Here is a 46961-nt window from a genome sequence, read left to right on the forward strand (position 1 = left end):
CGTAAAATCGGTGCAGCAATTAGAGTTGGCAAAAAGCAAGATAAAATCACACAAGATTTAAAAGATGCGATAATTAAATCAGGGCTTAAAGATGGTATGACAATAAGCTTTCATCATCACTTTAGAAGTGGCGATTATATAGTAAATCTAGTTTTAGATGAGATTGCTAAACTTGGTATTAAAAATATTTGCGTGGCTGCAAGTTCGCTTTCAACTTGCCATAAACCTTTAATAGAGCATATTAAAAATGGCGTTGTTACAAGCTTACAAACAAGTGGCTTAAGAGATCCATTAGGTTCATTCATTTCTCAAGGTGGTTTAAAAACTCCTGTAATTATTCGCTCACATGGAGGCCGTGCAAGAGCTATTGAAGATGGTTCGCTTAAAATTGATGTAGCATTCATAGGAGCTCCAAGTTGCGATAAATTCGGCAATATCAATGGCTACACAGGAAAATCAGCTTGTGGAAGTTTAGGTTATGCTAAAGTTGATGCTATGTATGCAAATAAAGTTGTTGCAATTACTGATAATTTGGTTGATGGAATAAATCTTCCTGCAAGTATTGACCAAACTATGGTTGATTATGTTTGCGAGATTGAAAGTATCGGAGATCCAAAAGGAATAGTTTCAGGTGCAATTCGCTTTAATGATAATCCAAGAGATATTTTAATCGCTCAAAATGCTTTAAAATGTATTTTAGCTTCAGGTTTATTTAAAAATGGCTTTAGCTTTCAAACAGGAGCTGCAGGTGCTAGCTTAGCTGTTACAAAGCTTTTAAAAGATGAGATGATTAAACATAATGTAAAGGCAAGTTTAGGCTTAGGTGGGATTACAGGGGCTTTAGTTGATTTGCATGAAAGTGGTTTAATGGATGCACTTTTTGATACTCAAAGCTTTGATTTAGATGCAGTAAGCTCACTTGCAAAAAATCCTAAGCATTATGAGATTTCAGCTTCATTTTATGCAAACCCAAATCTAGTAACACCAGCAGTAAATCAGCTTGATTTTGTAATGTTAGGAGCTTTAGAAATTGATACTAGCTTTAACGTAAATGTTATTACAACTTCAACAGGAGTGATAAATCAAGCAATAGGCGGACACCAAGATACAGCAGAAGGTGCAAAAATTTCAATGATATTAGCTCCATTGATTCGTGCTAGAATTCCTATCATTGTAGATAGTGTTAGCACGGTTTGCACCCCAGGAGCAAATGTTGATGTGGTTTGCACGGATTATGGAATTGCTGTAAATCCAAAAAGAACTGATTTGATAGAAAACTTTACAAAAGCTGGTATTAAGCTATACACCATAGAAGAATTAAAAGAAATGGCAGAAAATATAACAGGCAAGCCTGCTAGCATAAAATTTGGTGATGAAATCGTAGGCGTTGTAGAATATCGTGATGGCAGCGTTTTAGACGTAATTTATAAATCTTTATAATTTTAAAATCCTATTTCAAATTCCTTTGGTAATTTTTAGAATTTGAAATAGGAATAAACAATCAAATTAAAAATCTTAATGTTGAAAAATGTGTGATTTATTAAGGTTTTTGATATTTATTAAAGTAAATCACATAAATTATTCTAATCAATTTGTGCAAGATTTTAAAGCTTAAAATAAAAGAATTTGAATTAGGAATTAGCTTTTAAATTGTTTTAAGCACTGTAAGACAATTTTTAAAATTTAAAAATAATGCCAGTTTATATCAAAGTAAAATAAGATTTTGGTTTTTTAAGGTTAAATATTGTTTTTAAATTCCTATTGCAAATTCTTTTATATTTTTTCTTTTATAACTTTTGTTTGAATTATTTAGATTTTAGATTTTAGATTTTAGATTTTAGATTTTAGATTTTAGGATTTAGGATTTAGGATTTAGGATTTAGGATTTTTGTTCCGAACTTATAATAATTATCAATTGCTTTTGCTTAAACTTTTAAAGAATTTGAAATAGGAATTTAAAATAATATTTAGACTTTATAAAACTAAAAATATTGATTTGCTTTATATAAATTCAAATCAAATCTCACTCATTTTGTTTTAAGCAGATTGTTTAAAAAAGAATTACAAAACTAAACTCAAGTTTTTAATTCGTGTAGGGTCTAAAAGATTTTAAAATCCTAATTCAAATTCCACTAAAATTTTAAAGAATTTGAATTAGGAATTAAGATTTAAAATAAAGCTTCATCCATTTCATCAGGTTTTTTAATATCAAGTATTTTTAGCACACTTGCAGCAATATTTGCTAAGCTACCATCGTTTAATTTCACATTTTTATGATAATTATAAAGCCAGCAACCTACATCATAAGTAGTGTGATTTGTTAGAATATTTCCATGAGTATCCATCATATCTTCGCAGTTTCCATGATCAGAGGTTAAAATCATAGCATAATCTTTTTCTTTGCAAGTTTTTATAATCTTACCTAAACACTCATCCACACACTCAACTGCTTTAATACAAGCTTCATAATTTCCTGTATGACCTACCATATCGCCATTTGCAAAATTTACAACTATGAAATGAAAATCTTCATTCATTGCTTTTAATACTTCATCACAAACTTTATAAGCACTCATTTGTGGTAATTCATCATAGCTTTTAACCTTTGGGCTTGGGACTAATGAGCGTTTTTCGTTTTTAAATTCTTTCTCAACTCCGCCATTAAAGAAAAAGCTAACATGAGCGTATTTTTCAGTTTCAGCTGTGTGAAATTGCATAAGATTATTTTGGCTAATTACTTCTGCAAGAGTATTTTTTATATCAATTTTTGGAAAAATAACATCAAGCTCAAGCTTTTCATCGTATTCACACATACATAAAATTTGTTCTTTACTTAGGCGATTTTTAAGCTCACTTGCAATCTGTCTTGCTCTATCGCTTCTAAAATTAATAATAATTACTCCATCATTTTTATTAATCCCATTAAAGCCTAAATTCTTTGGTTTTATAAACTCATCATAGATTTTATTCTCATAAGAATTATTAATTAAATCTTCTAAATTGCTTTCATTTGCGCTTGAAAATAGCATATTTATATATTCATTTGTTCTATCAAGATTATTATCTCTATCCATTGCATAAAATCTACCTGAAATACTGCTTGGTTTTATAAAACTTGGATTGTTTTTATAAAAATCTTTAAAAGAGCTTGGCAAAACATCTCTTCCATCGCTTATTAAGTGCATATAAACATTATTTTTAACACTTGCGATTTTTGCTATTTCATTAAAATGAATATGGCTTGAATGAACTCCGCCATCACTATACAAGCCTATTATGTGAATGTTTTTAAATTTACTTAAAAAGTCTTTTAATGTTTTGTTATTTTCTAAGCTTTTATCTTTTATAGCATTATCAATTCTTACAAGATTTTGATAAATTACTCTACCACTTCCTATACTCATGTGGCCAACTTCGCTATTTCCCATAACCCCGTTAGGAAGTCCTACTGCATTGCCACTAGTTTTTAATCTACAAAACTGAGCGTTTTTATTTAAATAATCATAATTTGGTTTTTTTGCATGATGAAATGAATTGTATTCTAATCTATCGTTTAAGCCTATTCCATCGGTTATTACTAATATACATTTTTGCATTTTTTCTCCTTTAAGTATAATTTAAGAGTTGATACTAAGTGGTTAAACTTTATTAAGTTAGATTAGCTAAAATAACTCAAAAATTTATGTTATTATAGGATGAAAAGATGAAAAATTATTACGAAATATTAGGCGTTAAAAAAGACGCTAGCACAGATGCAATCAAAAAAGCTTATAGAAGTCTTGCAAGAAAATATCATCCTGATGTTAATAAAGATAAGGGTGCGGAAGAAAAATTTAAAGAAATCACAGAAGCTTATGAAGTCTTAAGTGATGAGAAAAAAAGAAAAGCCTATGATAATCCTTCTTTTGGTGGATTTAATGGCTTTAACGGATTTAGCTCAGGTGGTTTTGATGGGGTTGATTTAGGAGATATATTTTCTCAATTTGGCTTTGGCGGTAGAAGTAGTGGCGGATTTAATTCAAGTTCGTTTAATAAACCTATGCAAATTGAATTAGAAATAAGCTTTCTTGAAGCTATTTTAGGAACTACAAAAAGCGTTAATGTAAGAGGAATGAGCTTTGATATTGAGATTAAATCAGGCGTTATAAATAATCAAGAAGTCTCAGTTAGTAAAAACGGAGTTAGTCTAAAAGCAAAAATAAAAATAACAAATAGCAATGAATACGAAAGAGATGGAGATGATTTAACAAAAGATTTAGAAGTGCCTTTAAAAATAGCTTTATTTGGTGGAAAAGTGCCATTTGATACTCCAAAAGAGCAAGGTAGAAAAATAACAATCGCAGCAAATACAAAAAATGGTGCTTTATTAAAAGCTAAAGGCTTGGGTATAAATAACGAATACACAAAGGCTAAGGGTGATTTATATTTAAGGGTTAAGGTTATTTTACCTGATATTAACACTCTTGATGAAAAATTAGTAAAAGCTTTAAAAGAATATTTATAAAGGAGTTTGAATGCATTATGATGAGCCGGTTTTTTTAATCTCAGTTGTATCAAAACAATTAAACATTCATCCACAAACTCTAAGACAATACGAAAGAGAAGGCTTGATTGAGCCAAATAGAACTTGTGGTAAGGTTAGAATGTATTCTCAAAGAGATGTGGATAGAATTAAATTGATTTTAAGATTTACAAGGGATTTAGGGGTAAATTTAGCAGGGGTTAGCATTATTTTAGAACTTAAAAATCAAATAGCAGATTATGAAGAAATGCTTAATAATTTAAAAGAAAAACCTAAAAAGAATGCTTTAATAAAGCAAAATCAAAAATATGATGTAATCTTTTATGATGATAAAGGCAGTAGTTAATGCAGGCTTTTTTAGAAATATTTTTAATAACAAGTGCTATTGCAATCATTTTAAATGTAGTGCTTAAAAAATTTAGCATACCTACCATAATAGGTTATATTGCAACAGGTTTTATTATTGAAGAAGTATTTTTTGTAACTGCGTCAGAACAGCTAAGCCATATTGCAGAATTTGGAATAGTGTTTTTGATGTTTACGATAGGGCTTGAGTTTTCTATAAAGCATCTTCTTACTATGAAAACTGATGTTTTTGTAAATGGTGCTTTACAAATGGGAATTTGTGGGATAGTATTTGCTGTTATCTTACATCATGCCTTTGGGATTAAAGATGATATTGCTTTAATTATAGGTTTTACTATTTCGCTCTCATCAACTGCAATTGTTTTAAAAATCTTAAATGAAAATCAAGACATAAACCAACGCTATGGAAGAAAAGCTTTAGGAATATTATTATTTCAAGATATTGCAGTAATTCCACTACTACTAATGATAGATATATTTAATCAAGACGGAGTTGCTATTAGCACACTTGTTATAAAGACTTTAATATCAGCTTTTATTGTTTTGTTATTACTATTTTTGATAGGAAAATATATTTATAGCAAGGTGCTTTATTTTGTATTAAAGACTAATTCTCAAGAGATTTTTATAGCTACGATTTTATTTACCGTTGTAGGTGCTTCTTTTTTAGCTTCGTTTTTTGGCTTTTCGTATTCGCTTGGAGCATTTATTGCTGGAATGATGATAGCTGAAACTGAGTTTAAACACCAAATTGAAGCTGACTTAATACCTTTTAGAGACCTTTTATTAGGATTTTTCTTTATTACGGTTGGACTCCAAATAAATATAGATGTAATTATAAAATACTGGTATGTAATCATAGCTCTTACAATAGGAATTATGCTTATTAAGACTTTATGTATATTTTTATTATTAAGCATTAAAAGCACTAAAAGTGATGCCTTAAAAACTGCTTTAAGTGTTAGTCAAATAGGAGAATTTGCATTAGCTATATTTACTTTATTAGTTGCTAATAAAATGCTTGATTCAAATACAGCTCAAATGCTAACACTTGCAGTAATTTTAAGTATGATTTTATCTCCATTTATCTTAAAAAATATCAAAACTCTAGCAAGTATTACAAATGATGAAATAATCACAGTTGCTCCTAAAATAGAAGCAATGAGCGGACATTTTGTAATTTTTGGATATGGATCTTTAGGTCAAGAAGTTGTATTAAGACTTAAAAATCAAGGCATTCCTTATATTGTTTTAGAAAATGATATGAGCTTGGTTGAATTAGGTCAAAGTAGAGCAGAGAATGTTTATTATGCAAGCGCAGAACAAACAGCAAGTTTTGATAATGCAAGTATTAAAACAAGTGCTGCAGTAATTGTAACTATTTCAAACGAACAAGTTTTAGAAGTAGTAAGTAAAAAAATACTAGATTATGACCCAAATGCTAATGTAATCATTAGAATTAATAAAGATGAGTATAAGATATTTGAAGATTTAGGTGAAAATATCAAAATGGTAAAAGAAGAAAAAGTAATAGCAAGAACGCTTTTACAAGAAGCGTTAGTTTGCAGAATAAAACAACAATCTTAAAGGAAAAATATGAAAATAGCTACTAGAAAATCATTACTTGCTTTATGGCAAAGTGAATACGTAAAAGAAGAATTATTAAAAATTGAGCCAAATCTTAATATAGAATTATTAGAGCTTAGCACTAAAGGAGATGTGATTTTGGATACTCCTTTGGCAAAAATAGGTGGCAAAAATCTATTTATAAAAGAATTAGAAAACGCTATGCATGATGGACTTGCTCAAATTAGCGTTCATTCATTAAAAGATGTAGGAGCTAGTTTAGCTTATGATTTTAAGCTTGCAAGCATTTGTAAAAGAGAAGTGGTAAATGATGTTGTAGTTTTTCGTGGGAATGAAAAATCATTAAGCGAGTTAAAACAGGGTGCAAAAATAGGCACAACAAGTCTTCGCCGCCAAATGCAACTAAGACTTATTAGAGATGATTTTTCTATACATTCACTAAGGGGAAACCTACAAACAAGACTCAAAAAGCTAAAAGATGGCGAATTTGATGCAATAGTTTTAGCTTACGCAGGACTTAAAAGGCTAAATCTTTTAGATGATTTAAATTATGAGATTTTAGATACTAAAATAATGATACCTTCAGCAGGGCAAGGTGCAGTTGCGATTGAGAGTATTAATGATGAAAAGGTTCTTAATTTGGTTTCAAAACTAAATTGTGAAACGACAGCTTTGCTTTGCAAGATTGAAAGAGATTTTACAGCTACATTAAATGGGGGTTGTGGTGCTCCTATTGGAATTAATGCTTCTATGATAAATGATGATTTAATATGCGTAAATGCAATTGTAGGCTTAATTGATGCTAGTAAAATCATCAAAATGCAAAGAAAAATAAGTAAAAAAGAAGCAAGTGATTTTGGGGTTGTTTTAGCAAAAGAGTTTATAAAACACGGAGCGCTTGATTTATTAAAAGAAAATGAAGAATTATTAAAAGAAATGCTATGAAAAATTATATAGAAAAATTAAAAAAAGAAAATTTATTAAAGGTTATAAATACTCCTTTAGATGTTGATTTAGAAATAGCTCATTTAGCTTATTTAGAAGCTAAAAAGAGTGATTCAAAGGTATTATTATTTACTAATCCTAAAAAGGGCAACACAACTTATGATATGCCTATTATTATGAATGTATTTGCAAACAAAAAAGCACTTAATTTAGTATTAGGCAAAAGTCCTGATGAAGTAGCAGCAGAAATTGAAAGCTTATTAAAGCTACATATTCCGCCAACATTTGGTGCTAAATTAAATCTAGCTAATAAATTATTTTCATTAAAAAATATAGCTCCAAAAAGAGAAATTAACAAAAACGCGCCTTGCAAACAAAAAACCTATTTCCTAAATCAAATTCCTATTCTTAAAACTTGGGAAAAGGACGCAGGTGCATTCATTACAATGGGGCAAGTTTATACACAAAGCCTTGATGGAAAACAAAATAATTTAGGAATGTATCGTTTGCAAGTATTAGATGATAATCATTTAATTATGCATTTTCAACTTCATAAAGATGCAAATAATTTCTTTTATGAATATAAAGCTGCAAATAAAAAAATGCCAGTAGCTATTGCAATAGGAGATGACCCACTTCATATATTTTGCGCTCAAGCACCACTTCCTAAAGGCATATTTGAATTAATGCTTTATGGATTTATAAAAAAACAAGGTGCAAAATTAGTAAAATGTGATACAAATGATTTATATGTTCCAAGTAATAGTGATTTTGTAATTGAAGGCGAAATTGATGTAAATCATTTTGCTATTGAAGGGCCTTTTGGCGATCATACAGGATTTTATACTCCACAAGGAAATTTCCCTGTTATGAAGATTACAAAAATTACTGGTAAAAATGAGCCTATTTATAATGCAACGGTTGTTGGCAAACCTCCACTTGAAGATAAATGGATGGGGTATGGGACTGAGAGAATTTTCTTGCCATTACTTAAGACAACTTGCTCTGATTTGATTGATTATTCTATGCCTGAAAATGGAGTTTTTCATAATTTGATTTTAGCAAAGCTTAAGAATAATTATGAAGGCATTGCAATGGCAAATATGCACGCATTTTGGGGAGTAGGGCAAATGGCGTTTGTAAAAAATGCTATTTTTGTTGATGAAAATGCCCCTAGCTTGAATGATTATCCTAAAATTACTGAATATATTTTAGATAATTTTGCTCCTAGCAAATTACTTTTAAGTTATGGAGTATGTGATGAGCTTGATCATTCAAGCACAAAATTAGGAATGGGTGGGAAATTAGGGCTTGATGCTACAAACAAACCCGCTTATAAAGCACATACATTTAAAAAAGAAAATGAATTACACCTAAAACAAAGCTTTAAGCCAAATCTTAAAGCTTTATTAGAAAACTTAAAAGATTTTGGCTTATATGAATATAATATTTTCTATCCTGAAGCAAAAACACAAATTACTTGCATAAGTTTAGATAGAAAGCATAATTTAGATGAAATTTATAAAGCTTGTAAAGATAATTTAGGTGGAGTGGTTGTATTATTTGATAAAGGCGTTGATTTAACAAATGCTTATATGTTAGTTTGGAGAGCTTTTAATAATTATGATCCAAGCACAGATATTAAAATAGATGAAAATGGTATTTTAGTAGCAGCTTATGCAAAAGGCGAAATTGATGGCTATTTAAATGAGTGGCCTAGCACAACTGATTGCACTAAATCAGTAATAAATAGGCTTATTGAATTAAATTTATTAGAAAATGATAAAAATTTTTTCAAAAGGTATGAAGTTTTTTAAAAATTAGCCGATTTAGAAAACAAGCATATTAAAAGGAGATTATTATGGAAATTTTTAGAGCAGCGAGTTCTCAGTATGATACTCAAGTAAGAGCGAGTGCAGAAACAACGAAAATGCGCCCAGTTGAGCAAACTCATATTGAAACAAATTCGGGCAAGCAAAAAAATGAGGAAATAGATAAGGAAATCACAAAAGAAAAGCTAGATGAGTCAATCAAAAAGCTTAATGAAAATATGGAAGAATTAAAAACTGATGTAAGATTTGGTTATAACGATAAAATTAATCAAATGTATGTAGATGTAATAGCTACAAAATCAGGTAAAGTAATTCGTAAAATTCCTAATGAAGAAGTAATTAAACTAAGCGAAAGTATGAAAGAAGCAATAGGAATTATATTTGATAAAAAAAGCTAAAAGGAGTTAGTAATGGCAGGAATAGGCTTAGTAGCAGGTGCAAACCAGTTTCAATTTAAAGAAAAATATGATGCATTAAAAGAAGCTGATCAAAAGCAACAATTAGCAATACCTAATAAAAAGCTAACTGATACACAAGCAAAACAAAAGGATTTAACAGATTTAACCACACTTTTGGGAAGTTTTAAAGGGGATATTTCAAGCATTGTTGAAGGTGATGTATTTTCTAAAAGCAAGGTTGATGCAACAGGAGAGAGTGCTAGTATTACTACAAGTAAGGGTGTAAAAGTAGGCGATTTTGATATAGACGTAAAACAATTAGCAGCTAAAGATGCTTATCAAACTAATTCGTTTTCTAGTGAAGCTTATGGTATTTTTAATGATGTTAGTATTATTAATGATAAAGGTGAAAAAGAAATGCTTAAAGATGCAGAATTTAAAATCACCGTTAATAAGCAAGAATTTACTATTAAAATCAATTCAGGTGACTCTTTACAAAGTTTAAATGATAAAATTCTTTCAGCTACAAATGAAAATGGTAAAAAACTTAGTGATTATGTAAGCACTAAAGTTTTAGATACAGGTCATGATAATTATAGACTTATGATCACAAGTAAAGAAGCAGGAACAGCAAATGAAATACAATTTGGTGTAGCAAGTAAGAGTGATGATCCAAATGTTGAAGAATTTTCAAAAGCAGTTCTTAAAAAACTTGGTTTATTAAATGCTGCTAATGCTAGTTCTGCAAAAAATGAATTAAAAGAAGCTACTGATAAGTTTAACGCATCTAAAGTTGTTTTAGGTGGAAATAATTATGATATAAAAGGTTTTGTTTCATCACTTAAAACAGATAAAGAAATAACTTATAAAGATAATGATGGTAATGATGTTAAAATCACTATTAATAAAGATACTAAATTATCAAGCTTAAATGAAAAAGCTAGAGAAGCAGTATATGATTTGTTTAAAGAAGAAAAATTAAATAATTTTGTAGCCGGTAAAGTAGCTAACGGACAAAGTTTTGAACTTAAATATAAAGATGAGCAAGGTACAGAACAAACTTTAAAAATAGATGATAAAACAGATTTAAGCAAACTAAGTAAAGAAGCAAAAGCAGAATTAACAAAGCAAGCTAATGAATCAGATTTAAGAAATTATGTAGAGTATATTAAAAATACAGGCGAAGAATTAAACATAACTGATCCTGATAATAAAGATGTAAAAGTTACAATCAATAAAAATACTGATTTTGATAAGCTTACTGATGATCAAAAGGCTGTTATTAATAAATTTTTTGAAAAAAGCCAAAAAGATTATTTTAATAATGAGCTTAATCAAGAAACAGCACAAGCTAAATTAGATGCAATAGATACTTCAGCAAATCATGTTCAGACTGCAAAAGATTCTAAATTTGTTTATGAAGGTATAGAAATTACTAGAAGTACAAATACTATTGATGATTTAATAATAGGTGCAAAGATTACGCTTAAAAAAGAAGGTGTAACTAATTTTAAAGTAAATGATGACTTAGATGCTTTAACAGAGCATTTAAATACCTTTACAACAAACTATAATGCCTTAGTTAATTCACTTGCTACTTCAACTGGATTCGATCAAGAGAAAAAGACTTCAGGAAGCTTACAAGGTATAACAGAGATTACTAGATTAAAATCTCAATTATCATCGTTAATTACAAAAGCAGATGCTAATGGAATGAGCTTATCTAGCATGGGCTTTGAACTTAACGAAAAAGGTATTTTAAGCTTTAAAAAATCAAAGTTTGAAGAAGCTTATAAAAATAATGGCGAAAATATCAAATCGTTTTTACAAGGTAGCACAAAATATCAAGAATTAAGCGAAACAAGTAAAACAATTAGCCAAAAAGTAGCGTTAGCTGAAGGTGATTTAAAGATTAATGGAAAAGATATTACATTTAAAAAAGAGTTTTTAGATAAATTAAATGATCCAAAAAATACTATCACTCAAGGTGAATACTTAAATAAATTAGTTGAAGCTATAAATGATGCTAAGATTGATGGAGTAAGCGCAAAACTTGGAAAAGATGGTAATATTATTATTTCAAGCACAGGTAAAAATGCTTTAGAAATAAAAGGCTCAAATGAGAAATTATTACAACTTGGTTTGGAAGAAAAAACTATAAATACTATTAAAACAGAGCAAACTGGTATATTTAGAACATTTAAAGATACTTTAGATGGTTTAGTTGGCTCAAATGGAACTATTAGTAAGTATAGTCAGCAATTAGAAAAAGATGTAAAAGATTTAAATGAGAGTATTAAAAAAATCAATCAAGAGATTGAGAAAAAGTATGAAACTTTAGCAAACAAATTAAGCCATTATGATGGTATTTTAAAGAAATATGAGTTGCAAGGTAATACAATTAATGCTCTTATTAACTCAGCTTTTGCAAATAAATAAGGAATATGAATGGTAAGTAACGCATACGCAAGTTATTCACAAAATAACATAGCAGTAGATAGTAATGAAAAAATGATTGAACTTTTATACGAGGGCATACTTAGATTTTGCTCTCGTGCAAAAAAAGCAATTGAAAAAGATGATATAGAAAAAAAATGTTTAAATATCAAAAAAGCCACAGCGATATTTGTGGAATTATTAAATTGCTTAGATTTTGAACAAGGAGAAGTAAGTTATTATCTACAAGGACTTTATTCTCACCAAATTAGCACACTTAGTAAGGTTATAATTGATAGTGACCCTGCTAAATTAGATGAGGTTATGAGAGTTGCTAATGGTCTGCTTGAAGCTTGGCGTGAAGTAAATCATATGGAGCTTTAATTAAAAATATAAGAATTAGGGATTTGTAATTCCTAATTCAAATTCTAGCTATTTTTATCTTCTAAATTACATATATTTTCAAGCTTTAAAATATTAAAAAAGTTATTCCTATTTTAAAGAATTTAAAATAGGAATTTGAGTTTATTAAAGTTTTCCGCCTTCTACTACAACGCTTTCTTTATCAATATCGTTGCCATAAACAGGTGCTAGAGTTTCATCGTAGTTTTTGTGAAAGAATTGTTCTTCGCCAAGTTTTATAATTTCTGCATTAATCCATTCAAGCAATTCAGTATTTCCTTTTTTAACAGCAGGTGCAATCACATCAATATCGCCTAATTCACTAATTCCTACTACAAACTCAGGATTATTCTTAACCCAAGCAAAAAGCAAGGTATTATCGTGTGCAAGTGCAGCACCTCTACCATCTAACAAAGCTCCAAAAGTTTCAGTATTTTGGTCGTATTTTGCTAGATTTACGCCGTTTTTATTCTTTGTAAAATAAGCATCTGCGGTAGTGCCTTTATTTACGATTAAAGTTTTTCCATTTAATTCGCTAATATCTTTAATCTCTGCATTTTTAGGACTTGCAATACCTAAAGAAACTTTCATGTAAGGCAATGCAAAATCAACAACTCTTGCTCTTTCTGGAGTTTTTGTAAAGTTTGCTAAAATTACATCAACTTTATTAGATAACAAAAACTCAACCCTACTAGCAGCCTCAACAGGAACAAAAACAACCTTTGCTTCATCTCCTAATAAATCTTTTGCAATTCTTTTTGCAAAATAAACATCATAACCTTGATAATTACCAGATTTATCTACAAAACCAAATGGCGGTTTATCAGCAAAAACACCGATTTTAATATTATCTTCTGCTTTAATTTCTGCTAAACTTCTAGCATTTAACGAACAGGTTAGAATTGCCCCTGCAACTAATGATAAAATAGTTTTTTTCATAACTACACTCCTTTAAATTAAAATGTAGATAAATTTAAACTTGAAATTATTAATAAAAGATAATTTTAATCCTTTTTAAAATCAAACATATTTAAAAATTGTTTCGCTCGGTTACTTTTGGGGCTTGTAAAAAACTCTTCAGGGCTTGCAATTTCTATAATCTCTCCACTATCCATAAAAATTATTTTATCAGCAACTGCTCTTGCGAACGCCATTTCGTGAGTTACAATTAGCATTGTTTTTTCTTCTTTTGCAAGATTTAATAATACATCTAAAACTTCTCTTACAATCTCAGGATCAAGCGCAGCCGTAACTTCATCAAAAAGCATAATTTCAGGGTTCATACATAAAGCCCTTACTATTGCAATTCTTTGTTTTTGTCCGCCACTTAGCTCTTTTGGATAGGCGTTAAGCTTGTGTTCTAAGCCAACTTTTTTAAGTAGTTCTAAAGCTTCTTTTAAAACTTCATCTTTTTTTCTATTTTGCACTTTTATAGGTGCTAATAAAATGTTTTCAATTACGCTTAAGTGATCAAATAATTCATAACTTTGAAACACCATTCCAACATATTTTCTAATTTCTTGCCAGTTTTTAAAATCTTTTGAAATTACTTCATCTTTTATATAAATATTTCCACTTGCAATATTTTCAAGTCCATTTATACATCTTAAAGTTGTGCTTTTTCCACAGCCACTAGGGCCTATTAAAACAACCACTTCGCCCTTATTAACTTCAAAAGAAATATTTTTTAAAGCATGGGTTTTACCATAAAATTTATTGATATTTTCAAGTTTTAAAATACTCATTAGCTCCACCTTTGTTCTAGGATTTTTGATATTTTTGATAAAGGATAACAAATAATAAAATATATAAAAAATATTATTGTATAAATATATAAAGGTGCGAAATTACTTGTAAGTAATGCAACTTCTTTTAATTGATTGCCTATTGCTAAAACATCTACAACGCCTATTAAATAAGCAACAGAAGTAGTTTTTATCATACGGCTTAAAAGATTTATCACACTAGGAAGTAATCTTCTTGCTGCAAGTGGTAAAATTATAAATCTATACATTTGATACTTGCTAAGTGCAAGAGCGATTGAGCTTTCAAATTGATGTTTAGGAATACTAAGCAAAGCACCCCTTACTAAATCCATCATTTCAAATACTCCCCAAATGACAAAAACGATTATACTAGCAGTAATCGCATCTAAACTAAGCCAGCTAGACATTCCAAAATAAATCAAAAACAACCAAACAATAATAGGCATAAATCTTACAATTTCAAGCATTATTTTTAGAATATAAAAAATAATTTTATTTCCTAAACTCATAAAAACACCTAAAATAAGTCCGCCAATAATAGAAAAAAATATAGAAACAAATGATATAAAAAGCGTAATTTTTAAACCTTCAAAAAGTCTTTTATAAATATCTAAATCAAACAATATTTCACTCATCTTCTAATCCTTTTTTCTATTAAGCTAAGTATTAAAGATAATGGTAAAATCATTATAAAATAAGCTACGCATAACATAAATAAAGCTTCATTTGTAACATAATAAAGCCCAATAATATCTTTTGTAGTATAAACCAAATCAGCTAGAGCGATTACGCTTACAACCGAAGTTTCTTTGAATAAAAATATAATATTTGCACTTATACTAGTTATAGATACTCTAAGAGAAAGTGGCAAAATGATGTGATATAAAACTTGATTTTTGCTTAAAGCTAGAGCGTATCCTGCTTCAATTTGATGTTTGCTAATCGCATTAAGCCCAGCCTTAAGACTCTCAGCCATATAACTACCACCTAAAAAAGCAAGTCCTATTACTCCACAAGAAAAGGCTTCAAGTTTAATGCCTATTTTTGGCAAGGCATAATATAAGAAAAATAAATGAATTAAAAGTGGAGTATTGCGTGAAAGCTCAATGTAAGCATTGCAAACTAATCTTAAAAACTTAAACCTATGAAGCTCTACCCACATACAAAACAAACCTATTAAAAATGACAAAATCACTCCATAACAGGCGAGTTTTATAGTTAGATAAAAAGCATCAATAAAAAGCGGATAATACTCTTTAATAATCTCAAAATCCATCTTAACCCCTAAATCAAAATGGGTTAAAATATATCCTTTTTTGATAAATCAAAATTCCTATTTCAAATTCTTTAAATTTTTTTGGAATTTGAAATAGGAATTTAAGTTTTGTAATTAGTCTAATTTTGATATAAAATTTTAAGCATATTAAAAGTTTTGCTTATTTATAATCAAGCCTTTAATTTCGGCTAAGTTTTAGCCATACAAGGACAACTTATGAAAACTTCTAACTTCGGTGCTGATTTAGCACATTTTAAACACACTTATTTAGACAATTTTTATAGCAACTCAAAAGCTGTTATTTTGCTTAGTATTATGGCAACTTTGTATTTTGCTATTTTTGGCGGTGTGTTTGCAGTAACTGGTGAATTTACTCGCATAGGCGGAGAAATTTTAGAACTTTTTGGAATTGATTTAAGCTCATATTCTTATTATCAAAAGCAAAACCTAAATGGCACAATGCTTACTCGTGTAGATGGGGTGATGATTATAGGGCTAATTATAGGCTGTTTGTTAGCTGCTAGTATTGCTAATAAAGTTTATTTTAGAAAAATTGCTTCTAAAACAAGATTTTTTCAAGCACTAATCGGCGGGATATTAGCAGGCTTTGGTGCAAGACTTGCTTGGGGATGTAATCTAGCAAATTTTTTCACCGGACTTCCTTATTTTTCATTGCATACTTGGGTATTTGCGATTTTTATGATGTTTGGAGTAATAGCAGCCATTTTAACCCTTAAGATTAAAATATTTGCTCCAAAATACAAAATGATTAAGACAAACACCCCACAGCTTAAAATTGATTCTAAAATTAATCAAAAAAATAAAATAATTTTCTTTTTAAGCTTGAGTGCTTTTTTTGTATTTTTCATCTATCTTGCGATTAATGATACAAAAAATCTACCTATTGCTCTTGTTTTTGGGCTTATTTTTGGTTGGCTTATTCAAAAAGGTCAGATTTGTTTTACATCTTGCTTTAGAGATTTGTTTTTATTCAAGCGTTATGGTTTTTCATTAGCTTTGTTTATCTCAATGCTAATTGCTAGTATTTTTGTATTTGCTTTATTAAATAAAGGCTATAACGCTAAGGTTTTAGAAATATCTTTAGCGCTTTGTGTGGGTGCATTTATATTTGGCTTTGGCATTGTGTTTGCGGGTGGTTGTGAGTGCGGATTTTTATATCGTGCAGTAGAAGGGCAAACTCATTTTATGGTAGTTGGCGTTGGAAATATCTTAGGAACTATGCTAATTGCTTTAAATTATGATTATTTGCCTAAGTGGTTTTTAGCAGGTGAGAAAATTAAGCTTAGTGGTTATTCAGGCTTTAGCATAAATCTTGCATTGTTTTTAATAAGCATTGCTTTAATTTTATTTTTTGCAAGGAGTAAAAAATGAAAATTGATTATTCTATAACGCTTTTAGGTGAGCCATGTCCATATCCAGCAATAGTTGCAAACGAAGCAATCAATAAGCTTAAAAGTGGCGAAGTGCTAGAAATTATTAGCGATTGTCCGCAAAGTATTAATGGAATTGTGCCTGATATGAAAAAATTAGGTCATAGTTGCGAAGTCGTTCAAAATGGCTCGGTTTTAGGATTTTACATAACAAAATCTTAATAATTAGCAAGGGCTTTAAAGCCTTTGCTTGAAAAGTTTAAGAATTTGAATTTGGAATTAGGTTTTTCTTTTTTAAAATCTTTTCAATTTTCTTACGCTGTTTTGCTATGTATTTTTCGCCTAGTGGTTGTGCTTCTTCTCTATGCTCTATTTCGTAAGCTCCTTTGCTTATCGCAGAATGTTTTAATCTATATTCAGTGTATAAAAAATAAACCGATAAATCATCAACAAAAGGCAATGAAACTAGCTTGGTTTTAGTTTGATATATTGTGTAAGTTTTTAAGTTTTTACCATTTAGTAAAAACAATATTAAATAACTTGATAAAATATCTAATATTACAAAAAACATAATTATAGGAAAGAAAATTATTCTAGCTACCCTATAGTCTAATCTATAATTTAAGCTTTTATTTTCTATTTCTTTAGTATTGTAAGTATCTTTATCAAATATATGAGAATACGCTAAAGCAGGTCGCTTTGTTTGCAATCTAAAAACTATATCGCTTTTATTTATTGTTTCGCCTACTTTTTTGTAGCTTTTAGCAATATCAAAAAGACCTTCTTTATCTACTGTATATGTTTCAAAATATATTTTTTCTTTATCTACGCTAATGTAAAAATCATTGTTTTTAACAAATCTAAGCCTTTTAATATGATTTGTCTTTATGAATAAAAAAATAAAAAATATACCGACAATTATTGTAGCTTCGCCTCTTCCTCTTAATCTAATCTCAGTCATTTCTGTATGAGAAGCTTCTGGTAGTTTATCTAAATTGTAAGCTATAAAGCAAATTGTGCAAATTAATAATAAAAAAGCAACAATATCATTAAATAATCTAATAAGCTCTAAGCTATATAAATAATCGTTTTTTATTTTATAATCTTTTAAATTATCTATATTCATTTTTTTCCTTTAAATACTTAAGAATTTAAAATAGGAATTTCAAAAGAAATTCCTAAAAGTCACTGATTTTTCAATGCTCTAATTTTTGCACTTAGGCTAAATAATTTTATAAATCCTGCTGCATCAACTTGATTATAAACTTCATCTTCGCTAAAAGTCGCATAATCTTTATCATACAAGCTATTATTTGAACTTTTACTTAAGGCGTTGCAATTGCCTTTGTAAAGCTCTAAAATTATAGTTCCATTTAAGTCTTTGCTAAATTCATTTATAGCAGCACTAATAGCAGCTCTTGTAGGGCAAAACCACTTACCATCATAAACTAAATAGCTCATTTCAAGTCCTAGCATTGTTCTTAATTTTAAACTATCTCTATCAAAAACAATTTGTTCTAATGCTCTTAAAGCAGTATTTATAATAGTTCCACCAGGTGTTTCATAACAACCCCTTGATTTCATTCCAACAAGTCTATTTTCAACTATATCAATCCTTCCTATTCCGTGTTTTGCTCCTATTGTATTTAGTTTTTGCAAAGCTTTATAAGGGCTTAGGGCTTCATCATTAACCTTTGTGATTATCCCTTTTTCAATATCAAGCTTTATTAATTCAGCTTCATTAGGTGCATTTTTAGGATTTACGCTAAAACAAAAACAATCTTCATTATTAAAAGTCGTTGTATCTTCTAATACCCCACCTTCTGTTGAAATATGCCAAGCATTAGCATCTTTGCTATAAATCTTTTCTTTACTTGCAGTAGTTTTTATGTTTTTTAAAGCTAGAAAATCAAGCAAATCTTCTCTTGATTTCATATTCCAAATTCTCCAAGGGGCAATGACTTTAATATGTGGAGCTAAAGCATTTATTGTATATTCAAATCTTACTTGATCATTTCCTTTTCCCGTCGCACCATGCACTATAGCTGTAGCATTTATGCTTTTTGCATAATCTACTAAAGCCTTTGCTATTATAGGTCTTGCCATTGATGTGCCTAGCAAATACGAGCCTTCATATACGGCACCACTTAAAATTGTTGGATAGATATAGTTTTTTACAAAATCTTCTTTTAAATCAACCACAACGCAATCACTAGCACCTGAATTAAATGCTTTTTCCTTTACATCTATTAATTCATTTTTATCTTGTCCAACATCTGCAACTAAAGCATAAACTTCACATTCATAATTTTCTTTAAGCCAAGGAATAATTGCGGAAGTATCAAGACCTCCGCTATAAGCTAAAACGAACTTTTGCATATTTGCTCCTTAATTATCTAAATTATATTTTTGTAATAATTTTAAATAAGTGCCGTTTTCTTTTAAAATATCTAAAGCCTTATTAAAATCATCTCTTAATTTTGTATTGCCTTTATTAAAAGCAAAGCTTGTCCCATTTCCTTTTATTTCTTTTTTTGCAAAGACTACTAATTCAGGATAGCTTTTCATATAGCCTTTAGCAACTGCAGCTTCAAGCAAAAATCCATCAATTTTTTTATTTATGGTAGCTAAAACAAAGACTATTAATTCAGAATTTAAATACGGTTTTACGCCTTTAATATTGCTTAATTCTTCAGCTTGCAAAGTGCCTATTTGAGCTCCTAATATTGCTCCTTTTTCTAAATCTTCAATATTATTAAACTTATCATTATCTTTTAATTTTACGAAATAATTCATTCCTGAATAATAAGGCTTAGAAAACTCTACGCTTTTTGCTCTTTGCTCGGTTTCATTCATTCCTGCTGCTATAACATCAATTTTTTTAGCTTTTAAGGCATTAATAAGTCCATCAAATTCCATAGTTTTATATTCTATTTTTATATCTAGAATTTTTGCTATTTCATTTACTAAATCTATATCAAAACCAATTAATTCATTGTTTTCATAATACTCAAATGGAGCATAACCTGGTGCTGTTCCAACTTTTAAAACATCTTGTGCGAATATTTGCGAGATTAACGCAAAACTTAATAATAATTTTTTCATAAATTTTTCCTTGTAATAAAAATAAAAATTGCATAAAGCAAAACCTAAAAAATAAACCTAACAATAATAAAAATTAACAATGATAAAAATGTGAGAAATTAAGAAATAGAAGTAAGCATCAACGTAGTTTAAAGATTAATTTAGCAACACTCTTTTGCATTTTTCACTCCTTTAAAATAATTTAAATAATCATATCAGTAAATCTTATTTATGTTTGTAATAATTTTAATTTTTTTGTTAATTTTGTAACAAAATGAAACAAAATTAACAAAATTTAGTATGAAATTTCTTACATTTCATATTTTTCTAATAATTTTTCATAAATTCCTTGACTTTTTACAACTTCTAAAGCTTTGTTAAAATCATCTCTTAATTTTGTATTTCCTTTAGCAAAGGCAAAGCTTACTCCATCATTTTCTTCTTTTAATTCTTGAAAGATTTCAAGCTCATTATAAGTGTTTAAATATCCACGAGCTACTAATTTATCAACAATTAGAGCATCAACTTTATCATTTACTAAAGCTAATACTAAATTAGATATTTCAGAGTTTAAAAAAGGCTTTGTATTTGGAATTTGATTTAGCATATTTGCTTGAATTGAGCCCAATTGAACGCCTACGCTTAAGCCGTTTAAGTTAGTAATATCGGTTCTTGATTTTTTTCTTAAAAAGCAGTTTGAGCCTTGATAATAAATATCGCTAAACTCAACATTTTTTGCCCTTGCAGGTGTATTGCTAAGCCCTGATGCTATTACATCAATTTTGCCAAGCTTTAAAGCGCCCATTAAAGCATCAAAATCCATAGGTACAAACTCTATTTTAATATCTAAAACCTTAGCTATCTCATTAACCAAATCAATATCAAAGCCAATAATTTTATCATCTTTAATATAGCCAAATGGAGCAAAACCCGGTGACATACCAACTTTTATCAAATCACTTGCAAAAATTTGCATAATAAATGCTAATAAAATAATAATTTTTTTCATAAAATTTCCTTTGTAATAAATATAAAAATGCTAAAAGCAAAAATTAAAAATTAACAATAATAAAAATAATTTGGGATTAAAAAAGTAGGGTAAGGGTCAATGGGCTTTAGTTAGTAAAAATAAATTAGTTCTAAGTTTTTGTTTCATGTCATCTCCTTTAAAAAATATGCTTGAGATTAACACAAAAAAGGTAAAGCAAATAATATTTAATAAAAAATATTATTTGCTTTGTTACTTTTAGTTACTTTTTTTGAAGAGTTTTAATATTTTTAAGGTTAGTTTTTTTAATAGACTAGTTTTTTGTGTAGTTAAATACTCAGCTATTTCAAGTCTTCCAAACATAAGAGCGAATGTATAAGGCGTCATGCCTAAGCCGTTGTTTTCATTTATGTTTGCACCATAGCTTACAAGTAATTTAACAATATCTAAATATCCTTTAAAGCAAACCCCTGCTAATGGGGTTTGCCCTTTATCGTTTTTCATATCTACACTTGCGCCATTTTCTAAAAGCATTTTTGCGCATTCGTAAGAGCCGTTATAACAAGCTAACATTAAAAGCGTATTGCCACGATGGTCTTTAAAATCTACATTAAATCCTGCTCTTATCATATTAAGAAGAGTGTTATGGTCATTGTTTCTAGCAAAATCTAATGCCATTTTACAAAGCTCATCATATCTTGCTAATTCGGCACTACTTACTTGCATATTATTTTCCTAAAGCTTTTTTAACGCCGTTTGCGTATTCTGGGCTGATTTTTTCAAAATGTGCTAGAGCTTTTTCTATGATTTCAACTTTAACACCATCAAAACTTGCTGCTAGGTTTTTATAAAGTCTTTCTTTTTCATCACTTGGCAAGATATTAAATAAATTTCTTGGTTGTGTGTAAAAATCATTATCTAGCGGAGCATATCTTGCTGCACTGCTGCCTATTGCTAAATCTGGCTCAAGATATTTATTATCTTCTACTGCCCCGCCTAATGTATTTGGCTCATAATATGCACCATTTACTAAGTTGTCTCCTATACCAAAGTTCATTGCACCTGCAACATTATAAGTATGAACTTCATTTTTAGCTCTATTTACAGGTAATTGATGATAGTTTGCTCCGATTCTATATCTTTGAGCATCAGGATAGCTAAAGATTCTAGCTTGTAGCATTTTATCAGGGCTAAAGCCTATACCTGGAACTATATTGCTTGGGCTAAATGCAGCTTGTTCAACTTCGTTAAAATAATTTTGTGGATTGCGATTTAGCACCATTTCACCAACTTCAATAAGTGGAGCAACGCTGTGTGGCCATACTTTTGTTAAGTCAAATGGATTAAAGCCAAGTTTGCTTACTTCATTCTCAGCTAAGATTTGAATTTTTACGCTCCATGCAGGGAAATTGCCTTTTTCAATATTTTCATATAAATCTCTTTGATGAGATTCTCTATCTTTTGCGATGATTTTTTCTGCTTCTTCGTTTGTTAAACACTTAATTCCTTGCTTGGTTTTAAAGTGAAATTTTACCCAAAATCTTTCGTTTTTATCATTAATAAAAGAATAAGTATGAGAACCATATCCGTTCATGTGGCGATATGATGCAGGAATTCCTCTATCACTCATAAGAATTGTTACTTGATGAAGGCTTTCAGGAACTTGCGTCCAAAAATCCCATGCAGCATTATTGCTTCTTAGGTGTGTTCTTGGGTCTCTTTTTTGAGTATGGATAAAATCAGGGAATTTATAAGCATCTCTTAAGAAAAATGTAGGAGTATTGTTACCTACTAAATCCCAAACGCCTTCTTTTGTGTAAAACTTGATAGCAAAGCCACGAACATCTCTTTCAGCATCAGCTGCACCAGCTTCACCTGCAACTGTTGAAAAGCGTAAGAAAAGTGGTGTAACTTCGCCTTTTGCGAAAACTTTAGCTTTTGTGTATTTGCTAATATCAGCTGTAATTCTTAGCTCTCCATAAGCACCACTTCCTTTTGCATGAACTGCACGCTCTGGGATTCTTTCTCTATTTTGATGAGCAAGTTTTTCTATTAGTTGATAATCTTGCATTAAAAGTGGTCCCATTGCACCTGCTGTAAGTGAGTTTTGATTTGAACCTATTGGGTTACCAAAGTCTGTTGTTAATTGTTTCATTATTTCTCCTTTTTTTAATTAAACGAGAGAATAATATTTTTAGTAGGATAATATTTAGTAAATAATAAAAATTATTTTTTAAAAATTTTAATTATTACTATTGAAATTATAAAATTTATTCAATATTTAAGCTTTTTCTAGTTCCTAATTCAAATTCTTTAAGTTATTGATTGATGTTTTTGAAGGTTTTAAAGTTTAATTGTTTTTTTGGAATTTATGTTAAAAATTAAAGAATTTGAAATAGGAATTAGCAAAGTTCTTATTTCAAATTCAGTGAGCGAAAAGTATTTTATAGTTTAATAAAATCGCCTATTTTAAAGTATTGTTCGTAGTACTCTGATAATTTTAATACGCCTTCATTACCCATAACTAATGCATTATCATTGTGTATTTTTAAAGCTGAGCCATAAGGCAAGGCAAATACTGATGAATTCTGGTGTAGTTTAAAGTATTCAAATAATTTTAAAGCAAATTCTTTATCTTGTGGAATATATTCTGTAATTATTTGATATTTTAAAATCCCTAATGCTTTTAAATTATTTGGATATAAAATAGGTAAATCATTACAGGTTTTAATATCTTCTGAAAGCAAGCTCGCACCTGCTCCCCAGCCTGCATATAAAGCTGAATTATTTATCTTATCTTTTATAGCATCTAACAAATTAAGCTGTTGTAATCTATATAATAAAACAAATAAATTACCCCCACTTACTAAGACCCCATCGCTTTCTTTTAAGATATTGATAGGGTCGCTATGAATTGATACTATTTTTGAGTTTATTTTATTTTTTAGTAGCTTTTCGTATTCATTAAAATCATCGCCAACTTGTGCGTAAGGAACTAAAGCAATTTGCTTAGTTTTTGCAAAAAAATCATTCAATATACTTACACACCATTCAAATGATTCTAATTGTTTATATCTATCGCTACTTAATAATAAAATATTTTGCATAATTTTCCTTTAAAACTCATATCTGTAATTTAGCATAGTTGAGTAATTTATACTATCATAAAAATTATGATTTGAATCATCTTTATCATAGCTTAAATTAAGGCTAATAGTTTGATTGCTATTAATCATATATTCTATTGTTGCACTTACAAAGTATTCATTATCTTTTCTTTTTGAAAAATAAGAAATATCTTCTTTTGAATAATCCGTATGTGTATAAGATATACTTGGTTTAAAAGCATAGCTAGTAGCAAATGGAATAATAGCACCTATTTTAACTCCATAGCTTTTAAAATCTGAGTTTGAACTTAAGCTTTCTTTTGCTTTTTCAAAGTCATAATTTAAATTCAAATAATAAATATTATTGTTATAAGCTAAAACATTGTTAAAACCTAAAGAATGGTGGTTAAAGTTTGAATCTTTATCATAGCTATTATCAAAAATACCTTTTGAATAATCATAAAAAATTGAATATAAATAATTATCATTTAAGTTATTTTCATAAGTAAAGCCTAAATTTATACTATGTAAAAATGCAGCTCTTCTTAACATTACAAAATCATAGCCTAAATTTAAAACAAATTTATGATTATTATAGGTATATTTCGGATTAATACCTAGTGATAATACATTTAAATCAGGATAATTTTCGCTTTTATTTTTTAGATATTTTTTATTATAAAAGTTTCCATAAAATTGGGTTGAATAATTATTCCCTAAATCTAAATTGTAAGATCCATCAATGCTAAAAATTATACTTGTTGAGCCATTAGATTTTTGATTTTGGAAGTTTTCCATACTTATAAAATCAGTATATTTATCGTTACCATAAAGCGGGTTTGAGTCATAACCAAAACCAACATTAATTCCTAAGAAATATGGTCTTGAAATTTCTTTGGTTTTTTCTAGATTACTTAAAAGATTATTTATTCTAGTTTTTTGCTCTTGGCTTAAATCAAGATTATTTAACATATAGTTTAATTCATCTTTCATAAGCTCAGGGTTGCCGTTTTCATAATATAAATTAGCTATTGAAAATCTTGCTTCAATATTGTTTTCATTAACAATCAAAACTCTATCATAAGCAGCTATTGCTTCTTTTGTATCTTTTAATTTTTCAGCACTTTTAGCTAATATTATATTTAATTCTTCGCTATTACAATCAATATCGCATTGTGCTTTTGCTAATTCTAATGCTTTTTTATAATTTTTATTATTATATTCTTCAAGATAACCAGCACAAAGAATTGAAGTTGCTAAGCAAATTAATGATAATTTTTTAATCATTTCTTCCCCTTTGTCTTGGGTAATTTACATTATTGTTGTTTTTATTATTTTGATAATTTTTACCACTTGAATAGTCTTTATTAGCATAATTAACTTTATTTTGTATGCAATATGGATTTCCATTACATATTTGAATAATATCTTTAGAAACTGCATTAATATCTAAGTCTTTAATTCTTTCGCTTCCATACTTATAGTTGTTTTGATATTCTTGGTAGTTTTTGTTTTGATATAATTCTTGTTTTGCTTTTATCATTTCTTCTTTTTTATTTAAAAATTCATTGAAATTTTCATTGTTTTTATATGATACATTTTTGTTGCTTGCTACTTCTTTGCCAGTGTTAATTGTCTCATACTCTTTTGGTGCGATTTTTTCAATTTTGATGATTTTATCATTATCAAATCTTAACTGATTTCCTGCTTGAATTAGTTGAGATTTATTACCTACTTTAACATCAATAGCTCCTTCTAAACATCCTACCTTATCAACCTTACCAAGACTTCCAACGAATACTGTTCCACGGATACCTATGGTTGCTGTTTTTGCTTGAAATTCAAAGTTTTCTCTAGCAATTTTAGAAATATTACCTGACATTACTTTAAAATGTCCGTTATTTACCTTTAAGCTTACTTTTGAGTTTTTGCCATCAATTACATAGTCGTTAATATTTAAAGTAGTGTTTTTACCTAAAGTAACTATTGTGTTATCTACAAATTTAATTTGTAATTTTGCATTATTTTTAGTAACTATTGTGTCGTTTTCTTCTAATATATCATTAGCTTTAGCAATTCTTTCTTTGTTATCACTAACGATTAAAACATCACCCCTTAAGGTTACAATTTTACCAACATTTGCAAGTAACGAGCTTGCTAAAAAAATCATTAAAGCAATTTTTTTCATAATATCTCCTTTTAATTTCCTAGCCTAATCATTTTAAATTCGCTAGGTTCTAATTTCTTTAGTTTTATTGTTTTTAAGTTTTTATAGTGTAGTCTTTCGCCTTTTTTAAGATTATAGGTTTTATTTCCTACTTTTACATCAATTTCACCATCATTGCAATCTACGAATTTTTGATTTAGATCTCCACTAAATCTAGTTCCACGAATTCCTATTGTTGCAGTATTTGCCTGAAATTTAAAGCTTTGTCTAGCTAGTTTTGAAATCTCCCCACTAGTTAAATCATAGCTGCCTTTTTTAGCATTTAAATCTACCTTTGAGTTAGCTCCATTTATTAGGTATTTATTAATTTTAATAGTTGAGTTTTTACCTAAAGTAAGATTTGTATTATCTATAAATACTATATGAACTTTTGCATTACTTTTAGTAATTATTGTGTCGTTTTCTAATAATTCATAATTTTTATTTTGAACTACAATGCTTTCGTTGTTTCTTAAAATCTCTACATCACCTACATAATTAACAATGCTACCAACATTAGCTAATAAATAATTAGCAAAAATAAAAATAAATAAAGCAAAACGCATAACTATCCTTTAAAAACTTTAACCCACAATTTTAGGCAATTAAGTTTAATTTTAAATTAAATATTTGTTAAAATTTATATTAAAAAAATGAAATTTATATTTATCTTCGTAATAATGCCTTTTTAGACATTACTACGAAAGGAATTTGAAATAGGAATTAAAACGAATATCTATAAACTAAGTTAAAGCTATAATCAATATTTAAATCACCGCCAAAAGTTCTTTCAAACTCAAGATTTAGAGTTGATTTTTCATTGATTTTATAAGTATTTGAAAGATTTACAAAGGCTCTTGAATCTTTTTTACCATTATAAATACTTGTGCTATCTAAATCTTTTATAGTTTTTTTGGCATTATTTATTAAATCAGCTGCGTATCCTACCCCAGCTCTTAAAGCAAACTTTTCATAATTAGCACCCATAAAAAGCGCGGTTTTTATATTAAACGGCACAAAAGAATCTGATTTTAAATTAAGCTTTTTATCTTCGCTTGATAATTCTTGTTTTCCTACATAGCCAGTGATAAACTCAATTTGTGGCTCAAGGTAAAAATTATTAAAATCTTTTCTATAACCTAACTCAACACTAGCAATTAGTGAAGATGAATTTTTTGCTTTTAGTGAGTTTAAAACTTCATTTTGATTTTTTACATATAAAGTAAAATCATTTTTATAATTGATGTATTTTGCAATAGCGTCTATATAAAATCCATTATCAAAAATAGTGCTATTATAAATACCAAATCCTGTGCCTTTTATATCTCCACTTAAATTATTTCCTAATTTATAAATGCTTTGATTTAGCACTAAACCTGTGTAATTTTTATAATAATTACCTTCATTTAATTTATCAATTCCTAATTGAAATTCATAAAATTTAGTTTTATTGTAATCTTTATAAGAACTTTCTCCAACGTAAGCTCTAGTCCAAAATCCACTTGAAGTGTTATTTCTTAATTCACCCATTCTTTTTTGTAAGTTATTCCATTCTAAAACATAAGAGAAAAATACTTGATTTAATGAATTATCAATCATTTGAGTAACTGCTTTATTCTCTTCTACAAAGAAATAATCTTTTATAGTAGGTTTTTCTTCAATATTTGGAGTATTTGGCTCATTTGTATCAGGTTCATTTATGTTAGGTTCTTGCGTTTCTTCTTTTAAGCTTACTAGATACCAATTAGCTTTACCATTTTCGTTAGCAAATTCAATATTTGGCTTATAAATACTTATATTTTCTTTATACTCAATAGCCTTTAAATAATCTTGCTTTATTGTGTTGTTTATATTATTTATACTTGCTAATAGATATTTATTTTCTCCTACTAAGCTAGGCTTTATCATAAAGGTATTTAAGCTACCTATTGCACTATTAGTTACATTTAAAGTCTTATCTAGTGCAAAATAAAAATTAGTATTAGTTGCGTTTAGGTTTGCAATATTTATATTTGCTTCAATATTTGCATTTTCTAAGTTTAAATTACTTGTGTTATCATCGCTTATACTTCCGTTAAACTCTGAACCATTTTTAATATTTAGGCTTGAATTATTGTTTAAAACTACATTTGCATTTACACTTATATTACTTGCTAAAGAATTATATTCTTGCAAGCTAGAAGTAAATACTAAATCTTTTTCGCCATTGCTAATATGATTGTTATCGTAATAATCAAGATATATTTTATTATCACCTATATTTAAATTAGATGTGTTATTTAAAGTAATATTTTTTGCATTTAGAGTGCTGTACTTTAAAATATTTAAATTAGCATTATTTAAAACAATATTATCTATATTATTTACTCTAGCTTCATAATCTTCTTGAAAGCTAGTAGTTGGAGTTATGTTTGCACCTACTTTATTTGCAGTTTGAGTATTGTATAAATAAGCATGAGCTAGCGGATGTCCTTGAAGATTAATTGTTGAATTATTAATATTTAAATTATTTAAATTTAATTCTCCATCAAATACAAAATCTTTAGCATTATTTAATTCAAGTGAAATATTATTAGCAATTTGTCCGTGATAAATATCAAGCTCTTTAGGACTTGTAATATTTAATTTTGATTCTTTGGAATTTGAATTCGTAATTAGGGTGTTAAAATTATTTGCTTGAATTTTATTAAGATTTAAATCTACTCCATTTAAATCAAGCTCTCCACCATTAAAGATTAGATTAGTATCTTTTAGTTGATTTTCATTAGTAATTTTTAATTTTGCATCGTTTAATAAATATATAGAGCTAAAGGCTTTATTAGTGGTATTAAGAATAGTTAGACCTTCGCCACTTCTGAGTCCTCCTAAGCTTTCTTTATTGATATTTAAGCTTCCTTTTCCCATTTTATGAAGATTATCATTAAGCCCTGTTGTAGCATTAAAATTAAGTGTCTTACCATCGTTTATCACAACTCCACCAAGTAAAACTTCGCCACCATTTATAGTAGAATTATCATTAAAGTAAAACACACTTGAGCCTAGATTTTCTTTATCATTTAGAGTAATTGTAGTTGCATTAGCAAATACTAAGTCTTTATTATTTTCATTATTTTTATCTTTTATACTAGCACTTATAGTAGTAGAATCATAACCATTACCATCTAAAGTAGCTGTGAAACCATTTTTAAAATCATTAATTATATGATGATTTATAAGAGCGTAAGAGCTAGTGCTACAAGCATAACCGTTTGTTTCATATGGATTACAATCACTTGTGCTTGCAACTCCTACAACAAACCAATCTTTAATTAGATTATCATAAACATAAACAGCACTTCCACTATCGCCAGGTGCAGGGTTATTAGAAAAATCAAGTCTTGAGAAATCTTTTGTAACTATTCTATTTTCACTAACTGATTCAAGTTTTAATATACCTATATTATCAGTACTTGCACTTTTATTAAGATACAAAACTCCGCCTGTTAAATATACACCTTCGTATTCAATTAAATTAGGAACTAGTTGTCCGTCAATATAGCCTATTTTTTGCATTCCAGAGCCACTTCTAGCATATACACTAAATCTTTCAGGATGGTTTATTAAAATTCCTTTTCCTATATCTTCGCTATCTTGTTCTTTACCTGTTGCAATGTATTTATCATACTCAGTTTTGTTCCAAGCTTGATTTTTCATGCTAAATTTATCTTTATAAAGTTCATTTTGATCATTTTTTAAATTTTCGCTAATAAAGGGGTCTATATAAAAAAATTCTCTATTAATTAACTTTGCGCTTGCATTTATATTTAATTTACTCATTTTAATAACTGCGAAATCTCTCAAATCATCTACAGCTTGAGGTTCTTTGCAGTTATCATTCCATTTAAGATAATCTTTAAAATTAGTATCACTTGCCACAACACTTGAAGCTACATTGCCAAACTCATATTTTTTGCCTTTATTGATCAAATCAGGCCTATGAGTTGGGCTTATCATGTGAGCTGCAGTGATTGCATAAGAGCCACCTATGTTTGTAAGCTCTCCCATTAAGCTTCCGCTTTGATTTGCAGCAGAGAAATCTGGCATAGGAACTTTAAAATCAACAATTTTTCCGCTTTTATCGGTTACTGATAAATTTTTTCCAACACTAAATTTTCCTTTATTAGCTCCAAAGTCTAAATAATCTTGATAAGCAAAATTAGGATTTACCACACCAGCAAAAAGGTTCATACTAAGCAAAATTGCACTATATTTTATTTTCATACAAACTCCTATTAAATATATGCTTTATAATAGTATTAAAAAACTTTGAAAATACTTTAAAGAATAAAATTTATTAAAGGAAAAATTGTGAAATTATTAAGTATAGCTTTGGAAAACTCAGCAAATACTCATTTAAAACATATCTTAAAAGAATTAGACAATATTAGCTTATACGGGATTTATGATGTTAATTTGAAAAACGAAATTCCTATTTCAAATTCTTACAATTATTGCGACTTTAGCGAGTTTAATGCTATGGGTTTCGTGCAAGTTTTACCACTAATTTTAAAAGCAAAAAAAGCTATAAAAGAATTAGTTCAAATTGCACTTAAAGAAAATATAGAAAAGGTTTTGTTAATAGATTCTCCTGCTTTTAATATACCTTTTGCAAAAGCATTAAGAAAGGCTGGTTTTAAAGGCAAGATTATATATTTTATTTTGCCACAAGTTTGGGCATGGAAAAAAGGTAGAATTAAGGTTGTTGAGAGTTTGTGCGATGAATTAGTTGGGATTTTGCCATTTGAAAATCAGTATTTTAAATCATCTTTATATTATGGAAATCCAAGCAATGAAGCTTTAAAAGATTATTTTAAAAACGATACAAAAACTAAAAAATCAATAGCATTTTTGCCAGGTTCAAGAAAAAGTGAAATAAAAGCTTTGATGCCAATTTTTAGAAACCTTAAAAAGCATTTTAGTGATTATGAATGCGTTGTTTGTGTGCCTACTTTTTTAAAGGATAAATTATATTTATATGAAGATTTAAGTGGTTTTACTATTTCTTACGATACTAAAACAACTCTTAAAAATTGCGAGTTTGCATATATTTGCAGTGGCACAGCAAGCCTTGAAGCAGGACTTATAGGAAATGCCTTTTGTTTATGTTATAAGGCTAAAATGATTGATTATTTCATCGCAAAAACTCTAGTAAAAATCAAGTTTATAGGACTTTGTAATATTATTTTTGATAAGCTTAATTTGGGCGAATTTCACAAAGAATTTATACAAAACTTTGATGAAAATGAATTATTAGCAGTATTTAAAAATGCTAATAAAGAAGAGTTTTTACAAAAATCAATAAAATTAAGAGAACTAACAAAAGGTGAAATAGCAAGCAATTTAGCAAAATTAATCAAGGAGTAAAAATGCAAATAATGACACAAAAAGGCTATGAAAAATTATATAAAGAATTAGAACATTTAAAAGTAGTTGAACGCCCTAATGTAGTAAAAGAAATTGATATCGCAAGATCTCATGGGGATTTAAAAGAAAATGCAGAATATCACGCAGCAAGAGAAAAACAAAGCTTTTTAGAAGGAAAAATCGCTGAACTTAGTGAAATTTTAGCAAATGCAAAGATTGTAAATCCTGCTGAGTTTAATCATGATAAAGTAAGATTTGGAAGCACGGTAGAGATTATGGATTTAAATACCGAAGAAGAAAAGACTTTTAGTATTGTAGGAGACTATGAAAGTAATTTAGAAAAAGGATATATAAGCATAAATTCTCCTATCGCAAAGGCAATGCTAGGTAAAGATGAAGGAGATGAATTTAGCGTTGTTTTACCTAAAGGAAAAGCAAGTTATGAAATCCTTAGTATAAGTTATAAAGAGCTTGATATTTAATGGTTGAGCTTAAAGACAAAGCGATTTTTATAGCCGATGTGCATTATGATAGCACTAGGCTAGATTTTTGTGAATTTATTGAATATTTAAAACTTAATAAGCCCCCACAAGTAATACTTCTAGGAGATATTTTTAATCTTTTAATAGGTGGAATTAAAAGCTCTGAAATTGATAATTTAAACATAATTAATGAATTAGATAATTTAGCTAAAGAAATTGAGATTATTTATTTTGAAGGAAATCATGATTTTAATTTAAAAAAACTTTTTAAAAATGTAAAAATTATTAAAAATCAGCCTATTTTAGCTAAATATAAAGAGTTTAATATAGCAATCTCTCATGGAGATATTTTCTTGCCAATAATTACTCAAATAGCTTTAAGATTTTTAAGATTACCTTTTGTAATTTTTATATTAAATCTTTTAAATATTATATGTTTTGATAAAATTTATCAAAAGATTTGCAATCAACAAAAGGTAAAAAAACTATATAAAAAATTAGATTTTTTTGATAGTTTAATGAAATTTAGAATTAAAAAATATCAAGATTATTTTGCAAAAAAAAGCCTAAAAATTGATTATATAGTAGAAGGACACTTTCATCAAGGAAGAGAATTTGAATTAGGAAATACAAAATACAAGAATTTAGAAGCTTTTGCAAATGACCGAAGTTTTTTTATACTAGAATACGGACTTATAAAAAAATATAACTTACCCAGAAAGGAGTAAAAATGGCAGAAGATAAAGTCTTAAAGGCTGATTCTAATGAAATGGAACTTGTAGATTTTCGTATCTATAAACAAGGACAACATAAAGTCTATGAAGGAATTTATGGAGTGAATGTTGCAAAAGTTAAAGAAATTATAAAAATCCCAGCATTAACAGAATTACCAGGTGTGCCTGAATATATTGAAGGTGTTTTTGATTTAAGAGGCGTTGTAATTCCTGTAATAAATCTTGCTAAGTGGATGAATATTATTGAGCCAAAGGATATGGTTTTAAAACCTAGAATTATTATTGCTGAGTTTTCAAATATTATGATAGGTTTTATCGTTCATGAGGCAAAAAGAATTAGAAGAATTAGTGCTACTGATATTAGAGGTTCGGATTTTTCAACTAATACAGGTGGTTTTGATAAAAGTCAAATCACAGGAATTGCTAAGATTGAAAATGATGAAGTTTTATTAATCTTAGACCTTGAAAGAATAGTAGAAGAACTAGGAATTTATTCTCCAAAAATTGACATTGAAGAAAAAGAAATTAAGAAAATGACTGGAACAGCTGTTGTTTTAGATGATAGTTCAACTGCTAGAAAATTAGTTCGTGATGCACTTGATAAAATGGGCTTTAAAGTAATTGAGGCAAAAGATGGCGTTGATGGGCTTAACAAAATGAATGAGCTTTATGATGCTTATAAAAATGATATAGCAAATCAAGTAAAAGTGATTATTTCAGACGTTGAAATGCCACAAATGGATGGTTTCCACTTTGCTTCAAGGGTTAGAGAAGATATAAGATTTAAAGGAATTCCGATTATATTTAACTCATCTTTAAGCAATGAATTCTCAACTCTTAAGAGTAAAGATGTAGGTGGAGATGCCTTTTTAACTAAGTTTGATGCTAATATTTTTTATAAAGAAGTATCAAGAGTAATTGAATCATATATTAATAAGTAAGGAGCGTAAATATGGAAGATATGCAAGAGATATTAGAAGACTTCTTAGTAGAAGCTTTTGAATTAATTGAACAAATAGATCACGATTTAGTTGAGCTTGAAAGCAATCCAGAAGATTTAGAATTGCTTAACCGCATTTTCCGTGTTGCTCACACAGTTAAGGGAAGTTCAAGCTTTTTAAACTTTGATGTTTTAACAAAATTAACTCATCACATGGAAGATGTTTTAAATAAAGCTCGTCATGGAGAATTACTTATAACTCCTGATATTATGGACGTTGTTCTTGAGTCTATTGATATGATGAAGGATTTATTACATTGTATTAAAGATAATGGAAATGATACAGCTATTAACATGGATATTAATTCAATTTGCACACGCTTAACAGCAATTAGCGAAGGTAAAGTTTTAAGCGAAGTTAAATCAGAGCCAAAAAGTTTAGATGAAAAAATTGAAGAATTAATAGAAAAAGATTCAAATAGTAATGAAGAAGAAGTTGATGTTAATTCTTTAAGTGCTGATGAAGTTGAAGCAGAAATTGAAAGATTATTAAAACAAAGAAAAGCAGAAGATAAAGCAAGAAGAGAAGAAAAGAAAAAGAACGAAGCAGCTGCTGAGCCAAAAGTTGAAGCAAAAGCTGAGCCAAAAGTTGAAGCAAAAGCTGTTGAAAGACCAAGTGCATCAGATAAAGACAAAAGTTCAAGCAAACAAGCTCCAGTTGCAGCAGATAAGGGAAATTCTTCAAATATGGAACAAACCATTAGGGTTGAAGTAAAAAGACTTGATAACCTAATGAACTTAATAGGTGAGTTAGTTCTTGGTAAGAATAGATTATTAAAGATTTACGATGATGTTGAAGAAAGATATGAAGGCGAGAAATTTATTGAAGAATTAAATCAGGTTGTAAATCAACTAAGCGTTGTAACTACAGATATTCAATTAGCTGTAATGAAGACAAGAATGCAACCTATTGCAAAAGTATTTAATAAATTCCCAAGAGTTGTAAGAGACTTAAGCCGTGATTTAGGTAAGCAAATTGAGCTTGAACTTGAAGGTGAAGAAACTGAATTAGATAAATCAATCGTTGAAGAAATAGGCGATCCTATTATGCACATGATTAGAAACTCATGCGATCACGGGGTTGAATCAACAGAAGATAGAATTGCAGCAGGTAAGCCAGAAAAAGGAACAGTTCAACTAAAAGCTTACAATGAAGGAAATCACATTGTAATTGAAATTGCTGATGATGGTAAAGGTCTTGATGCTGAAATATTAAGAGCAAAAGCTATTGAAAAAGGTGTTATTAGCGAAAGAGAAGCTGATAATATGAGTGATAAAGAAGCTTATGGACTTATATTTAAGCCAGGATTTTCAACCGCTAAGCAAGTTACAAACGTAAGTGGTCGTGGCGTTGGAATGGACGTTGTAAAAACTAACATTGATAAGCTAAATGGTATTATTGAAGTAGATAGTGAGCTTGGTAAAGGAACAGTAATTAAGTTAAAAATACCTTTAACTCTAGCAATTATTCAATCATTGCTTGTTAAGACTCAAGAAGAATTTTATGCTATTCCACTTGCTAGTGTTCTTGAGACAGTTAGAGTTGCTATTGATGATATTTACACAATTGAAGGTAAAAATGTATTAAGATTAAGAGATGAAGTTTTATCACTTGTAAGACTTAGTGACTTATTTGGTGTAAAACAAGTGCTTGAAAATAGCGAACAAGCTTATGTTGTAGTTGTTGGTGCAGCTGCTTCAAAACTTGGAATTATTGTAGATACTTTAATAGGACAAGAAGAAGTTGTAATTAAGTCTATGGGATATTACTTACAAAATATTACAGGAATTGCAGGTTCAACCATTCGTGGAGATGGTAATGTAACACTAATTGTTGATGTTGGTGCAATGATGGATATGGCAAAAGATGTTAAAGTAGATATTAAAGCAAGTAGCGAAAGCAGTGCAAAAGTTACTAAAGATAAGCCAAGTGATTATGTTGTTTTAGCTGTTGATGATTCTCAAATTGATAGGGGAATTATGAAAAAAGCTCTTGAGCCACTAGGTATTAAAGTAATTGAAGCAGCTAATGGTGTTGAAGCCCTAAACGTTGTAAAAAGCGGAGAGCATTCAATTGATGCAATGTTAATTGATATTGAAATGCCTAGAATGGATGGATATACACTAGCAGCAGAAATTAGAAAATATGCAAAATATAGAAATCTACCATTAATTGCTGTAACAAGTAGAACAAGTAAGAGTGATAGATTAAGAGGTGTAGAAGTAGGAATGACTGAGTATATTACAAAGCCTTATTCTTATGAATATTTAGAAAATGTAGTAAGAAAGAATTTAAAGTTAGGATAATGTAATGGAAAGATTAAATCAAGTTTTAAATAGACAGCAAGAGCAAGTAAAAGGCTCTTCAGCAAGAGATACTAAAGAAGAGCAAATTAGACAATTAGTAGGTTTTATGATAGATGAAGAAGAATATGCTATTCCGATTTTAAGCATTCAAGAAATAATAAAACCTATTGAATACACTAGGGTTCCTAGTGTGCCTGATTATGTTTTAGGTGTATTTAATATGCGTGGTAATGTTATTCCTTTAATTGATTTAGCTAAACGCTTTGGTTTAGGAAGCTCAAAACATACTCAACATACTAGATATATAGTATTAAAAGGTGAAGAAGGAAATATAGGTTTTGTTATTGATAAATTAACAGAAGCTATCAAAATTAAAGAGAGCAATATAGACCAACCACCTGAGACTTTATTAAAAGAAAAAGGTATGATTGAAGGTATTGGAAAGCAAGAAAATAGTATTCTTACCATATTAAAAGTTGAAGCTTTAATGAAAAGGGATTTTTAATGAGTGGATATAGCATTTGGTGTGATTTTATTGAAAATAGTTTTTTAGATAATGAATTTTTACAAATGCTAGCTAGTGGCACTATAAATGGTGCTACTAGTAATCCTAGTATATTTAAAAACGCAATTACAACTTCAGTTTATTACAAAGAAAGAATAAAACAATTAAATATTAAAAACAAAGAAGAATTATTTTTAGCTCTAGCTTTAGAAGATATAAAAAAAGCAGCCCTTAAAATGAGTTATTTATATGCAAAAGATAACAATAATGGTTTTATCAGTTTTGAAATAAATCCATTAAATAGTAATAATGCAGGTCTTAGTATTGCAGAAGGTTTAAAAATTGCTAATTTAATAAATATGCCAAATCTTATGATAAAAGTTCCGGCAACAAATGCAGGTTATGAAGTTATGAATACTTTGGCAAGTTATGGAATTAGCATTAATGCAACTTTAATTTTCTCACATGAACAAGCAAAAAAATGTAATGATGCAATAAGTGAAGGTATGAAAAAATATAAAGCAAAAAATCCTAATGGAATAACTAATAAAGGTGTTGTTAGTATTTTTGTAAGCAGAGTTGATAGCTTATTAAATCATAGATATAGTGTAAAAAATCAAATAGGCATTCAAAATGCAATATATTCAGCATCTAAGGTGGATAGTGAAAACATTAGAGCTTTATTTGCTAGCACAGGAACTAAAAGTAATGATTTAAGTAAAGATTATTATTTAAAAGAATTAGAATTAAACAATACTATAAATACAGCACCAATCAATGCAATAAATGCTTATAGACCAAGTAAAAACATAAAGAATTTGAATCAGGAATTAATAACTTCATCAAAAGAATTTATATTCTCAACAATTAATGAAATAGAGTATGATAATGCATGTAAAAAGCTTTTAGATGATGGTTTAGTTCAATTTGAAAAAGCTTATATAGATATATTAGAAAATCTTTAAGGACTAGTATGGAAATAGATTTAGAGAATATCCGTTGGGAATTAAGAGATAGTTTAGATGGTTGGCTTAATACCTTAATTGACTTAGGTGGAAGTGATTTACACTTAAGTTCAAATTTAAACCCTAAAGGTAGAGTAAATGGTGAAATTAGTGAAATCGCACCAGAAATTGTAACTAGAGAAGATATGTTAGACTTATGTAAAGCTTTAACTAGAGGTGATTTTACGAGATTTGTAGATAATAAAAATATAGACTTTTCGTATGAGCCAAAGAATAAAGATAAGTTTAAATATAAAGGTTCGTTTCGTGTGAATTTATTTTTTACAATGAATGGACCAAGCGCAGTATTTAGAACCATTCCTGATACTATGCCAAGTTTTGAGGCTTTAAAACTGCCTGAAGTTATAAAAGATATTACTACAACAGAAACAAGAGGTTTAATATTAGTTACAGGTCCAACAGGTAGTGGTAAAACAACAACTCTTGCATCAATTATTGAATATATAAACCAAAATTATAATAGACATATTATTACTATTGAAGATCCAATTGAGTTTAAATATAAACCTGCAAAATCAATAGTAAATCAAAGGGCAATAGGACAAGATGCTTTAAGCTTTCAAGATGCTTTAAGAGCAGCTCTTAGAGAAGACCCTGATATTATTCTAGTTGGTGAGATGAGAGATTTAGAGACCATTGAAGTAGCAATGCACGCAGCAGAAACTGGACACTTAGTATTAAGCACACTGCATACAATTAATGCTCAAGAGACTTTAAACAGGGTTTTAGGAATGTTTCCTAAGGAAGAGCAAAACAGAATTAGAAGTTCATTTTCAGGCGTTTTAAGAGCTGTAATTTCTCAAAGATTATGTAAAACAACTGATGGTAAAAGAACTGCAGCTATTGAAGTTTTAAGAGGTAATGAGCGTATTAAAAGGCTTATTTTAGAAGGTAGAGAAAACTCAATAGGAGATGTTTTAAAAGAAGGCACTATGAAAATGCAAAGTTTTGACCAGCATTTATTAACTTTATATAAAAATGGCAGAATTACTGAAGAAGAAGCTTATGATAAAGCAAGTAATGCAAATGATTTAAAAGTTTTAATTGATGGTTATAAATTTGGTGAAGCTAAGAAAACTCAAACAAGTGCAAGTGTAGGTTTTCAATTTAAATTAGCACAAAAAGAAGAAAAAGAAGAACAAAAATAATTTATATTAAATATTTTAAGATAATATAAACGCTTATTTTTTATGAAAGGACATTTTATGTTAGAAGGACAAATTAGACAGAGTATTGGTAGAAAGTCAGCTAAAGCTGCTAGACAAGATGGTATGCTAATTGCAAATATCTATGGAAAAGGTGTTGAAAACATTCATGCAGTGTTTAAGACAAACGAATTTATTAAAGAAGTTCGCAAAAAAGACGGATTAATTTTCCCAGTTAAAGTTGATGGAAAAGTTTATGAAGTTGTAATTGTTGATTATCAACACCACCCAGTAACAAGTGAAATTAAGCACGTTGATTTAAAATTAGCTTTAAAAGGTGTAGAGAGCTTTTATATGGTTCCAGTAAAAGTTGTTGGAACTGCAAAAGGTCTTAAAAATAAAGGTGTTTTAATTCAATCAAAACGCCGTTTAAAAGTTAAGTGCAAAGCAGAAAACTTACCTAATTTCTTTGAATTAGATGTAACTGATTTAGATGTTGGCGATGCTTTACTTGTAAGAGATATTAAAGTTGCTGATAATGTAAAAATTATTGACGCAGGTCGTGTAGCTGTTGTTGGAGTAGAAAAAGCTAGATGATTTTAGTCGTAGGTCTAGGAAATCCTGGCGAGAAATACAAAAATACTCGCCACAACCTAGGCTTTATGTTAATTGATAAAATACTTGATTCTTCTTTTAAAAAACAAAATCTTAATTGCAACGCAGAATTGTATAAAAAACAAGATTTATTATTGTTAAAACCATTAACTTATATGAATAATTCAGGTGAAAGTGTTAAAAAAGTTGTAGATTTTTATAAGCCTGAGAGAATTATTGTTTGTCATGATGAAATGGATATTGGATTTTGCAAATTAAAGATTAAAAAAGGTGGTAGCTCAGGAGGGCATAATGGATTAAAATCTATTGATGCTTTAATAGGAAATGAGTATGAAAGGGTAAGGCTTGGTATTGGAAAGCCTCAATTTAAATATGAAGTTATTAATTATGTTTTAGATAATTTTAGTAAAGAAGAAGAAAAGGAATTACAAAGTTTTTTAGATTATTCAAAAGAAGCTTTAGAGTATCTTATATCAAATGATATTTTGAAAACTCAAAATAAATTCCATAATTAAACTTTACATGTTTATAATTAATTAATAAAATAAATATTTATTTAATAATCAATAAATTAAGAAAGAGAATGAAGATTTTAAAAGTATTAATTATAATTCTTACTATATTTAATATGAAATTATTTGCTAAACAAGATTATAGCTGTTTGCAATTTGAAAGCGTTGAGCAATTTAAACAAAAGAGCTTAACAGCTTTACAATTAGCTTTTAGCGATATTGATGCTATGATTTTTAGCAAGATTTTTCAAATTCATGAAATAAATGAAATTAGCAATGATAAAATAAATAAAATTAGCAAGTGTGAAGTATCATACACGGTAATTCCTATGGAAAGGTATGAAGCTTTAGGCTATTTATATTCAATAGGAAATGATTATTCAGAGTTTAAAAATATATTATATGGTTTAATAAATGAAGATAAGCACGAAAGAGAAAGATTTATTTCAAAGCTTAAAAAACTTACTTTAATATTGCCAAAATCAACTTATGTTTCAAAATATACAAATAAAAAAATAGAAACAAAAATAGCTAAATTTTCAATTTTTGAACTTTTTAGACAGCAAATCCAAAATAACTAAAAAAACGCTTTATTATTTTACTTTATACATTTATAATTCGCGCATTTTTTAAACAAGGAAAATTAATGGCGGAAATAAAATTTCAAGACTATACTTTAAAAGCTTTTGATTTAAAAGCTAAGGATTTAATGCAGCAATATTTAAATGATTTTGATGTAAATGTAAGTGATTATTCATTTTGTGCTAATTATATTTGGCTATCAAAATCTAGTGGTTTTTATGCGATTATTAATAATACATTTTGCTTATTTGTTATGAATGGTGGAGAGCTTTCTATGTTATTACCGCCACTTGGCAAGCCAAAAGATTGTTATGAGAGTATTCCTGAATGTTTTAAGATTATGAATGAAAATAATTCATCTAATTATTATTCAAGAATTGAGTATGTATGTGATAGTTTTTTAGAAGGTTTTATTACTTACACAAATGAAGGAGAAGTTATTTTTAGCTCTCTTGATAATTATGTAATAGAAAAAAAATTAGCAGATTACATTTATGTAAGTGATGATTTAATAGAGCTAAAAGGCAATTCTTATCATACAAAAAGAACAGAAATTAATAAATTTAAAAGAGTTTATCCTAATTATTTAGTAGAAGTTTTAGATTGCAAAAAACACAGCGAAGATATAAGAATATTATTTGATAAATGGGTAAGCGATAGAATAAAATATGTGCCAAAAGCCGAAGTTGATGCGTTTTTAGATGGTATTTATCAAGAAAGATTAGCAATTAAAAGATGTTTACAAGATTATGAAGCACTTGGTTTAGTTGGTCTAGTAATTTATATTAACGATGAATTAAAAGGCTTTACAATCGGAGAAAAGATTTGCAGTGATACTGCAAGTGTCTTGATTGAAAAAACAGATTTTGAAGTACTAGGCTGCGCTCAATTTATTTTCAGAGAATTTTCAAAATATTTAAAAGATAAATTTGATTGTAAATACATAAATGTAGGTGATGATATGGGATTTGAAAATCTAAAAAAAGTAAAAATGTCTTATCGCCCAGAAAAAATCATTCCAAAATACACAATTTATCAAAAACTATGATTATAAAAGCTAATAAAAATCATTTAGATTCATTGCTTTATTTAGAAGAGATGTGTTTTAAAAATGATTGTTTTAAATTAAGTAGGGCGAATTTTTTATATCACATAAAAAAAGAAAATATTTTAATCTATTTAAAAGATGAAAAAGTTGTAGCATATATTCTAAGCATAACTTACAAAAATAGCATTAGAATATATTCTTTAGCAGTAGATAAAAATTATCAAAATATGAGTTTAGCAACTAAGCTTTGTGAAAATATTATAAATAATTCAAATAAAAAGATTTATTTAGAAGTTAGAAAAAGTAATGAAAAAGCCATTAGATTATACGAAAAATTAGGCTTTAAATATCAAAAAATACTTAAAAATTATTATTTTGATGAAGACGGAATAAAAATGTTAAGAGAATTTGAAATAGGAAATTAAATCCTATTTCAAATTCCTTTTGTATAAAAAGATTTATTTTATCCTATTTTTTACAACATTTATTTAAAAAAATTCCGTAATATTTCATAAAGGATTAAAATGATTAAAATTATGAAAACTAAGGCTATTTTAGACTTTAGCCGTGATGATTTTTTGCAGATTAATAAGACTTTAGTATTTGATGAAAAAATTATAAAAATATGTGATTTTGATGAAGCTATTAAAGAATACAAAAACGCTCATATTATAGACAAGAGCGAGTTTATAATAAGTCCAGTTTTGTGTAATTTGCATTCACATTTAGAGTTTTGTTTATCAAGACTTTATTATGGAGATTTTGCAAAATGGCTTGAAAGCATAATTGCAAATAGACAAAATTACGATAAAGATAAATTAAATCAAGAAATAAAAAATCAAATTAATATTATGCTAAAAAGCGGAGTAGGGTATTTAGGAGAGATTTCTAGTTTTGGTGCAAATCTTGAAAGCCTATCAGAAAGCCCAATAAAGAGCATAATTTTTCATGAGATTTTAGGTGCAAATGATGAAGCAATATCTAAAAATATTGATTTTTTTGAAGAAAGATTTTCAAGATTTTCAAGCTTAAACAATCATATTTCATTGCATAGTCCTTATTCAATTTGCGATAAAACTTATGATTATGCTATTAATTTTGCTAAAAAAAATGATTTATTAATAAGCACTCATTATTTAGAAAGTCCTTATGAGTTAGAGCATTTAAAAGGATATAAAAATAATCTTAGTTCATATCTAGCAAGATTTAATCCAAGCTTAATTACAAAGGATTTTTTAAGCGGATTTGATGATTTAAAGGCGATTTTTACACATTGTAATTATGTTGATGATTTTAGTATTTTTAAATCTCATCATATAATAACGTCTTGCCCTAGGTCTAATAGGTTTTTAGGCTCTCGTGCATTAAGGTTTAAAAATCTTTTAGAAAATAAATTAAACTTTAGTTTAGGAACAGATGGGCTTAGCTCAAACAATACTTTAAATATGTTTGATGAGCTTAGAGCCTTTTTATATATACAAAGTGATTTTGAATTAAATGAATTAGCTTTTCTACTTTATAAGGCTGTTTGTTTTGATAATTCTCATTTGTTTTTAGATGGTTTAAAGCCATTTAGCAAAGGTGCAAGTGCTGATTTTATCATTTTAGATGATTTTGGATATTTAAATGATAATTTACTAGCTCAAATTATATTAAGAACACAAGAAATTAAAAATATGTATTTAGATGGAAAGGAAATTATATGAATGTAGTTTTAGCAATGAGTGGTGGGGTTGATAGCTCTTATACGGCTCTTATGCTTAAAGAAAAAGGTTTTAATGTAAGCGGTGTTTATATGAAATTACACGGCCGCCCTAATTATCACGAAAAAAACATAGAAAACGGACAAAGGGTTGCTGATTTTTTAGGAATATCTTATGAAGTGCTTGATTTTACTAAAGAATTTAACGATGCTGTATTTAATCCTTTTATTAAAACTTATGAAGCAGGACTTACTCCAAACCCATGTGCTTTATGTAATAAAAATATAAAATTAGGAGCTTTACTAGATTATGCAAAGAGCAAAAATGCAAAACTAGCAACAGGACATTACGCTCAAATTGAAAATGGTATGCTTAAAAAAGCCATTGATTTAAGTAAAGACCAAACATATTTTCTAGCAAATGTAACTAAGCAAAGTTTAGAAGATGTGCTTTTTCCTTTAGGAGATAAGTTTAAAAAAGACATAAAAGAACAAGCCCTAAAAATCCCTATGCTAAAGTCTATTAGCGAACAAAAGGAAAGCTCAGAAATATGCTTTGTAACTACAAATTACACCGATGTTTTAAAAGAGCATGTAGAAGTTAATCAAAAAGGCTTTGTAAAAAATACAAAAGGCGAAATCGTAGGAGAGCATGATGGCTATATGCACTATACCATCGGCAAAAGGCGTGGATTTAGCGTAAAGGGTGCATTAACTCCACATTATGTTCTAAAAATAGATGCAAAAGCAAATGAAATAATAGTAGGCTCTAAAGAAGAATTATTTGTAAAAGAATTTGAATTAGGAAATATAAACGCATTTTGCGATTTTGATGAGCTAGAATGTAAAGTAAAAATTAGATATAACACAAAAGAAGTTCCTTGTAAATTAATCAAAAAAGAAAAAAAGGTATTATTAGAAGAAAGCGTTTATGCCTTAGCAAAAGGACAATTAGCAGTATTTTATCAAGGTGATTTGGTAGTAGCAAGTGGCTTTATAGTATAAAGGATGAAAATGAAGAAGGAATTGGTATTTAATAGGGAATTATCTTGGCTTAAGTTTAATTCAAGGGTGCTTGATCAATGTAATAAAAAAATCCCACTTCTTGAAAAATTAAGATTTATTAGCATATATTGCACCAACTTAGATGAGTTTTATATGATTAGGGTTGCTGGGCTTAAGCAACTTTTTGCAGCTGGTGTTGTTCCACAAAATGAACTCCCACCGCTTGAGCAATTAAATGCTATTAGAGATTATTTGCATGATGAAAAAGATACTTTAGAAAAAAACTATTTTCAAATAATGAGCGAGTTAGCAACAGCAGGGGTTGAGCTTAAAAGCTACAATGATTTAACTAGAAATCAAAAAGGAAGAGCAAAAGAGTATTTCTTTAGCACAATAATGCCTGTTATCGTTCCTATTGCAGTAGATTCAACTCACCCATTTCCACCGCTTAATAATTTATCTTTTTCATTAGCTGTAAAGCTAAAAAGCGAAGATGAAAAGCATGATAAGTTTGCAATGGTTAGAATTCCTAGAGTATTGCCTAGATTTTTTGAAGCTGATAGGGGGCTTTTCGTTCCTATTGAAAGCGTTGTAAAAGAGCATTTAGAAGATATTTTTCCAGGTTTTACAATGGTAGAAAGCGCTGCTTTTAGAGTTACTAGAAATGCTGATATTATTATTGAAGAAGAAGAAGCAGATGATTTCATGATGTTGCTTGAGCAAGGCTTAAAGCTTAGAAGAAAAGGTGCTTATGTAAGAATTCAAATAGAAAATGGTGCAAGTGAAGAGATAAAAAACTTTTTAAGTATGCATCTTAAAGTATTTAATAAAGACATTTACGAATACAAAACCCCGCTAGCACTATCATCAATGCTACAAATCGTAAATAATAAACAATTAAGCCATTTATGTCACGCATCTTATGTGCCAAAGATTTTGCCTCCATTTGATGAGAATTTAAGTATATTTGAAGTGATTGATAAGCAAGATATTTTATGTTATCAACCATATGAGAGCTTTGATCCAGTTGCAAGTTTTATCAAAGAAGCTAGCAAAGATCCTAAAGTAATTTCTATTAGAATGACGCTTTATCGCTTAGAAAAAAATAGCCAAATTATAAAAGCTTTAATGGACGCTGCAAACGATGGTAAGCAAGTTACTGTTATGGTTGAATTAAAGGCTCGTTTTGATGAAGAAAACAACCTTTATTGGGCAAAAGAGCTAGAAAATGCAGGAGCTCATGTAGTATATGGAATAGCAGGTTTTAAAGTTCATGCAAAAATTACTCAAGTAATACGCCAACTAGATGATGGAACTCTTAAGTTTTATGCACATTTAGGAACGGGCAATTATAACGGCGTATCAGCTAAGGTTTATACAGATGTAAGCTTTTTTACTTCTAATTTTGATATTGCAAATACCGATATAACAGCGTTTTTTAACATACTTACGGGATATTGTAAAAATAAGCGTTTAAAGACTTTATCAATGAGTCCATTTCAAATAAAAGAGCAGATTTTAAAAATGATTAAAACTGAAAGTCTAGCAGGTAAAAAAGGCGAAATCATAATGAAGATGAACTCACTTGTTGATGAAGATATCATAAAAGCACTTTATGAAGCATCAAATAAGGGTGTTAGTATAGATTTAATCGTTCGTGGGATTTGTTGTCTTAAGCCAAATCTTAAAGGCTTTAGTGAAAACATAAGAGTAAGAAGTATAGTTGGAAAATATCTTGAGCATGCTAGGATTTTTTATTTTAAACACGCAACTCCGCAGTATTATATAAGCAGTGCTGATATGATGCCAAGAAATTTAGAGCGAAGATTAGAGCTTATGACACCTATATTAAATGAGAGTTTGCATGCGAAATTAGCTGAGATTTTAAGACTTCAATTAAGTGATAATCAATTAGCTTATACTTTAGATGAAAACGGCGTTTATACAAAGGTGCAAAAAGATGAAAAAGCCCTTGATTCTCAAGAGACTTTTGAAAACTATGTAAGTGGTATTTACAAAAGCTTTAAAAAAGGTCGTGATAAGGCAAAAGCAAACCAAATGGCTCAAAAATTCTTTAGAGAAAATTAGAATTTGAATTTGGAATTTGAGTTTAGAAAAATCCAAATTCCTATTTCAAATTCTTTTTCAATACCTTTCTTAATATCTAAAATATTTTTCATTTATATTATTGATTTAATAAATATCAAAAATATTTAAAATCTAAATTCTGATTTTAAATTCTTTGTAATTTAATACAAAATGTTACAAATCACTAAAAATTTTTAATAAAAATATAAAAATTAATTTATTAATAAAAAATATTTTAATAAATTTATTATAAATATTTTTATTTTTATTGTTTATAAATATTTTATAAAAAGTTAAAATATTTAAATATTATTTAAAATTAATCCTTTAGTATTTTTATGAATTATCATTATTGCCATTTTTTTTTTTTTTTTTTTTTTTTTTTTTTTTTTTTTAAATTTTGGCTTATAAATTTTTTTTTTTTTTTTTTTTTTTTTTTAATTTTTTTTTATTTAATTTTTTTTTAAAATATTTTTTTTTTTTTTTTTTATTTATTTTTTAA

Annotated in this window: 43 protein-coding genes (1 of these 43 only partly in view); 27 read left to right on the top strand and 16 right to left on the bottom strand. The window is 28.3% G+C overall.

The features are described 5' to 3' along the window. On the top strand, window positions 1-1440 hold the 3' portion of the coding sequence (gene citF, locus AVANS14531_RS04675) for a citrate lyase subunit alpha (RefSeq protein ID WP_239817096.1). The gene continues 99 nt to the left of window position 1, outside the view; only the last 1440 of its 1539 coding nucleotides appear in the window; its start codon lies off the left edge, out of view; it ends in the stop codon at window positions 1438-1440. Between the two features lie 728 nt (window positions 1441-2168). Here citF and gpmI read toward each other — a convergent pair. Continuing rightward, complete coding sequence (gene gpmI, locus AVANS14531_RS04680) at window positions 2169-3596, bottom strand: 2,3-bisphosphoglycerate-independent phosphoglycerate mutase (protein WP_336611499.1); 1428 nt, start codon at window positions 3594-3596, stop codon at window positions 2169-2171. A gap of 107 nt (window positions 3597-3703) precedes the next feature. Between gpmI and AVANS14531_RS04685 the strand changes: the two genes are divergently transcribed. The 8 genes from AVANS14531_RS04685 to fliS are packed head-to-tail and all read left to right on the top strand — an operon-like array spanning window position 3704 to window position 12470. Then, window positions 3704-4504 (top strand): DnaJ domain-containing protein, encoded by an 801-nt coding sequence (locus tag AVANS14531_RS04685; protein ID WP_336611500.1) that lies wholly within the window; start codon window positions 3704-3706, stop codon window positions 4502-4504. 10 nt (window positions 4505-4514) lie between these two features. Beyond that, the gene (locus tag AVANS14531_RS04690; RefSeq protein WP_239817093.1) at window positions 4515-4868 is read left to right on the top strand and encodes a heat shock protein transcriptional repressor HspR; all 354 of its coding nucleotides are present in this window, start codon (window positions 4515-4517) and stop codon (window positions 4866-4868) included. Continuing rightward, a complete protein-coding gene (locus tag AVANS14531_RS04695; protein ID WP_239817092.1) occupies window positions 4868-6475 on the top strand; it encodes a cation:proton antiporter in 1608 nt (535 codons plus the stop codon). The genes AVANS14531_RS04690 and AVANS14531_RS04695 overlap by 1 nt, the downstream gene beginning before the upstream one ends. 9 nt (window positions 6476-6484) lie before the next feature. After that, window positions 6485-7420 (top strand): hydroxymethylbilane synthase, encoded by a 936-nt coding sequence (hemC, locus tag AVANS14531_RS04700; RefSeq protein WP_336611501.1) that lies wholly within the window; start codon window positions 6485-6487, stop codon window positions 7418-7420. Next, window positions 7417-9237 carry a menaquinone biosynthesis decarboxylase gene (locus AVANS14531_RS04705; RefSeq protein WP_336611502.1) on the top strand — a complete coding sequence of 607 codons (1821 nt, stop codon included), beginning with the start codon at window positions 7417-7419 and terminating at the stop codon, window positions 9235-9237. Before hemC ends, AVANS14531_RS04705 begins: the two co-directional genes overlap by 4 nt. Window positions 9238-9281: 44 nt before the next feature. Then, complete coding sequence (locus AVANS14531_RS04710; protein WP_239817089.1) at window positions 9282-9650, top strand: flagellar protein FlaG; 369 nt, start codon at window positions 9282-9284, stop codon at window positions 9648-9650. A gap of 12 nt (window positions 9651-9662) precedes the next feature. Continuing rightward, entirely contained in the window at window positions 9663-12089 is a 2427-nt protein-coding gene (gene fliD / locus AVANS14531_RS04715) for a flagellar filament capping protein FliD (protein WP_336611503.1), read from the top strand. A gap of 9 nt (window positions 12090-12098) precedes the next feature. Then, the gene (fliS, locus tag AVANS14531_RS04720) at window positions 12099-12470 is read left to right on the top strand and encodes a flagellar export chaperone FliS (protein WP_239817087.1); all 372 of its coding nucleotides are present in this window, start codon (window positions 12099-12101) and stop codon (window positions 12468-12470) included. A 144-nt stretch (window positions 12471-12614) separates the two neighbouring features. On the opposite strand, the gene AVANS14531_RS04725 is transcribed toward fliS, so the two are convergent. The 4 genes from AVANS14531_RS04725 to AVANS14531_RS04740 form a co-directional block, all read right to left on the bottom strand. Further along, the gene (locus AVANS14531_RS04725; protein WP_336611504.1) at window positions 12615-13427 is read right to left on the bottom strand and encodes a transporter substrate-binding domain-containing protein; all 813 of its coding nucleotides are present in this window, start codon (window positions 13425-13427) and stop codon (window positions 12615-12617) included. Between the two features lie 65 nt (window positions 13428-13492). Beyond that, window positions 13493-14233, bottom strand: a complete 741-nt coding sequence (locus AVANS14531_RS04730; protein WP_336611505.1) for an amino acid ABC transporter ATP-binding protein — start codon at window positions 14231-14233, stop codon at window positions 13493-13495. Then, window positions 14233-14889 carry an amino acid ABC transporter permease gene (locus AVANS14531_RS04735; RefSeq protein WP_336611506.1) on the bottom strand — a complete coding sequence of 219 codons (657 nt, stop codon included), beginning with the start codon at window positions 14887-14889 and terminating at the stop codon, window positions 14233-14235. The genes AVANS14531_RS04730 and AVANS14531_RS04735 overlap by 1 nt, the downstream gene beginning before the upstream one ends. Continuing rightward, window positions 14886-15530: an amino acid ABC transporter permease gene (locus AVANS14531_RS04740; RefSeq protein ID WP_239817083.1), complete on the bottom strand. Its 645-nt coding sequence runs from the start codon at window positions 15528-15530 to the stop codon at window positions 14886-14888. Before AVANS14531_RS04740 ends, AVANS14531_RS04735 begins: the two co-directional genes overlap by 4 nt. A 216-nt stretch (window positions 15531-15746) precedes the next feature. Here AVANS14531_RS04740 and yedE point away from each other — a divergent pair, with 216 nt between their 5' ends. Both yedE and yedF read left to right on the top strand, forming a co-directional pair. Continuing rightward, window positions 15747-16922 (top strand): selenium metabolism membrane protein YedE/FdhT, encoded by a 1176-nt coding sequence (yedE, locus tag AVANS14531_RS04745; protein ID WP_336611507.1) that lies wholly within the window; start codon window positions 15747-15749, stop codon window positions 16920-16922. Next, on the top strand, window positions 16919-17143 hold the full coding sequence (gene yedF, locus AVANS14531_RS04750; RefSeq protein ID WP_239817081.1) for a sulfurtransferase-like selenium metabolism protein YedF: 225 nt from the start codon (window positions 16919-16921) through the stop codon (window positions 17141-17143). Before yedE ends, yedF begins: the two co-directional genes overlap by 4 nt. Before the next feature lie 37 nt (window positions 17144-17180). Here yedF and AVANS14531_RS04755 read toward each other — a convergent pair whose 3' ends face one another. From AVANS14531_RS04755 to AVANS14531_RS04805, 11 genes are all read right to left on the bottom strand, one after another. Further along, the gene (locus AVANS14531_RS04755) at window positions 17181-18047 is read right to left on the bottom strand and encodes a hypothetical protein (RefSeq protein WP_336611508.1); all 867 of its coding nucleotides are present in this window, start codon (window positions 18045-18047) and stop codon (window positions 17181-17183) included. Window positions 18048-18106: 59 nt separating this feature from the next. Next, window positions 18107-19300, bottom strand: a complete 1194-nt coding sequence (locus AVANS14531_RS04760; RefSeq protein ID WP_336611509.1) for an argininosuccinate synthase — start codon at window positions 19298-19300, stop codon at window positions 18107-18109. A 9-nt stretch (window positions 19301-19309) separates the two neighbouring features. Beyond that, window positions 19310-20026 carry a transporter substrate-binding domain-containing protein gene (locus tag AVANS14531_RS04765; protein WP_336611510.1) on the bottom strand — a complete coding sequence of 239 codons (717 nt, stop codon included), beginning with the start codon at window positions 20024-20026 and terminating at the stop codon, window positions 19310-19312. A gap of 289 nt (window positions 20027-20315) precedes the next feature. Then, entirely contained in the window at window positions 20316-21014 is a 699-nt protein-coding gene (locus AVANS14531_RS04770; protein WP_336611511.1) for a substrate-binding periplasmic protein, read from the bottom strand. 237 nt (window positions 21015-21251) lie between these two features. Next, window positions 21252-21719: an ankyrin repeat domain-containing protein gene (locus tag AVANS14531_RS04775; protein ID WP_336611512.1), complete on the bottom strand. Its 468-nt coding sequence runs from the start codon at window positions 21717-21719 to the stop codon at window positions 21252-21254. Between the two features lies 1 nt (window position 21720). Further along, a complete protein-coding gene (locus tag AVANS14531_RS04780) occupies window positions 21721-23148 on the bottom strand; it encodes a catalase (RefSeq protein WP_336611513.1) in 1428 nt (475 codons plus the stop codon). 289 nt (window positions 23149-23437) lie between these two features. Further along, window positions 23438-24100, bottom strand: a complete 663-nt coding sequence (locus AVANS14531_RS04785; protein ID WP_239817072.1) for a Type 1 glutamine amidotransferase-like domain-containing protein — start codon at window positions 24098-24100, stop codon at window positions 23438-23440. 9 nt (window positions 24101-24109) lie between these two features. Continuing rightward, window positions 24110-25387 (bottom strand): porin family protein, encoded by a 1278-nt coding sequence (locus AVANS14531_RS04790; protein WP_336611514.1) that lies wholly within the window; start codon window positions 25385-25387, stop codon window positions 24110-24112. Next, window positions 25380-26288 carry a FecR family protein gene (locus AVANS14531_RS04795; RefSeq protein ID WP_239817070.1) on the bottom strand — a complete coding sequence of 303 codons (909 nt, stop codon included), beginning with the start codon at window positions 26286-26288 and terminating at the stop codon, window positions 25380-25382. Before AVANS14531_RS04795 ends, AVANS14531_RS04790 begins: the two co-directional genes overlap by 8 nt. A gap of 11 nt (window positions 26289-26299) precedes the next feature. Then, entirely contained in the window at window positions 26300-26872 is a 573-nt protein-coding gene (locus AVANS14531_RS04800) for a FecR family protein (RefSeq protein ID WP_336611515.1), read from the bottom strand. A gap of 157 nt (window positions 26873-27029) precedes the next feature. Beyond that, on the bottom strand, window positions 27030-30566 hold the full coding sequence (locus AVANS14531_RS04805; RefSeq protein ID WP_336611516.1) for a S6 family peptidase: 3537 nt from the start codon (window positions 30564-30566) through the stop codon (window positions 27030-27032). Window positions 30567-30650: 84 nt separating this feature from the next. Here AVANS14531_RS04805 and AVANS14531_RS04810 point away from each other — a divergent pair, with 84 nt between their 5' ends. The 16 genes from AVANS14531_RS04810 to AVANS14531_RS04885 all read left to right on the top strand — a co-directional run bounded on the left by AVANS14531_RS04810 (window position 30651) and on the right by AVANS14531_RS04885 (window position 46459). Further along, the gene (locus AVANS14531_RS04810; protein ID WP_442862398.1) at window positions 30651-31709 is read left to right on the top strand and encodes a lipid-A-disaccharide synthase; all 1059 of its coding nucleotides are present in this window, start codon (window positions 30651-30653) and stop codon (window positions 31707-31709) included. Between the two features lie 2 nt (window positions 31710-31711). Then, window positions 31712-32191: a transcription elongation factor GreA gene (greA, locus tag AVANS14531_RS04815; RefSeq protein WP_336611518.1), complete on the top strand. Its 480-nt coding sequence runs from the start codon at window positions 31712-31714 to the stop codon at window positions 32189-32191. Further along, the gene (locus AVANS14531_RS04820; protein ID WP_336611519.1) at window positions 32191-32919 is read left to right on the top strand and encodes a UDP-2,3-diacylglucosamine diphosphatase; all 729 of its coding nucleotides are present in this window, start codon (window positions 32191-32193) and stop codon (window positions 32917-32919) included. Before greA ends, AVANS14531_RS04820 begins: the two co-directional genes overlap by 1 nt. 2 nt (window positions 32920-32921) lie before the next feature. Next, on the top strand, window positions 32922-33866 hold the full coding sequence (locus AVANS14531_RS04825; RefSeq protein ID WP_239817064.1) for a chemotaxis protein: 945 nt from the start codon (window positions 32922-32924) through the stop codon (window positions 33864-33866). Window positions 33867-33877: 11 nt separating this feature from the next. Beyond that, on the top strand, window positions 33878-36232 hold the full coding sequence (locus tag AVANS14531_RS04830) for a hybrid sensor histidine kinase/response regulator (RefSeq protein ID WP_336611520.1): 2355 nt from the start codon (window positions 33878-33880) through the stop codon (window positions 36230-36232). Window positions 36233-36236: 4 nt separating this feature from the next. Next, the gene (locus tag AVANS14531_RS04835; protein ID WP_239817062.1) at window positions 36237-36737 is read left to right on the top strand and encodes a chemotaxis protein CheW; all 501 of its coding nucleotides are present in this window, start codon (window positions 36237-36239) and stop codon (window positions 36735-36737) included. Continuing rightward, entirely contained in the window at window positions 36737-37702 is a 966-nt protein-coding gene (locus AVANS14531_RS04840) for a transaldolase (RefSeq protein ID WP_336611521.1), read from the top strand. The genes AVANS14531_RS04835 and AVANS14531_RS04840 overlap by 1 nt, the downstream gene beginning before the upstream one ends. 8 nt (window positions 37703-37710) lie before the next feature. Then, on the top strand, window positions 37711-38910 hold the full coding sequence (locus tag AVANS14531_RS04845; protein WP_239817060.1) for a type IV pilus twitching motility protein PilT: 1200 nt from the start codon (window positions 37711-37713) through the stop codon (window positions 38908-38910). Window positions 38911-38967: 57 nt separating this feature from the next. Next, complete coding sequence (locus AVANS14531_RS04850) at window positions 38968-39504, top strand: 50S ribosomal protein L25/general stress protein Ctc (protein WP_239817059.1); 537 nt, start codon at window positions 38968-38970, stop codon at window positions 39502-39504. Further along, complete coding sequence (gene pth, locus AVANS14531_RS04855; protein ID WP_239817058.1) at window positions 39501-40037, top strand: aminoacyl-tRNA hydrolase; 537 nt, start codon at window positions 39501-39503, stop codon at window positions 40035-40037. Before AVANS14531_RS04850 ends, pth begins: the two co-directional genes overlap by 4 nt. A 68-nt stretch (window positions 40038-40105) precedes the next feature. After that, window positions 40106-40615 (top strand): hypothetical protein, encoded by a 510-nt coding sequence (locus AVANS14531_RS04860; RefSeq protein ID WP_239817057.1) that lies wholly within the window; start codon window positions 40106-40108, stop codon window positions 40613-40615. Window positions 40616-40680: 65 nt separating this feature from the next. After that, a complete protein-coding gene (locus AVANS14531_RS04865; RefSeq protein WP_336611522.1) occupies window positions 40681-41664 on the top strand; it encodes a DUF2156 domain-containing protein in 984 nt (327 codons plus the stop codon). Beyond that, the gene (locus tag AVANS14531_RS04870) at window positions 41661-42089 is read left to right on the top strand and encodes a GNAT family N-acetyltransferase (protein WP_239817055.1); all 429 of its coding nucleotides are present in this window, start codon (window positions 41661-41663) and stop codon (window positions 42087-42089) included. The genes AVANS14531_RS04865 and AVANS14531_RS04870 overlap by 4 nt, the downstream gene beginning before the upstream one ends. A gap of 99 nt (window positions 42090-42188) precedes the next feature. Then, window positions 42189-43370 (top strand): aminofutalosine deaminase family hydrolase, encoded by a 1182-nt coding sequence (gene mqnF, locus AVANS14531_RS04875; RefSeq protein ID WP_336611523.1) that lies wholly within the window; start codon window positions 42189-42191, stop codon window positions 43368-43370. Beyond that, window positions 43367-44371, top strand: a complete 1005-nt coding sequence (mnmA, locus tag AVANS14531_RS04880) for a tRNA 2-thiouridine(34) synthase MnmA (RefSeq protein WP_336611524.1) — start codon at window positions 43367-43369, stop codon at window positions 44369-44371. The genes mqnF and mnmA overlap by 4 nt, the downstream gene beginning before the upstream one ends. Before the next feature lie 3 nt (window positions 44372-44374). Continuing rightward, window positions 44375-46459, top strand: coding sequence for an RNA degradosome polyphosphate kinase (locus tag AVANS14531_RS04885; RefSeq protein ID WP_336611525.1), 2085 nt, complete (start codon window positions 44375-44377; stop codon window positions 46457-46459). Window positions 46460-46961 lie beyond the last annotated feature (502 nt).

Origin of the sequence: Campylobacter sp. Cr9, from assembly GCF_020138295.1 — a bacterium.
GTDB lineage: Bacteria > Campylobacterota > Campylobacteria > Campylobacterales > Campylobacteraceae > Campylobacter_E.

What these genes read in the sequence shown, in the direction of transcription:
- hemC (WP_336611501.1), top strand. Translation starts at nt 6,485, where the DNA reads ATGAAAATAGCTACTAGAAAATCATTACTTGCTTTATGGCAAAGTGAA.
- AVANS14531_RS04730 (WP_336611505.1), bottom strand. Translation starts at nt 14,233, where the DNA reads ATGAGTATTTTAAAACTTGAAAATATCAATAAATTTTATGGTAAAACC.
- AVANS14531_RS04695 (WP_239817092.1), top strand. Translation starts at nt 4,868, where the DNA reads ATGCAGGCTTTTTTAGAAATATTTTTAATAACAAGTGCTATTGCAATC.
- AVANS14531_RS04685 (WP_336611500.1), top strand. Translation starts at nt 3,704, where the DNA reads ATGAAAAATTATTACGAAATATTAGGCGTTAAAAAAGACGCTAGCACA.
- AVANS14531_RS04760 (WP_336611509.1), bottom strand. Translation starts at nt 19,300, where the DNA reads ATGCAAAAGTTCGTTTTAGCTTATAGCGGAGGTCTTGATACTTCCGCA.
- gpmI (WP_336611499.1), bottom strand. Translation starts at nt 3,596, where the DNA reads ATGCAAAAATGTATATTAGTAATAACCGATGGAATAGGCTTAAACGAT.
- AVANS14531_RS04710 (WP_239817089.1), top strand. Translation starts at nt 9,282, where the DNA reads ATGGAAATTTTTAGAGCAGCGAGTTCTCAGTATGATACTCAAGTAAGA.
- AVANS14531_RS04740 (WP_239817083.1), bottom strand. Translation starts at nt 15,530, where the DNA reads ATGGATTTTGAGATTATTAAAGAGTATTATCCGCTTTTTATTGATGCT.
- AVANS14531_RS04865 (WP_336611522.1), top strand. Translation starts at nt 40,681, where the DNA reads ATGGCGGAAATAAAATTTCAAGACTATACTTTAAAAGCTTTTGATTTA.
- AVANS14531_RS04850 (WP_239817059.1), top strand. Translation starts at nt 38,968, where the DNA reads ATGTTAGAAGGACAAATTAGACAGAGTATTGGTAGAAAGTCAGCTAAA.
- AVANS14531_RS04820 (WP_336611519.1), top strand. Translation starts at nt 32,191, where the DNA reads ATGGTTGAGCTTAAAGACAAAGCGATTTTTATAGCCGATGTGCATTAT.
- AVANS14531_RS04705 (WP_336611502.1), top strand. Translation starts at nt 7,417, where the DNA reads ATGAAAAATTATATAGAAAAATTAAAAAAAGAAAATTTATTAAAGGTT.
- AVANS14531_RS04785 (WP_239817072.1), bottom strand. Translation starts at nt 24,100, where the DNA reads ATGCAAAATATTTTATTATTAAGTAGCGATAGATATAAACAATTAGAA.
- AVANS14531_RS04725 (WP_336611504.1), bottom strand. Translation starts at nt 13,427, where the DNA reads ATGAAAAAAACTATTTTATCATTAGTTGCAGGGGCAATTCTAACCTGT.
- AVANS14531_RS04805 (WP_336611516.1), bottom strand. Translation starts at nt 30,566, where the DNA reads ATGAAAATAAAATATAGTGCAATTTTGCTTAGTATGAACCTTTTTGCT.
- yedE (WP_336611507.1), top strand. Translation starts at nt 15,747, where the DNA reads ATGAAAACTTCTAACTTCGGTGCTGATTTAGCACATTTTAAACACACT.
- AVANS14531_RS04780 (WP_336611513.1), bottom strand. Translation starts at nt 23,148, where the DNA reads ATGAAACAATTAACAACAGACTTTGGTAACCCAATAGGTTCAAATCAA.
- mqnF (WP_336611523.1), top strand. Translation starts at nt 42,189, where the DNA reads ATGATTAAAATTATGAAAACTAAGGCTATTTTAGACTTTAGCCGTGAT.
- fliD (WP_336611503.1), top strand. Translation starts at nt 9,663, where the DNA reads ATGGCAGGAATAGGCTTAGTAGCAGGTGCAAACCAGTTTCAATTTAAA.
- AVANS14531_RS04835 (WP_239817062.1), top strand. Translation starts at nt 36,237, where the DNA reads ATGGAAAGATTAAATCAAGTTTTAAATAGACAGCAAGAGCAAGTAAAA.
- AVANS14531_RS04840 (WP_336611521.1), top strand. Translation starts at nt 36,737, where the DNA reads ATGAGTGGATATAGCATTTGGTGTGATTTTATTGAAAATAGTTTTTTA.
- greA (WP_336611518.1), top strand. Translation starts at nt 31,712, where the DNA reads ATGCAAATAATGACACAAAAAGGCTATGAAAAATTATATAAAGAATTA.
- AVANS14531_RS04800 (WP_336611515.1), bottom strand. Translation starts at nt 26,872, where the DNA reads ATGCGTTTTGCTTTATTTATTTTTATTTTTGCTAATTATTTATTAGCT.
- AVANS14531_RS04690 (WP_239817093.1), top strand. Translation starts at nt 4,515, where the DNA reads ATGCATTATGATGAGCCGGTTTTTTTAATCTCAGTTGTATCAAAACAA.
- AVANS14531_RS04830 (WP_336611520.1), top strand. Translation starts at nt 33,878, where the DNA reads ATGGAAGATATGCAAGAGATATTAGAAGACTTCTTAGTAGAAGCTTTT.
- AVANS14531_RS04825 (WP_239817064.1), top strand. Translation starts at nt 32,922, where the DNA reads ATGGCAGAAGATAAAGTCTTAAAGGCTGATTCTAATGAAATGGAACTT.
- pth (WP_239817058.1), top strand. Translation starts at nt 39,501, where the DNA reads ATGATTTTAGTCGTAGGTCTAGGAAATCCTGGCGAGAAATACAAAAAT.
- AVANS14531_RS04845 (WP_239817060.1), top strand. Translation starts at nt 37,711, where the DNA reads ATGGAAATAGATTTAGAGAATATCCGTTGGGAATTAAGAGATAGTTTA.
- AVANS14531_RS04775 (WP_336611512.1), bottom strand. Translation starts at nt 21,719, where the DNA reads ATGCAAGTAAGTAGTGCCGAATTAGCAAGATATGATGAGCTTTGTAAA.
- AVANS14531_RS04790 (WP_336611514.1), bottom strand. Translation starts at nt 25,387, where the DNA reads ATGATTAAAAAATTATCATTAATTTGCTTAGCAACTTCAATTCTTTGT.
- AVANS14531_RS04770 (WP_336611511.1), bottom strand. Translation starts at nt 21,014, where the DNA reads ATGAAAAAAATTATTATTTTATTAGCATTTATTATGCAAATTTTTGCA.
- AVANS14531_RS04735 (WP_336611506.1), bottom strand. Translation starts at nt 14,889, where the DNA reads ATGAGTGAAATATTGTTTGATTTAGATATTTATAAAAGACTTTTTGAA.
- fliS (WP_239817087.1), top strand. Translation starts at nt 12,099, where the DNA reads ATGGTAAGTAACGCATACGCAAGTTATTCACAAAATAACATAGCAGTA.
- AVANS14531_RS04765 (WP_336611510.1), bottom strand. Translation starts at nt 20,026, where the DNA reads ATGAAAAAATTATTATTAAGTTTTGCGTTAATCTCGCAAATATTCGCA.
- AVANS14531_RS04795 (WP_239817070.1), bottom strand. Translation starts at nt 26,288, where the DNA reads ATGAAAAAAATTGCTTTAATGATTTTTTTAGCAAGCTCGTTACTTGCA.
- AVANS14531_RS04885 (WP_336611525.1), top strand. Translation starts at nt 44,375, where the DNA reads ATGAAAATGAAGAAGGAATTGGTATTTAATAGGGAATTATCTTGGCTT.
- AVANS14531_RS04755 (WP_336611508.1), bottom strand. Translation starts at nt 18,047, where the DNA reads ATGAATATAGATAATTTAAAAGATTATAAAATAAAAAACGATTATTTA.
- yedF (WP_239817081.1), top strand. Translation starts at nt 16,919, where the DNA reads ATGAAAATTGATTATTCTATAACGCTTTTAGGTGAGCCATGTCCATAT.
- mnmA (WP_336611524.1), top strand. Translation starts at nt 43,367, where the DNA reads ATGAATGTAGTTTTAGCAATGAGTGGTGGGGTTGATAGCTCTTATACG.
- AVANS14531_RS04860 (WP_239817057.1), top strand. Translation starts at nt 40,106, where the DNA reads ATGAAGATTTTAAAAGTATTAATTATAATTCTTACTATATTTAATATG.
- AVANS14531_RS04870 (WP_239817055.1), top strand. Translation starts at nt 41,661, where the DNA reads ATGATTATAAAAGCTAATAAAAATCATTTAGATTCATTGCTTTATTTA.